Origin of the sequence: Pseudomonas argentinensis (assembly GCF_001839655.2) — a bacterium.
In the GTDB taxonomy this organism is placed as follows: Bacteria; Pseudomonadota; Gammaproteobacteria; order Pseudomonadales; family Pseudomonadaceae; genus Aquipseudomonas; species Aquipseudomonas argentinensis_B.
In genome coordinates, this window is record NZ_CP056087.1 from 169,699 (window position 1) to 225,388 (window position 55,690).

At 64.0% G+C, this 55,690-nt stretch carries 56 protein-coding genes (2 of these 56 running past the window's edge); 29 read left to right on the forward strand and 27 right to left on the reverse strand.

Annotated elements, in window-relative coordinates; translation table 11 throughout:
- The 6 genes from SA190iCDA_RS00790 to SA190iCDA_RS00815 all read right to left on the reverse strand — a co-directional run.
- Nucleotides 1-152, reverse strand: partial view of a tripartite tricarboxylate transporter permease gene (locus tag SA190iCDA_RS00790; protein ID WP_070885942.1) — the start only. Its footprint begins 1,360 nt before the window's first position; only the first 152 of its 1,512 coding nucleotides appear in the window; the start codon lies at nt 150-152; the stop codon falls past the left edge of the window.
- Nucleotides 153-181: 29 nt separating this feature from the next.
- Complete coding sequence (locus tag SA190iCDA_RS00795; protein WP_070885941.1) at nt 182-673, reverse strand: tripartite tricarboxylate transporter TctB family protein; 492 nt, start codon at nt 671-673, stop codon at nt 182-184.
- A gap of 67 nt (nt 674-740) precedes the next feature.
- Complete coding sequence (locus tag SA190iCDA_RS00800; protein WP_070885940.1) at nt 741-1,748, reverse strand: Bug family tripartite tricarboxylate transporter substrate binding protein; 1,008 nt, start codon at nt 1,746-1,748, stop codon at nt 741-743.
- Nucleotides 1,749-1,809: 61 nt separating this feature from the next.
- The gene (locus SA190iCDA_RS00805) at nt 1,810-2,433 is read right to left on the reverse strand and encodes a 2-dehydro-3-deoxy-6-phosphogalactonate aldolase (RefSeq protein WP_070885939.1); all 624 of its coding nucleotides are present in this window, start codon (nt 2,431-2,433) and stop codon (nt 1,810-1,812) included.
- Nucleotides 2,426-3,403, reverse strand: a complete 978-nt coding sequence (locus tag SA190iCDA_RS00810; RefSeq protein ID WP_070885938.1) for a 2-dehydro-3-deoxygalactonokinase — start codon at nt 3,401-3,403, stop codon at nt 2,426-2,428. Before SA190iCDA_RS00810 ends, SA190iCDA_RS00805 begins: the two co-directional genes overlap by 8 nt.
- Nucleotides 3,400-4,197: an IclR family transcriptional regulator gene (locus tag SA190iCDA_RS00815; RefSeq protein WP_070885937.1), complete on the reverse strand. Its 798-nt coding sequence runs from the start codon at nt 4,195-4,197 to the stop codon at nt 3,400-3,402. The genes SA190iCDA_RS00810 and SA190iCDA_RS00815 overlap by 4 nt, the downstream gene beginning before the upstream one ends.
- A 155-nt stretch (nt 4,198-4,352) precedes the next feature.
- Here SA190iCDA_RS00815 and SA190iCDA_RS00820 point away from each other — a divergent pair, with 155 nt between their 5' ends.
- The 5 genes from SA190iCDA_RS00820 (at nt 4,353) to SA190iCDA_RS00840 (ending at nt 9,599) form a co-directional block, all read left to right on the forward strand.
- Entirely contained in the window at nt 4,353-4,628 is a 276-nt protein-coding gene (locus SA190iCDA_RS00820) for a hypothetical protein (RefSeq protein ID WP_070885936.1), read from the forward strand.
- Nucleotides 4,629-4,728: 100 nt separating this feature from the next.
- Nucleotides 4,729-4,974 carry a TIGR02647 family protein gene (locus SA190iCDA_RS00825; RefSeq protein WP_070885935.1) on the forward strand — a complete coding sequence of 82 codons (246 nt, stop codon included), beginning with the start codon at nt 4,729-4,731 and terminating at the stop codon, nt 4,972-4,974.
- A 105-nt stretch (nt 4,975-5,079) separates the two neighbouring features.
- Complete coding sequence (locus SA190iCDA_RS00830) at nt 5,080-7,929, forward strand: class I adenylate cyclase (RefSeq protein WP_070885934.1); 2,850 nt, start codon at nt 5,080-5,082, stop codon at nt 7,927-7,929.
- Between the two features lie 77 nt (nt 7,930-8,006).
- Entirely contained in the window at nt 8,007-8,522 is a 516-nt protein-coding gene (locus SA190iCDA_RS00835) for a sigma-70 family RNA polymerase sigma factor (protein ID WP_070886192.1), read from the forward strand.
- A 90-nt stretch (nt 8,523-8,612) separates the two neighbouring features.
- Complete coding sequence (locus SA190iCDA_RS00840; protein WP_070885933.1) at nt 8,613-9,599, forward strand: FecR family protein; 987 nt, start codon at nt 8,613-8,615, stop codon at nt 9,597-9,599.
- Between the two features lie 283 nt (nt 9,600-9,882).
- On the opposite strand, the gene SA190iCDA_RS23125 is transcribed toward SA190iCDA_RS00840, so the two are convergent.
- On the reverse strand, nt 9,883-10,008 hold the full coding sequence (locus SA190iCDA_RS23125; protein WP_268963864.1) for a hypothetical protein: 126 nt from the start codon (nt 10,006-10,008) through the stop codon (nt 9,883-9,885).
- Between the two features lie 54 nt (nt 10,009-10,062).
- On the opposite strand from SA190iCDA_RS23125, the gene SA190iCDA_RS00845 reads away from it, so the two are divergent.
- The 3 genes from SA190iCDA_RS00845 to SA190iCDA_RS00855 are packed head-to-tail and all read left to right on the forward strand — an operon-like array spanning nt 10,063 to nt 17,104.
- The gene (locus SA190iCDA_RS00845) at nt 10,063-12,612 is read left to right on the forward strand and encodes a TonB-dependent receptor plug domain-containing protein (protein ID WP_236100977.1); all 2,550 of its coding nucleotides are present in this window, start codon (nt 10,063-10,065) and stop codon (nt 12,610-12,612) included.
- A gap of 14 nt (nt 12,613-12,626) precedes the next feature.
- On the forward strand, nt 12,627-15,416 hold the full coding sequence (locus SA190iCDA_RS00850; protein ID WP_070885932.1) for a M16 family metallopeptidase: 2,790 nt from the start codon (nt 12,627-12,629) through the stop codon (nt 15,414-15,416).
- The gene (locus SA190iCDA_RS00855) at nt 15,413-17,104 is read left to right on the forward strand and encodes an ABC transporter ATP-binding protein/permease (protein ID WP_070885931.1); all 1,692 of its coding nucleotides are present in this window, start codon (nt 15,413-15,415) and stop codon (nt 17,102-17,104) included. Before SA190iCDA_RS00850 ends, SA190iCDA_RS00855 begins: the two co-directional genes overlap by 4 nt.
- A gap of 82 nt (nt 17,105-17,186) precedes the next feature.
- Here the strand turns inward: SA190iCDA_RS00855 and rnk are convergent, their stop codons facing one another.
- The 3 genes from rnk to cyaY all read right to left on the reverse strand — a co-directional run bounded on the left by rnk (nt 17,187) and on the right by cyaY (nt 18,237).
- Nucleotides 17,187-17,594 carry a nucleoside diphosphate kinase regulator gene (gene rnk / locus SA190iCDA_RS00860; RefSeq protein WP_070885930.1) on the reverse strand — a complete coding sequence of 136 codons (408 nt, stop codon included), beginning with the start codon at nt 17,592-17,594 and terminating at the stop codon, nt 17,187-17,189.
- A 117-nt stretch (nt 17,595-17,711) separates the two neighbouring features.
- The gene (locus tag SA190iCDA_RS00865; protein ID WP_070885929.1) at nt 17,712-17,915 is read right to left on the reverse strand and encodes a DUF1289 domain-containing protein; all 204 of its coding nucleotides are present in this window, start codon (nt 17,913-17,915) and stop codon (nt 17,712-17,714) included.
- Nucleotides 17,905-18,237 (reverse strand): iron donor protein CyaY, encoded by a 333-nt coding sequence (cyaY, locus tag SA190iCDA_RS00870; RefSeq protein WP_070885928.1) that lies wholly within the window; start codon nt 18,235-18,237, stop codon nt 17,905-17,907. Before cyaY ends, SA190iCDA_RS00865 begins: the two co-directional genes overlap by 11 nt.
- Before the next feature lie 180 nt (nt 18,238-18,417).
- On the opposite strand from cyaY, the gene lptM reads away from it, so the two are divergent.
- The 6 genes from lptM to SA190iCDA_RS00900 all read left to right on the forward strand — a co-directional run bounded on the left by lptM (nt 18,418) and on the right by SA190iCDA_RS00900 (nt 23,011).
- Complete coding sequence (gene lptM, locus SA190iCDA_RS00875; RefSeq protein WP_074885553.1) at nt 18,418-18,543, forward strand: LPS translocon maturation chaperone LptM; 126 nt, start codon at nt 18,418-18,420, stop codon at nt 18,541-18,543.
- A gap of 9 nt (nt 18,544-18,552) precedes the next feature.
- Entirely contained in the window at nt 18,553-19,800 is a 1,248-nt protein-coding gene (gene lysA / locus SA190iCDA_RS00880) for a diaminopimelate decarboxylase (protein WP_070885927.1), read from the forward strand.
- A 5-nt stretch (nt 19,801-19,805) separates the two neighbouring features.
- Nucleotides 19,806-20,636, forward strand: coding sequence for a diaminopimelate epimerase (dapF, locus tag SA190iCDA_RS00885; RefSeq protein WP_070885926.1), 831 nt, complete (start codon nt 19,806-19,808; stop codon nt 20,634-20,636).
- Nucleotides 20,633-21,328, forward strand: coding sequence for a DUF484 family protein (locus SA190iCDA_RS00890; protein ID WP_070885925.1), 696 nt, complete (start codon nt 20,633-20,635; stop codon nt 21,326-21,328). Before dapF ends, SA190iCDA_RS00890 begins: the two co-directional genes overlap by 4 nt.
- Nucleotides 21,329-21,404: 76 nt before the next feature.
- A complete protein-coding gene (xerC, locus tag SA190iCDA_RS00895; RefSeq protein ID WP_070885924.1) occupies nt 21,405-22,310 on the forward strand; it encodes a tyrosine recombinase XerC in 906 nt (301 codons plus the stop codon).
- Entirely contained in the window at nt 22,307-23,011 is a 705-nt protein-coding gene (locus SA190iCDA_RS00900; RefSeq protein WP_070885923.1) for an HAD family hydrolase, read from the forward strand. Before xerC ends, SA190iCDA_RS00900 begins: the two co-directional genes overlap by 4 nt.
- Nucleotides 23,012-23,288: 277 nt before the next feature.
- Here SA190iCDA_RS00900 and sutA read toward each other — a convergent pair whose 3' ends face one another.
- From sutA to glnK, 5 genes are all read right to left on the reverse strand, one after another.
- Complete coding sequence (sutA, locus tag SA190iCDA_RS00905) at nt 23,289-23,609, reverse strand: transcriptional regulator SutA (RefSeq protein WP_070885922.1); 321 nt, start codon at nt 23,607-23,609, stop codon at nt 23,289-23,291.
- 75 nt (nt 23,610-23,684) lie between these two features.
- Nucleotides 23,685-24,110 (reverse strand): secondary thiamine-phosphate synthase enzyme YjbQ, encoded by a 426-nt coding sequence (locus SA190iCDA_RS00910; RefSeq protein ID WP_070885921.1) that lies wholly within the window; start codon nt 24,108-24,110, stop codon nt 23,685-23,687.
- A gap of 128 nt (nt 24,111-24,238) precedes the next feature.
- The gene (locus SA190iCDA_RS00915) at nt 24,239-25,492 is read right to left on the reverse strand and encodes an ammonium transporter (protein ID WP_070885920.1); all 1,254 of its coding nucleotides are present in this window, start codon (nt 25,490-25,492) and stop codon (nt 24,239-24,241) included.
- 117 nt (nt 25,493-25,609) lie between these two features.
- The gene (locus tag SA190iCDA_RS00920) at nt 25,610-26,926 is read right to left on the reverse strand and encodes an ammonium transporter (protein ID WP_070885919.1); all 1,317 of its coding nucleotides are present in this window, start codon (nt 26,924-26,926) and stop codon (nt 25,610-25,612) included.
- 41 nt (nt 26,927-26,967) lie between these two features.
- On the reverse strand, nt 26,968-27,306 hold the full coding sequence (gene glnK, locus SA190iCDA_RS00925; RefSeq protein WP_003096476.1) for a P-II family nitrogen regulator: 339 nt from the start codon (nt 27,304-27,306) through the stop codon (nt 26,968-26,970).
- Nucleotides 27,307-27,695: 389 nt separating this feature from the next.
- On the opposite strand from glnK, the gene SA190iCDA_RS00930 reads away from it, so the two are divergent.
- From SA190iCDA_RS00930 to SA190iCDA_RS00940, 3 genes are all read left to right on the forward strand, one after another.
- Nucleotides 27,696-27,968 carry an accessory factor UbiK family protein gene (locus SA190iCDA_RS00930; protein WP_070885918.1) on the forward strand — a complete coding sequence of 91 codons (273 nt, stop codon included), beginning with the start codon at nt 27,696-27,698 and terminating at the stop codon, nt 27,966-27,968.
- A 33-nt stretch (nt 27,969-28,001) separates the two neighbouring features.
- Nucleotides 28,002-29,492, forward strand: coding sequence for a YifB family Mg chelatase-like AAA ATPase (locus tag SA190iCDA_RS00935; RefSeq protein WP_070885917.1), 1,491 nt, complete (start codon nt 28,002-28,004; stop codon nt 29,490-29,492).
- Nucleotides 29,493-29,713: 221 nt separating this feature from the next.
- On the forward strand, nt 29,714-31,687 hold the full coding sequence (locus SA190iCDA_RS00940; RefSeq protein WP_070885916.1) for a BCCT family transporter: 1,974 nt from the start codon (nt 29,714-29,716) through the stop codon (nt 31,685-31,687).
- Nucleotides 31,688-32,144: 457 nt separating this feature from the next.
- Here SA190iCDA_RS00940 and SA190iCDA_RS00945 read toward each other — a convergent pair whose 3' ends face one another.
- From SA190iCDA_RS00945 to SA190iCDA_RS00975, 7 genes are all read right to left on the reverse strand, one after another.
- Entirely contained in the window at nt 32,145-33,020 is an 876-nt protein-coding gene (locus tag SA190iCDA_RS00945; RefSeq protein WP_070885915.1) for an ABC transporter permease subunit, read from the reverse strand.
- A gap of 82 nt (nt 33,021-33,102) precedes the next feature.
- A complete protein-coding gene (locus SA190iCDA_RS00950; RefSeq protein WP_170833951.1) occupies nt 33,103-33,984 on the reverse strand; it encodes an ABC transporter permease subunit in 882 nt (293 codons plus the stop codon).
- 23 nt (nt 33,985-34,007) lie between these two features.
- Entirely contained in the window at nt 34,008-35,162 is a 1,155-nt protein-coding gene (gene potA / locus SA190iCDA_RS00955; protein WP_070885913.1) for a polyamine ABC transporter ATP-binding protein, read from the reverse strand.
- Nucleotides 35,163-35,219: 57 nt separating this feature from the next.
- Nucleotides 35,220-36,314, reverse strand: a complete 1,095-nt coding sequence (locus tag SA190iCDA_RS00960) for a polyamine ABC transporter substrate-binding protein (RefSeq protein ID WP_170833945.1) — start codon at nt 36,312-36,314, stop codon at nt 35,220-35,222.
- Nucleotides 36,315-36,463: 149 nt separating this feature from the next.
- Complete coding sequence (locus tag SA190iCDA_RS00965; RefSeq protein WP_139159484.1) at nt 36,464-37,564, reverse strand: polyamine ABC transporter substrate-binding protein; 1,101 nt, start codon at nt 37,562-37,564, stop codon at nt 36,464-36,466.
- A 166-nt stretch (nt 37,565-37,730) separates the two neighbouring features.
- Entirely contained in the window at nt 37,731-39,098 is a 1,368-nt protein-coding gene (locus SA190iCDA_RS00970) for an aspartate aminotransferase family protein (protein WP_070885912.1), read from the reverse strand.
- Between the two features lie 54 nt (nt 39,099-39,152).
- Complete coding sequence (locus tag SA190iCDA_RS00975) at nt 39,153-40,511, reverse strand: glutamine synthetase family protein (protein ID WP_070885911.1); 1,359 nt, start codon at nt 40,509-40,511, stop codon at nt 39,153-39,155.
- 808 nt (nt 40,512-41,319) lie between these two features.
- On the opposite strand from SA190iCDA_RS00975, the gene SA190iCDA_RS00980 reads away from it, so the two are divergent.
- The 5 genes from SA190iCDA_RS00980 (at nt 41,320) to aguA (ending at nt 46,733) form a co-directional block, all read left to right on the forward strand.
- Nucleotides 41,320-42,699 (forward strand): glutamine synthetase family protein, encoded by a 1,380-nt coding sequence (locus tag SA190iCDA_RS00980; protein WP_070885910.1) that lies wholly within the window; start codon nt 41,320-41,322, stop codon nt 42,697-42,699.
- A 100-nt stretch (nt 42,700-42,799) separates the two neighbouring features.
- Entirely contained in the window at nt 42,800-43,861 is a 1,062-nt protein-coding gene (locus tag SA190iCDA_RS00985; RefSeq protein WP_070885909.1) for a polyamine ABC transporter substrate-binding protein, read from the forward strand.
- Nucleotides 43,862-44,485 carry a TetR/AcrR family transcriptional regulator gene (locus SA190iCDA_RS00990; RefSeq protein WP_070885908.1) on the forward strand — a complete coding sequence of 208 codons (624 nt, stop codon included), beginning with the start codon at nt 43,862-43,864 and terminating at the stop codon, nt 44,483-44,485. It begins immediately after the preceding gene.
- Between the two features lie 238 nt (nt 44,486-44,723).
- Complete coding sequence (gene aguB / locus SA190iCDA_RS00995) at nt 44,724-45,602, forward strand: N-carbamoylputrescine amidase (protein WP_070885907.1); 879 nt, start codon at nt 44,724-44,726, stop codon at nt 45,600-45,602.
- A gap of 24 nt (nt 45,603-45,626) precedes the next feature.
- Nucleotides 45,627-46,733, forward strand: coding sequence for an agmatine deiminase (gene aguA, locus SA190iCDA_RS01000; RefSeq protein WP_070885906.1), 1,107 nt, complete (start codon nt 45,627-45,629; stop codon nt 46,731-46,733).
- A gap of 100 nt (nt 46,734-46,833) precedes the next feature.
- Here the strand turns inward: aguA and SA190iCDA_RS01005 are convergent, their stop codons facing one another.
- Nucleotides 46,834-48,186: an OprD family porin gene (locus SA190iCDA_RS01005; protein WP_070885905.1), complete on the reverse strand. Its 1,353-nt coding sequence runs from the start codon at nt 48,184-48,186 to the stop codon at nt 46,834-46,836.
- Between the two features lie 165 nt (nt 48,187-48,351).
- Here SA190iCDA_RS01005 and SA190iCDA_RS01010 point away from each other — a divergent pair, with 165 nt between their 5' ends.
- Nucleotides 48,352-48,618, forward strand: coding sequence for a hypothetical protein (locus tag SA190iCDA_RS01010; protein WP_139159483.1), 267 nt, complete (start codon nt 48,352-48,354; stop codon nt 48,616-48,618).
- On the opposite strand, the gene SA190iCDA_RS01015 is transcribed toward SA190iCDA_RS01010, so the two are convergent.
- Both SA190iCDA_RS01015 and desA read right to left on the reverse strand, forming a co-directional pair.
- Nucleotides 48,608-49,573 carry a GGDEF domain-containing protein gene (locus SA190iCDA_RS01015; RefSeq protein ID WP_070885904.1) on the reverse strand — a complete coding sequence of 322 codons (966 nt, stop codon included), beginning with the start codon at nt 49,571-49,573 and terminating at the stop codon, nt 48,608-48,610. The genes SA190iCDA_RS01010 and SA190iCDA_RS01015 overlap by 11 nt on opposite strands.
- A gap of 158 nt (nt 49,574-49,731) precedes the next feature.
- On the reverse strand, nt 49,732-50,916 hold the full coding sequence (gene desA, locus SA190iCDA_RS01020; protein ID WP_070885903.1) for a delta-9 fatty acid desaturase DesA: 1,185 nt from the start codon (nt 50,914-50,916) through the stop codon (nt 49,732-49,734).
- A 15-nt stretch (nt 50,917-50,931) separates the two neighbouring features.
- On the opposite strand from desA, the gene SA190iCDA_RS01025 reads away from it, so the two are divergent.
- The 4 genes from SA190iCDA_RS01025 (at nt 50,932) to SA190iCDA_RS01040 (ending at nt 52,094) form a co-directional block, all read left to right on the forward strand.
- Entirely contained in the window at nt 50,932-51,180 is a 249-nt protein-coding gene (locus SA190iCDA_RS01025) for a hypothetical protein (protein WP_139159482.1), read from the forward strand.
- 47 nt (nt 51,181-51,227) lie between these two features.
- Nucleotides 51,228-51,374: a hypothetical protein gene (locus SA190iCDA_RS01030; protein ID WP_170833944.1), complete on the forward strand. Its 147-nt coding sequence runs from the start codon at nt 51,228-51,230 to the stop codon at nt 51,372-51,374.
- A gap of 82 nt (nt 51,375-51,456) precedes the next feature.
- Complete coding sequence (locus SA190iCDA_RS01035; protein ID WP_070885902.1) at nt 51,457-51,753, forward strand: diguanylate cyclase domain-containing protein; 297 nt, start codon at nt 51,457-51,459, stop codon at nt 51,751-51,753.
- A 5-nt stretch (nt 51,754-51,758) separates the two neighbouring features.
- Nucleotides 51,759-52,094 carry an EAL domain-containing protein gene (locus SA190iCDA_RS01040; RefSeq protein ID WP_236101188.1) on the forward strand — a complete coding sequence of 112 codons (336 nt, stop codon included), beginning with the start codon at nt 51,759-51,761 and terminating at the stop codon, nt 52,092-52,094.
- Here SA190iCDA_RS01040 and SA190iCDA_RS01045 read toward each other — a convergent pair.
- Complete coding sequence (locus SA190iCDA_RS01045; protein WP_070885901.1) at nt 52,022-52,699, reverse strand: glutathione S-transferase N-terminal domain-containing protein; 678 nt, start codon at nt 52,697-52,699, stop codon at nt 52,022-52,024. The genes SA190iCDA_RS01040 and SA190iCDA_RS01045 overlap by 73 nt on opposite strands.
- A 236-nt stretch (nt 52,700-52,935) precedes the next feature.
- Between SA190iCDA_RS01045 and yccS the strand changes: the two genes are divergently transcribed.
- On the forward strand, nt 52,936-55,125 hold the full coding sequence (gene yccS, locus SA190iCDA_RS01050) for a YccS family putative transporter (protein WP_070885900.1): 2,190 nt from the start codon (nt 52,936-52,938) through the stop codon (nt 55,123-55,125).
- 5 nt (nt 55,126-55,130) lie between these two features.
- Nucleotides 55,131-55,613, forward strand: a complete 483-nt coding sequence (locus SA190iCDA_RS01055; RefSeq protein WP_070885899.1) for a GreA/GreB family elongation factor — start codon at nt 55,131-55,133, stop codon at nt 55,611-55,613.
- Here the strand turns inward: SA190iCDA_RS01055 and SA190iCDA_RS01060 are convergent.
- A protein-coding gene (locus tag SA190iCDA_RS01060; RefSeq protein ID WP_070886188.1) for a M48 family metallopeptidase crosses the window boundary here: on the reverse strand, nt 55,597-55,690 show its final stretch. The gene runs 422 nt beyond the window's last position; only the last 94 of its 516 coding nucleotides appear in the window; its start codon lies beyond the right edge, outside the window; the stop codon is at nt 55,597-55,599. The genes SA190iCDA_RS01055 and SA190iCDA_RS01060 overlap by 17 nt on opposite strands.

Genomic DNA, 55,690 nt, shown 5'->3' on the forward strand with positions numbered 1-55,690 from the left:
GCGGAAATGGCCGGCACCGGATCCATGAAGAAGGTCACCGGCACCATCAGCGCGATCGCCATGGTCGCGGTGAGGCCGGGGATGGCACCGACAAACAGCCCGTAGATGGCAGCGATCACCATCACGGCCAGTACTTCGAACGTCATCACCATGCCGAAAGCGTTGATTATCGTGTCCACACTCAACCCCCCAGGTAATCGGTAAGAACGCCCATAGGCAGTTGCACGCTCATCACCTGCTGGAAGAACAGGTAGAGAAACAGGGTGACCCATACCGCCGTCATCCAGGACATCAACGGCCGGCCGCTGAAGCGCTGGCACAACACGCCAACCAGCACCACGCTGCAGAGCGGGAAGCCGACACTTTCGATGGTGGCGATGAACACCACCACCAGCAGCGGCACCAGCACGATGTTGCTCAGCCGCTCACGGTCGCGCAGCCAGGGGCCGGCCTGCGCCAGCCAGAAACCGCTGCCCTGCTGAACCAGCGCCACACGCACGCCCTTGATCAGCAGAATCACCCCGCAAACCGCCAGCAGGCTGCCGATGATCGACGGAAAAAAGCCGGCACCGTACTGGAAGAACGGTGAAGTTTTCATCTGCTGGCCGTGCAGCAGAATACCCAGCCCGAGCAGGGTGAAGAGCACCCCGAGGGCGATGTCGCTGAATTTCATGGTGTGCGCTCCTGGCGAGCAGCCGGGTGCCGCGCCGCCGGATAGGCAGGCATGGCACCGCAACGATTTACGGGTTGAGCTTGCCGATCAGCGCCTGGACGTCACGGGTGTGCTGCTCCAGGTACTCACCGAAGGCCTCGGCGTTGCGCCACTGCGGACGGAAGCCGCGGGCTTCCATTTCCTTGCGCCACTCGGGGTCGTTGTAGATCTTCTCCAGGGTCGCTTCGAGCTTGACCTTGATGTCATCCGGCAGGCCAGCAGGTGCCACCAGCGCACGGAACGAGCCCAGCTCCAGATCCAGACCGGTTTCCTCCTTGAGGGTCGGCACGTCCGGGTAGGCGGCCTGGCGTTCGGAACCGAATACCGCCAGGCTGCGAACCTTGTTCGAGCGCAGCAGCGCATCGGCCTCGGGCAGCGAGCAGGGCACGAAGTCGACACCACCGGCAGCCAGGTCCTGCATCGCCGCAGCGGCGCCCTGGCCGGGAATCATGCGCACCTTCTGCAGGTCGACCTGCCAGGCATCCAGCAGGCCGGCCACCGCCATCGGCCAGGAACCGCCGCAACCGCCGGCACAGGCAATGGTGTATTTGCCAGGGTCGGCCTTCAGCGCATCGAGCGCCTGCCGCAGGCTGGTAAAGGGCGAGTCGGTATTGACCTGGAAACCGGCGAGGTCGAAGTTGTACTGGCCTATAGGCGTGAAGTCGCTCGCCTTGAAGTCGGCCTGGCCCATTTCCTTGTAGTGCGCGTAGTTGAACAGGATGCCCAGGGTGTAACCGTCAGCCTTCGCGCTGATGATCCGCTGGATGCCGACCACGCCGCCGCCCTGCCCCAGGTTGATGACATTGAACTGCTGCCCCAGCTCCTGCTTGAGGTACTTGGACAGGATGCGCGCGGTGCCGTCCGAGCCACCGCCCGCACCAGCCGGCACGATGATGCTGACGGGGCGGCTCGGCCATTCGGCGGCCATTGCCGGCATGGCCAGGCCCAAGGCGAGGCTCAGTGCGGCCAGCTTACAGCCGGCACGGCTCAGTAGCTTGCCGAGCGGGGAAGTGCGAGGTGCATGGTTAACGAGCATAACGAGCTCTCCTTTTATTATTGTCGGGTACGGCTGTCATGGTGGTCGGGTGCAGCGAATCTCAGTGTTGCGTGGCCCTCCAGGCTGCCACGAAGGCCTTGCCGTTCTCGCCCACTTCAGCGGCGCTCATGCCTGGTTTATACAGTGCCGAACCGAGACCAAAGCCGCTGGCACCAGCGGCTACATAGGCCGCCATAACGTCAGAGGTGATGCCCCCCACCGGCAGCAGGGCGATATCCCGCGAGAACACCGCGCGCCAGGCCTTGACGATCGAGGGGTTGAATTGCTCGGCGGGAAACAATTTGAGCACCTGGGCGCCGGCGTCCAGCGCCGCAAACCCCTCACTCGGCGTTGCCACGCCGGGCGAGCTGAACAGCCCGGCACGACGCGTGGCACGAATCACGTCGGGGTTGCAGTTGGGCGACACGATCAGCCGTCCACCGGCCTGCGCCACCTCTTCGACCTGCTCGATTCTCAGTACGGTGCCGGCGCCGATCAGCGCCCTATCGCCCAACCTGGCCGCCAGCAGGCTGATGCTCTGCAACGGTTGTGGCGAGTTCAGCGGAATCTCGATCAGCCGAAAGCCGGCCTCATAAAGTGCCAGGCCGACCGGCACGATCTCTTGGGGCGTGACGCCACGCAGAATGGCGATCAGTGGCAATTGCTGCAGGTAGCTGTCAGACATGCAGGGCACTCCTCGAAACGGGGATGGGCGTTGCGGTGATCAATCTGGCTGCGCAGGCCAGGTACCAGAGACCAGCGACACCGGCATTCTCCAGTGTCCGTACGGACGCGACGCCAAAGCGCGCCAGGGCCAGGCGATAGCGGTCACACAGGTGGGCATCGCCAATCAGTACCAGTGGCGGGCAGGCGGCGTTTTCAAGGCTGGCAAGCACGCTGCGCAGCTCCTCGCCGATCAGCAATCCAGACAGATAATCCAGGCTTTCGCCGGCCGTCAGGCGCTCGGTAAGCAACAGGCTGCGGGTACTGAACAAACGGCCGGACACGCCTTCAGCAGCGCTGCTACGGGCCGCATCGAGGCCGCGGTGAAAGGCTTCATCACTGCGCTCGCTACCCGCTTCGCGGGCCGGACGGCCGAGAATCGAATGATCGCGCAGGACCGCGAACAGCTCGCCGGTCATATGGGTGGTGAAGCGGCTGATCGCCCCCTCATGCACCGTGACCCATTTGCTGTGGGTACCGGGCAGCACCAGCAGCGCGTTTTCGCGCAGTTCAGGGGCCAGCTGCAGGGCACCGAACACCTGGGTTTCTTCGCCGCGAATCACGTTGGGCAAGGCGCTGGCATCGAGCACGCCCGGCAGCAGATGCAACGTGCCGCAGGGCGTATCCAGCGCCAGCAGCCCGTCGACCAGGTCGTCCACCGTCGCCGGGCAGCGTGCATACGGCACTTCACGCCAGCCCTGACGGCTGCCGATCATGCCGCACGCCAGCGCAGGCAGCCCTGGCCATTGACGGTACCAGTCACCGACCAGCGTTGCATAAGCGCGGGCGAAGTCGCCATCTGGCGTGTGCTGTACGCCCCATGGCCGACTCTGCATGGCCAGCACCCGGCCGCCATCACCGAGCAGGTAGGCACGTAGCGATGAGGTTCCCCAGTCGAGGGCAATCAGCGTCGGCACGAGACGTTCGGTCATGAGGCACTCCAGCCCAGTTCTCGGGAAATGGCCACGGCGCAGGCGATCACCTCTGGGCGCAACTCATGCAGGCGCGCCTCAGGCATGTAGGGGATGGCGCTGGCGACGCTTAACGCAGCGACGATCTGCCCGCTGGCGTCACGCACCGGGGCGGCGACACAGCGCACGCCCAGCTCGTTCTCTTCCAGATCGAAGCTGAAACCGCCGTCGGCATAGCCGTTCATCAGTGCGCGAAAATCGTCCCAGGGGGTGAATTCTTCGCGCAGGCCTGACTGTCCGGCTCGACGTTGCAGACCCTGCTGGTAGAGCGCCTGCCACTGGGCCTCGGGCAGGTCGAGCATCAGTGATTTGCCGATGCCGGTCAGCGCCAGCGGCATGCGCAGGCCGATCCGCGAGCGCATTTCCAGGCCGCGGCTACTGGGCAGCTTCTCGATGTAGAGCACATCGCCGTCCTCACGCACGCCCAGGTGCACGGTGTCCTGTGTCAGGCGTGCCAGTGCTTCCAGATGCGGCCGCGCGACATTGGCAAGCGGCATCTGCGCACGCGCCTTGTAGCCGAGCTCGATAAGCCTGGGGCCCAGTTGATAGCCACCCGCGCTGCCGCCGATGGCACGCAGATAACCCGCCTGCACCAGTGCGGCAATAAGCCGATGGGTGGTGCTGCGTGTGCAGCCAATGGTCGCGCCGATATCGACCAGGCTGCTGGCGCCCTGGGCAACGGCGTCGATCACGGCCAGGCCACGGAACAGCGCCTGGGCACCCGTGGGTGCCTGAATGTTGTTTTTCTCGGACATGGGGTTTCTCCTGGCGATGGACTCTAATCGGCTTTTCAGCAATTCTCAATATGCGAAACAGACTCCCATATTGTAGGAATTATTTGCCATGTGGCCATTCTCGAGGCGCAACTGTCAAACTGCGGCTTATTTCAGCCAATACGGAGCCGCGCCCCATGAGCACTGCCGACGAGCACGACGACGACACCTTCACCGAAAGCACCCTGGTGCAGGCCATCGAGAATCAGCTGGAATCCGGCGAGCCGGCCTTTGCGCAGGCGGTGCTGAACAAGCTGACGCTGGTCGGCCACGGGCGTGAGGAAAGCGTGCAGATGATGGCCATGGCGCTGGCCCACGAAGTGGACGCCATGCTGCGCGAAGACCGCCCCTTCGATGCCGAGAACTACGAGCGGCTGCTGCGCGCCCTGCCAACACTGCCCGAGCAAGACTGACCTCGGCGAACCGCCGCCTGCTTGACTACACTGGGTCTGCGGGATGGCCCCGCGCGCCCACGGCCCAGGCCGTACACGACAACAACAGGCAGGAGTCACCATGGTCTTTAATGCCGATCTGGTCGCCGAACTGGAAATTCTTTTGCTGTTCAACCTCGACAATGGTCAGGAGGGTCTGAAAATCCACCACGATGCCGCCTCGTCGGCCGTCGCCGCTGCCGGGCGTCTGCATGACAAGGGCCTGATCACCCTCCCCGATGGCGGCTACCTGACCCGCCTGGGCCACGAAGCCGCCGAGCACGCGCAAAGCCTGAAAACCATCCTCACCACTGCCCAGGCACGCTGACGCCTGATGCTGCCTGCCGCCCGATGCGGCAGGCCCTTCCCGGCGGTCATTGCGAGCAGGCACGCCGCGCCTGTAGGCTTGCTCATCACCCGGCCGAGCCCGAGCATGACGCGCCACCTTCCCCTGCGCCCCGACATCGATGACGGCATCGACCGCAAGGTGCTGACCCAGCTGCGTGCGCGCTTCATGCGCATCAACCACGGTCGTCAGCAGCGCGCCATGCAGGCCCTGTCGCCCCGCCAGCAGCGGGTGCTGACGTTGCTGCCACTGCTGTTCCACGTCAATCATCCGCTGCTGCCCGGCTATGTGTCGGCGCAGGCGCCGGCCGGGCTGGCCGGCTTCGAACCCGCGGCCGACTTGCTGGCCGAAGCCCAGCGCCTGACCCGCTCGTTCGCCTACAAGCCGGCTCGCGCCCAGGCGCCGATGCCCATTCATGGCCTGTTTCTGATGGGCAGCCTGGGCACCCTGGCCCAGGCCGAGCAGAGCGACATGGACCTGTGGGTCTGCCACGCCAGTGATCTCGACGCGGTCGCCCGCGAAACGCTGCAACGCAAATGCGACCTGCTGCAGAGCTGGGCGGCCGGCCAGGGTGCCGAGGCGCATTTCTTCCTGATCGACCCCGAACGCTTTCGCAGCGGCGTGCGGGAAGCGCAGCTGACCTCGGACGACTGCGGCACCACCCAGCATTTCCTGCTCCTCGACGAGTTCTACCGCACGGCGATCTGGCTGGGCGGGCGCATGCCGCTGTGGTGGCTGGTGCCGGCCGGCGACGAACATCGCTACGCCCAGGTGACCGAGACCTTGCTGAGCAAACGCTTCGTCCGCGCCGAAGACGTGCTCGATTTTGGCCACCTGGCCCAGGTGCCGGCTGGTGAATTTCTCGGTGCCGGCATGTGGCAGCTGTTCAAGGGCATCGAATCACCCTACAAGTCGGCGCTCAAGTTGCTGCTCACCGAGGTCTATGCCAGCGAGCATCCCCAGGTGCGCTGCCTGTCGCTGCGCTTCAAGCAGGCGGTCTACGACGGCCTGCTCGACCTCGACGAGCTGGACCCCTATGTGCTGATCTACCGCCGCCTGGAGGAATACCTGCAGGCGCGCGGCGAAACCGAGCGCCTGGAGCTGGTCAGGCGCTGCCTGTACCTGAAGGTCAACAAGAAGATCAGCAAACCACCGCGCCACCGTGAAAAGAGCTGGCAACGCCTGCTGCTCGAGCGGCTGACGGGCGAGTGGGGCTGGGGCGAACGCCAGCTGATCCTGCTCGACAGCCGCAGTCAGTGGAAGGTCCGCCAGGTCGTCGCCGAACGCCAGGCGCTGGTCAACGAACTCAACTACAGCTACCGCTTTCTGTCGCTGTTCGCCCGCCATCGCGCCGATGGCGTGGCCGCCGATAGCCGCGACCTGGCCGTATTGGGCCGACGCCTGTATGCCGCCTTCGAACGCCGCGCCGGCAAGGTGGAATTCATCAACCCGGGCATCGCCCCGGATCTGGGCGAAGACACCCTGACCCTGGTGCATAACCCGACGCCCAAGGGCGAGCGCTGGGCGCTTTACAACGGCAGCCTGGGCCCACAGGAATGGCAGGATTTCGCGCCCCTGCGCCAGGCCCGCAGCCTGATCGAGCTGCTCGCCTGGAGCCACCGCAACGGCGTGATCGACAGCGGCACCCACCTGTCACTGCATCCGGGCGACAGCGATCTTGCCGAGTTCGAACTCAGCCAGTTGCTCGGCTGCCTGGCCCAGAACCTGCCCATGCCGTTGCCAGCCGTGACCGAGGCCGCCCTGGCGCGACCGCGTCGGCCGGCCGAGGAGCTGTTGCTGATCAACGTCGGCCGCGACCCGCTCAAGCAGCACAGCCAGATGAACGTGCACATGACCAGTGAGCGCACCGACCCACTGGGCTACTCGGGCGTGCGCGACAACCTGGTACTGACCCTCGACCGGATCACCCTCAACAGCTGGAACGAGCTGCTGGTCGAACGTTACGAGGGTCCCACCGCCCTGCTTGACTGCCTGAGCGATGTACTCAGTGCCCTGCCCGCCCGCGGTGAGCGTGCCAACCTGCGGGTGTTCTGCTATTGCCGCAACCGCGCCGCGACCATAGTCGAGCGCGTCGAGGGCCTGCTCGGCGAGTTGATCGACTGCCTCGACAGCGGCGAGCGGCCGCGCTACCTGCTGCAGATCGCCCGCCGCTATCACCTGCTCGATCTGTCACCCGGCAACGTCCGGCACAGCATGCTGCAGGATCGGCCTGCGCTGCTCGAACACCTTGCCCAGGATCGCGCCGAGTACAGCGCGCTGCGCCTGGACCGCAACGCGCTGGCGGGCGACGACCTGGCGCTGATCCTCGAAGCCGGACGCCCGGCGTGCATCCAGGTGTTCTACCGCCTGCACGAAACGGAGGGTCTGGCCCAGATCAGCGTGCTGGACGAATGCGGTGCACTCTGGCGTAGCCAGGCGCCGTTCCATAACGAAACCAGCCTGCTGACGCCGCTGCACCGCTTCCTGCAATCGTTGCTGTTCCGGCGCGCTGCCGCCCAGGCCCTGGAAGGGCCGCAACAGCCCCTGGAAATTCTCTACCACCAACTGCTGCCCGCCGCCCCGCTGCGCGCGCAACGCCTGGAGCCCAGGTCGCCGCCGCAGAGCGAACTCAGCCTGCCGTTCTATGACGTGCAGGCCATCGTCGAGCCGGGCACCGGCCCGCGCGCCTACATCAGCCTGTTCTGCAATCATCGGGAATTTTCCGAACTCGAACACGGCGAGCAGCTGTTCGCCAACGTGGCCCGGCATATCCTCGCCCAGCGCAGCGAGGAGCAGCCGTATCCCTGCTATATCACCGACCTGGACCTTTGCGCGCTACTCGGCGACAGGCAACCCTCGGCAGTGCATTACCTGCGCTACAAGGCCAGCCTCGAAGAGGCACTGAACGGTGCGCTGGCCGCACCCAGATCTTATTGATAACAATTCTCACGATAAGCTAACATGCTCGCTCGCTGTCGCACGCCCGCTGTGCACGGCTTGCGGCAGTGCCAATCGTGTCCCCAGCAACCAATCCCAAACTCGACCTGTACCTCCTCCACCGCCTCGCCCTGGTGGACTACGCCGCCTCGCTGCTCAGTTGCCGCGCCCAGGCCGAAGACGTGGTGCAGGAAGCCTGGCTGCGCTTCAGCAGCCGCGACAGCGTCGACGCGGTGATCGAGCAGCCAGTGGGCTATCTCTACCGAATCGTCCGCAACCTGGCATTCGACCTGAGCCGCCGGGACGCGACCGAGCGCCGCCAACCCGATGGCGACGAGCTGCTCGAAACCCTCTCCGACGACAAGCCGGGGCCCGAGCAACAGGCCAGCACCAGCGCCGAGCTGCGCCTGGTCAACGCGGCCCTGGCTGAACTGCCGCCTCGCGTGCAGCGCGCCTTCGCCATGCACCGCCTGGAAGGCCATACCCTGCAGCAGATCGCCGTCACCTTGAATATTTCCGTCGGCCTGGCGCACCAACTGGTGCACCAGGCGCTGTGTCATTGCGCCGATCGCCTGGAGCAGGCCAATGGCTGAGCTGAAAATCCGCGGCGCTGAGCCGTCCTTTGCTCGCAGGGGCGCGTGTGTGCGACCCTTGCCCACCTTTAAGGACGATCCGCAACGACCATGACCGGCAACCTCACCCACACCGCACTGGACTGGCTGCTGCGCATCCAGCAGCGCCCCGAGGACGCCGCGCTGCGGACCGAGCTGGCCGCCTGGCTGGCCATCGACCCCCGTCATGTCGAGGCCTACCGCAAGGCCGAGCGGGTCTGGCAACTGACCGGCTCGACCGCGGCAGCGGCAGCCCCGCCTCCCACCGAACGCCCCCGCATACCGGCCGCCGGCATCGCTGCCGCGGCGGTTTCAGCTCCAGGCTCGCAGCGCCCACGCAGGCGGCGCTGGCCAGCCCTGCTGGCGGGTTCGCTGGCCGCCTGTTTCATGCTGTGGATGGCCCCTGACGCCTATCTCCGCTACCAGAGCGACTACCGTACGGGCCTGGGTCAGCAGCGCAGCATCGAGCTGGACGACGGCAGCCGCGTGCAGCTCGACAGCCAGTCGGCGATCAGCGTCGAGTTCGACGGCAGCCGCCGTGAGGTACGCCTGCTCAGCGGCCAGGCGTTCTTCCAAGTAATCCCGGACCAGAGCCGCCCCTTCAGGGTCGATGCGGACAACCTGCAGATCACCGTGACCGGCACAGCGTTCAACGTGGCCGTGCGCCCCAGCCAACTGACCGTCGCGGTGCAGCATGGCTCGGTGCGGGTGGCCGAGGGCAACCAGACATTGGCCGAAGCGCTGCGCACAGGCGACCGGCTGCAGTGGCGCGGCAGCGACCAGGTTACTCGCGACACACTCCCTGTCAGCCGGATAGCCGCCTGGCAGCAAGGCCGTCTGGTGGTGCGCGACGCCCGCATTGCCGATGTGCTCGACGAATTGCGCCCCTATCTGCCGGGCAAGCTGGCGTTACGCGATGTCGAACTGGGCGACAGGCGCATCACCGGCGTTTACGACCTGCGCAACCCGGATGCCGCCCTGCGCGCCATCATCCAACCCTATCAGGGGCGAGTCAGCACCTGGACAGCCTGGCTGCGAGTCGTCGACCGCGAACCCTGAGCCGCTTTCGAGCGGCTTTTTCTGATCTCGAAAAAATAATTCGACTTTCTCTGAAAATTTTCAACGCCGACACGTCATTGCCTCGAACACGAATCGATACAGATTCGCATTAGCTTTCAATTGGGCCGCTGGCCCGTTCGGGGAAGGTATGAACAAGCAGTCGCGGTTGCCCGCAAATCCCTTCATCCCTGCCAGGGCCCTGGGCAGAGCCATCAGCCTGGGCCTGCTCGGCCTGTGCGGCGCCCTGCCGGTCAGCGTCGGTACGGCCATGGCGCAGCACGCCTCAAGCGCACTGCTGCAGCAACACCATGCCTTCGACATTCCTGCCCAACCCCTGGCCGACGCCCTGATCGCCTTCGCCCAGCAGAGCGGCCTGCAGGTCAGCGCCGATCAACAGCTGGTCGGTCACCTGCGCAGCAAGGCGATCACCGGGCGGATAAGCAGCGAACAGGCGCTGTCGCGTTTGCTGGAAGGCAGCAATATCGGCTGGAACTATCAGCAGGAGGTGCTGACTTTCTTCCAGGTGGCCAGCCAACAGGAAGCGCTGGAGCTGGGCAATACCGTGGTGCTCGCTGCAGCCAGCCAGAGCTTCATGGGCGAAACGGTGGTGGATCGACGAGCCATCGAAGCCTTTCCCGGCGCCAACGGCGATATCACCACACTGCTGCAGATGCACCCCAGCGTGCAATTCAGCAACACTCAGCAAAGCTCGAGCACGCCCGGCGAAATCGACCCTGCCGATATCAGCATCAACGGCGCCGAGTTCTATCAGAACAGCTTCATGATCGACGGCGTGGGGATCAACAATGACATCGACCCTGGCCGCCATGACTGGAACACCATCGCCGATGCCAGGGGTACACCCAGCCGTAGTCACGGCATTGCCCTGGATGCCGACCTGCTCGAAGAAGTGAGGGTCTACGACAGCAACGTACCGGCCGAATACGGCGGGTTCAATGGCGGGGTCATCAACGCGATTACCCGGCGCCCGACACAGGAGCTGCACGGCAAGCTGTCGGCCAGCATGAGCCGCTCAGCCTGGGCCAACTATCACATCAACGAGGAAGACCGTGAGGGATTCGAAAATTCCACCACGGCCCAGGAACAGCCCGAGTTCGAGAAATGGACCCTGAGGGGCACCCTGGAAGGTCATCTCACCGAAAACTTCGGCGCTCTTTTCAATTTTTCGCGCAAGCATTCCACCATTCCGCTGAATGCCTACAGCAATGATTTCAACAGCGCCGGCGACACCAGCAAGAAAGACCAGACGCGGCAAATCGACAACTTCCTTCTCAAGACCTACTGGCAGGTCAATGACCGCCTGCAACTCGACGTATCGCTCACCCACGCCCCTCAGGAAAGCGAGTACTTCCGCGAAAACGCCAAGAACTCCGACTTTGTCCTGCTTCAAGGTGGCCAACAGGCATCCGTCAAAGCCACTTGGTTCGGCGATAACGCGACCTACACCCACAACCTTGCATACACCGATCTGCAAAGCTCCCGAGACAGCGACAGCAACGTCAGCAAGCAATGGCGATGGTCGAGTGAAAAGAATTGGGGCAATCCGCTCAGTAATACGAGCCTGAGTCGCGAGGGTAGCTTCGGCGATATCGAGCAACGTCAGAAAAGCATGACCTACACCTTCAAATCCGATTGGGAGCCCAATCACGCGCTGGGGATCGAGCACAATTTCCAGGCGGGCCTGGAGTTGGCCTATCAACAGGCCAATTACAAGCGCCCTGAAAGCGCAACGACTGCCGCCGCCTTGACCGCGACCCCAGCCGGCACCAACACCTGCAATTTCTCGAGCGGAGAACGCGATAGCGAGTATTGCTCCATCGGCACCAACGTATCGGGCGCTCTCACCCGCCAGTATTTCCGCAGCCTGACGCACTACAACGCCGGGGAAATAGCCATGGACGAAAAGCGCTACGCCCTGTTCCTGCAGGATCGTATGCAGTGGGGCCGCTTGCAGGTGCGCCCCGGCGTCCGCTTCGATGGCGATGACTACATGGAAAAGAAAACCATCGCTCCGCGCTTCTCCGCCGACTACGACCTGTTCGGCGACTCAAGCACGGTACTGACGACAGGGTTCAACCGCTACTACGGGCGGACCATGTTCAAGTATCGCCTGGCAGATGGCCGTGAATCCCTGGAATACCGGCAGTCGCGACCGGTCGCGACAGGCAATACGCTCAGCGAGTTCGGTCCGATCACCAGAGGGGTTGCCGATAGCAGCTCGTTCCGCAAGATCGATATTCCCTACAACGACGAATGGATGGTTGGCATTGCGCAACGCTGGTTGAGCACGACCTTCGAGCTCAAGTACGTGCGCCGCGAAGGACGCGATCAGGTGGTCAGGACTCAGGGCGTGAACCTCGGCCTGCCAAGCGGCGATGGCCTGAACGAAAGCACTACTTACACCGTTTATACCAACGCGGGTAGCAGCGAGACCGATGCGGTTTCGCTGACGATCACGCCCGACGCGGAGTTTCGCCTGCTCGGTACTCGCTCCAACGTGCAGTTTGCTGCCGACTGGACACGCACCCACAGCACGTTCAACTCCAACTACGACGTTTCATTCTCGCGCGACGAGCTGAACGACGAACTGGTGATGTACGACGGCCAGCTCATGCGCTACAGCCAATTGCCTGCAGCCAACTTCAACCGCCCGTGGACGGCACGCGTGACAACCATCACCCACGTCCCCCAGGCGAACATGACGCTCAGCAACTTCCTTCGCTATCGCGCCGGGTATGAGCAGATCGTGGCCGACGGGACGATCGAGGTTGGAGGAACCACCTACGACAACTACAACTTCGGCGAGGTCAACGCCGCCTTTACCTGGGATCTACGCGCCAAATGGCAGATTCCGGTGGTGCGCGACCAGTCCGCCTTCATTGCCGTGGACGTGAAGAACGTCCTGGATGAAGTGGCCGAAATCTACAGCAGCTCTGGTTACAAGTACGAAATGGGCCGCCAGTACTGGCTCGAAGTCGGCTACCAATTCTAAGAAGGCGCGCGACCATGCATCCCGTGAAAGTCCTCCTCACGGCACTGGCAGCGTTGCTGCTCGGTGCCTGCACCTCCCTGCCCGCCGGCGACGCGCCGCTGCAGTGGCACCCCATCGTCACCCGTGGCGAGCTGCCCAACGGCCTGCGTTACAACCTGATCCGCACCGATGAGCAAAAGGGCCGTCTGGATATGCGCCTGACGGTGCACGCCGGCTCGGTGGACGAGGCCGACGACCAGGTCGGTGTCGCCCATATGCTCGAGCACCTGGCCTTCTACAGCCACGGCGGTGAACCGCTCGACGTGCGCCAGCGCCTGCAAAAGGCCGGCTGGCAACAGGGCCGGCATTTCAATGCGGTGACCAGCTACGACCGCACCCAGTACCTGCTCAGCCCGCCCGATGGCGTCAAGAGCGCCGCGCTGGCGCTACAGACCCTGGCCAACATGGCTTTCGCCGCCGACTTCACCGCAGAGGACCTGAACCGCGAGCGTCCCATCGTCATCGAGGAATGGCGCGGCGGCCTGGGCGTGGCCCAGCGCATGAACGCCAAGCGCACCGCCGCCCAGCGCACCGGTTCGCGGTACCCCGCGCACCGCACCATCGGCAACCGCCAGGCCATCGATCAGGCGCAGCTGGGCGCACTGCAGGCCTTTCAGCAGCGTTGGTACCTGCCTAACAACATGGTGTTGAACGTCGTTGGCGACTTCGAGCCGCACCGGCTGATCGGGCAGATCGAGGAGGCGTTCGCCAAGCCTCGGCGCGGCAACGTGCCGAGTCGCGAGCACCTGGAACTGCCACTGGACGACAGGCTGAAGGTGTTTCGCGTACAGGACAGCCAGAGCGGCAGCAACCAGGTCGCCCTGCTGTTTCGCTTCAGCCAGCTCGACAGCCGCAAACAGACCCGCTCCGCCAGCCGAGACCGGCTGATCGACCGCTTGGCCCTCAGCGTGCTGTCGCATCAGTTGCGCCGCCAGCCATTGGAGCAAAACCAGACCAGCAGCCTTACTGCCGTGAAGACCCAGATCGGCCGGCGCAGCGGCGTCCTGGCGGTGGCCGCCGCGGTCAAGGGTCAGCACCACGAGCAGTCGCTGCAGACGTTGCTGCGCGAGCTGCAGCGGATCGACCGCCATCCGCTGCACGAGGACGACGTGCAGGCCGTGAAGGACGATATCCGCCGGATCGCCGAACGCATGCTGAGCGATCCGGCACCACGTGACTTCGATGGCTGGGTGCGCCAGCTCAATGACGCGACCCTTGCCGAGCGGGTGCTGCAGGAACCGGCAGCCATCGCCCGCATCACCTTGAGCAACCTGGACGCCATCGACGCGGACGACCTGCAGCGGCGCCTCCGCAGCTGGCTGGCCAGCCCGGATCGGGTGCTGCAGCTCAGCGCGCCGGGAGGCATGGAACTGGATCTGCCCACAGCCGCCAGCGTGCTGCGGCAATGGCAGATCCTGGCCGATACCGAGCTGGCCGCGCCGCTGCCACCCGTTGCCCAGGCAGAGGTCGTGGTCCCCACGCTGAGCAGCACCTTGCCCGCGGGGCGCATTATCGAGCGGCGCCGCTTCGCAGCCGAAAAGGTCGAGCACTGGCAACTGAGCAACGGTGACCGCCTGGTATGGCTGCGCCGCCCCGGCGCCGACGGCAAGGTGCAGTTGCGGGTCGATTCCAGTGCCGGCTTTGGCTACCGGGGCGGGTTGCCCTGGCGCGCGCAGATCGCCAGCCAGCTGGCCTTGCAGACCCCGCCAACCGGCTGGAGCGAAGAACAGCTGAACGCCTGGAAGAAACGCGAAGGCGTGCAGCTGTCCTTCGAGCAACAGGCCAGCCGCCTGGAAGCCCAGGGCAGCGCCGAGCCGCAGCAACTGGCCAGCCTGCTGGCCTTCTACCAGGCCCGGCAGACACGCCGCAGCCTGGATGAACAGGCCTACCGCGACAGCGTCGGGCAACTCCACGATCAGTTGCAGCGCCAGCGCGACCACGTGCGCAGCGAACAGGACGCCACCTGGCGGCGCCTCAGGCAAGGCCAGGACGACTGGCAAGCCCCCACCGCAGCAGCATTGCCCGCGCTGAGCCGCGCCCAGCTGGAAGCGGACTGGCACCACCAGGCCGCCGCGCCGGTGACCTACTACCTGATGGCCGACCTGCCCGAAGCCGAGCTGCAGGCGCTGGTCAGCCGCTACCTGGCGGCCATCCCCCGCGGTGAACCCTTGCAGGCTGCGCCCGTGGCACGCCAGCCCGGTCGTCGCCAGGCGACACTGGCCATCGCCCTGGAGCCACGCGCCAGCCTGTATGCCAGCAGCTTCCAGCCGCACGCCTGGAACCCGGCCGACGCCGCGCGCATCGCCGCCCTGCGGGAAATTGCCAACGCCGAACTCAAGCAGCGCCTGCGTGGCGATGCCACCGGCATCTACCGCCTGCGCTTCGACAGCGAACTGAGCCACGCGCACCAGCGCATCGACAGCGAGCTGCATTTCAGCAGCGCGCCGCAGCGCGCCGATGAACTCTGGCAACTGGCCCAGGAAACCCTGGCGGCGCTGCCAGAGGCAGTCACCGAGCCGCGCGTGGCGGCCCTGCGCAATGAGCTGCAGCGCAAGGAAAACCAGCGCCGTGAAGACCCCGCCACCCAGCTGCACCGGCTGATGCTCAGCGAGCGCGCCTGGGGCGACCCGCGCTACCTGAGCGAGCAGGACAAGCTGCCCGCGGCGCTGGAAACGACGGCGATGAAGCGCCTGGCCCGGCAGATCTTCCCGCCGGCCAATGAGGTGCGCATGCAGGTGCTGCCTGCAGAAGGCGCCGGTTCGTGAACACCTTGCGCCTGTTCTTCAGGCTCGCCAGACCGTTCTGGGGCAGCCGCGCCGGCCGGCCGGGCTGGGCCCTGCTGGCGCTGGCTTTGGCCATGGGTGCGGGCCTGGTACAGGTCAACGTGTACATCAACGAATGGAGCAAGACCTTCTACGACACCCTGGCGACCTTCGACGGCAAGGCCCTGGTTGGCCTGATGGGCCAGTACGCCATCGCCATCGGCGTGCTGATCGGCGCCATCGTCGCCAAGGACTGGTTCAACAAGGCACTGATGCTGCGCTGGCGCCAGCACCTCAACGACCACCTGCTGGAGCGCTGGCTGGGCGAGCGCCGCTATTACCGCCTGGGCCTTGGCGGCGAGCCGGACCACCCGGATCAACGTATCGCCGAGGATGCCTACCTGCTGACGGAAAAGACCGTTGGCATCGTCGTCTCGCTGTTTATCAACAGCCTGCAGATCGGCGCCTTCTTCAGCATCCTCTGGCAGCTGTCCGGCACCCAGACCTTCACTGTCGCCGGCCGTGAGCTGAGCATCGACGGCTATCTGGTCTGGGCCGCGATTCTTTATACCCTTGTCGGCACCCTGCTCACGCACTGGTTGGGCCATCCGTTGCACGGCCTGAACTACGAGCGCCAGCGCAGCGAGGCGGCCTTTCGTGCCGACCTGCTGCGCAAGCGCGAGCACGCCGAGCAGATCGCCCTGTATGCCGGCGAAGACGCCGAGCGACAAGGCCTGGAACGGCGCTTCGCCGCCATCGCCGAGAACTGGCGCGGGCTGATGCGCCGGGAACTGAAACTCGGGATATTCACCGCTGGCTACAGCCGCGTCAGCAACATCGTGCCGGTCTTCATCGCGCTGCCGCTGTTTCTCGCCAAGACCATCACCCTCGGTGGTCTCATGCAGATTCGCAGCGCCTTCACCGCGGTCCAGGGTTCGCTGAGCTGGTTCATCTTCTCCTACCGCGACCTGGCCGAATGGAGCGCCACGGTGCAGCGCCTGGGCCAGTTCCAGGAGGCCATGGAGCGCCTGCAGCCGGTCGTACTCGAACGTGGCGAGAGCCTCAGCACCAGCGGTCTGGATGTGCTGCGGCCCAATGGCGAGGCGCTGCTGTGCGGCCTGGCGCTGCACGCGCGGCCCGGTGAATGGCTGCGCCTGGCCGGCGCCAGTGGCCTGGGCAAGACCACCTTGCTGCGCACCCTGATGGGCCTCTGGCCGCACCACCGCGGCAGTTGGCAACTGCCTGGCGGGCGCAGCCTGCTGCTGCCCCAGAAGCCCTACCTGGCCAGCGGCCGGCTCGACGAAGCGCTGGCCTACCCCGCGGCGCAGGTACCGGCCACCCTGGAATTGATCGGCGCGCTGCAGGATGTCGGCCTCGGCCACCTGGCGGCAGACCTGGAGCGGGAAGCCGAATGGGGCCGCGAACTCTCGGGCGGCGAGCAGCAGCGTCTGGCCCTGGCCCGTGCTCTGCTCTATCGGCCCGATACCCTGTACCTCGACGAGGCCACCAACCAGCTCGACGAACGGGCCGCCTGCGGGCTCCTCATGCGCCTGCGCGGACGCCTGCCGGGCTGCACGCTGGTCGGCGTCAGCCATCAGCCGGCGGTGCAGCGCCTGTTCGAACGCAGCATCGATCTGCAGGAATGTGGGCCGTCATGCAGCCCGGTGGCACGGCCGCCGGTCACCGCTTGAGCGGATGGCCGGGCCGCGCCGTGCGCGCCCCGGGCAATGGAGAAGCGACTCGGCAGCAGGATCAGCGCGAGTCGGGTACAGCTCAGCGATCGTATTCACCGGCGGCTTCAGGCTGGTATTCGACCTCCAGCAGGGTCAGTTTGAGCTGCTTGCCGCCCGGTGCCGGCCAGTCGATGTGCTGGCCGACGCTCAGGCCCAGCAGGGCCGCACCCACCGGTGCAAGGATCGAGACCTTGCCTTCACCGCCGGCGTCCTTGGGGTAGACCAGGGTCAGGTGGTAGTCCTTGCCACTTCCTTCCTCGCGACAATGCACGCGTGAATTCATGGTCACCACCCCGGCCGGAATCTGGTCGTGGCCGACCACCTCGGCGCGATCCAGCTCGGCCTGCAGGGCCTCGGCGGTCGGGCCGAAATCATCGAGGCCGTCGAGCAGCTGCTCGAGGCGCTGCAGATCGAGACGGGTAATGGTGATGGACGGTGTGCTGGCCATGGTGCGGGCATATCTCCTTTGCTGGACGCCAAAAAAGCAAAACCCCATCGAGACGACGGGGTTTTTGCAGAAGTTGGGCTGACCGTACCACAGCCACCCAAATAAACAAGAGCCAGGTCAGCCGAGTGCCAGCCGCTGCTCGGCCAGGACGCGAATGATGCGCCGCCGCTCGTCGCTGGCATGGCCCCACTCGAGGATTTCCGCCAGCAGGCGCCCGCAACCGAGGCAGCGCTCGGCCTCGTTCAGGCAACAGCGGCGGCGACAGGGCGATGCCACCGGAGTGTCGCCAGACGCGGGTTCGCCGGTATCTTCAGATTTCATCGAACTCGAGCTCGACACCGGCCTGCTCGGCGACGATGCGCTCGAGCATCTCGCTGAGCAGTTCGTCGCTGCTGTCGCAGATCCAGCGCTGGTTGTCCTCGTCGTAGTCGAAGTGAAAGCCTCCCGAGCGGGCTGCCAGCCACAGCTGGCGCAGCGCCGGCTGGCGGCTGAAGATCAGTTGCGAGCCATTGTCGAAGCGCACCGTCAGCACGCCAGCGGAGTTCTCCAGATCGATGTCCAGGTCGCTGTCGTCGAAAATGTCTTCCAGCGCCTGCTGCAGCGCGTCGACCAGGTCGTGGAAACGGGCTTCGCTCAAACTCATTGCACTTACCTCATGAAAAATTCAGCTGCGTCGGACCGCCGCAAAACGCGGGCACGCCCTGACCTGCAGGCGCCAGCAGGCCAGGGCAAAGCCCCGCCGGACGGGAATCCCGGCGCATAGGCAACATGCCGGGGGGTCGGTATACTCGGGGCAATTATGCTTTATTACAAGGATTTGACCATGAAGCGGCTGTTCACTGCCCTCATCGCCCTCGTCGCCGTTACCACCCTGCTCGGCGGCTGTGGCCAGAAAGGCCCGCTGTACCTGCCGGATGATAACCAGTCCGCCTCTTCGCAAGACAGATAAGGGCCGCCCATGAACACCTTCGAATACCGCGACGGTTCGCTGTTCGCGGAAGGTGTGGCGTTGTCCGCCGTCGCCCAGCGCTTCGGTACGCCCACCTACGTCTACTCGCGCGCCCATATCGAGGCGCAGTACCGCGCCTACGCCGATGCCCTGGCCGGCATGCCGCATCTGGTATGTTTCGCGGTCAAGGCCAACTCCAACATCGGCGTGCTGAACGTGCTGGCGCGCCTCGGCGCCGGCTTCGACATCGTCTCCAGCGGTGAGCTGGAGCGCGTGCTGGCCGCTGGTGGCGAACCGAGCCGCATCGTCTTCTCCGGCGTCGGCAAGAGCCGCGACGACATGCGCCGTGCCCTGGAAGTCGGCGTGCACTGCTTCAACGTCGAGTCGAGCGTCGAGCTGGAGCGCCTGCAGAAGGTCGCCGCCGAGATGGACGTCAAGGCGCCGGTTTCGCTGCGGGTCAATCCGGACGTGGACGCCGGCACCCACCCGTACATCTCCACCGGCCTCAAGGAAAACAAGTTCGGCATCGACATCGAGCAGGCCGAGGCGGTCTACACCCGCGCGGCCGAGCTGCCGAACATCGAGGTGGTCGGCGTCGACTGCCATATCGGTTCGCAGCTGACCACCCTGGAGCCCTTCCTCGATGCCCTGGATCGCCTGCTGCTGCTGATCGACAAGCTGGCCGCACGCGGCATCGTCATCAAGCATCTGGATCTGGGTGGCGGCCTCGGTGTGCAGTACCGCGACGAGCAGCCACCGCTGGCCGGTGACTACATCGCCGCCGTGCGCAAACGCCTGAAAGGTCGTGACCTGTCCCTGGTGTTCGAGCCGGGTCGTTTCATCGTCGCCAACGGTGGCGTGCTGCTGACCCAGGTGGAATACCTCAAGCACACCGAACACAAGGACTTCGCCATCATCGATGCGGCGATGAACGACCTGATCCGCCCGGCCCTGTACCAGGCGTGGATGGAGGTCTCGCCGGTACAGCCCCGGGACGGTGAGGCGCGCAATTACGACCTGGTCGGACCGATCTGCGAGACCGGCGATTTCCTGGCCAAGGATCGTCAGCTGGTGCTCGAAGAAGGCGACCTGCTGGCCGTGCGTTCGGCCGGTGCCTACGGCTTCGTGATGAGCTCCAACTACAACACCCGCGGCCGCGCCGCCGAGGTGATGGTGGACGGCGAGCAGGCCTTCGAGGTGCGTCGCCGCGAAACCCTGGACGAGCTCTTCGCGGGCGAAAGCCGCCTGCCGGAGTGATGCCCATGTTATTGCGCTTTACCAAGATGCATGGCCTGGGCAACGACTTCATGGTTCTCGACCTGGTCAGCCAGCATGCCCATATCCAGCCCAAGCACGCCAAGCAGTGGGGCGACCGGCACACCGGCATCGGCTTCGACCAGCTGTTGCTGGTCGAACCGCCGCAGCACCCGGACGTGGATTTCCGCTACCGCATCTTCAACGCCGATGGCAGCGAAGTGGAACAGTGCGGCAATGGCGCGCGCTGCTTCGCCCGCTTCGTGCTGGACAAGCGCCTGACGGTGAAGAAGCACATCCGCGTGGAAACCAAGGGCGGCATCATCGAGCTCAACGTGCGTGCCGATGGGCTGATCACCGTGGACATGGGTGCACCGCGCCTGGCCCCCGAGCAGATCCCCTTCCAGGCCGATGCCGAAGCGCTGAGCTACGCCGTCGATGTCGATGGCCAACGCCACGAGCTGGCCGCGGTATCCATGGGCAACCCCCATGCGGTGCTGCGCGTCGACGCCGTCGACAACGCCCCGGTGCACGAACTGGGCGCGAAGCTGGAGCACCACCCGCGCTTTGCGCAGCGGGTCAATGTCGGCTTCCTGCAGGTCCTCGACCGCCAACGTGGCCGTTTGCGCGTCTGGGAACGCGGCGCCGGGGAAACCCAGGCCTGCGGCACCGGCGCCTGCGCGGCGGCCGTCGCGGCGATTCGCCAGGGCTGGATGGACTCGCCCGTACAGCTGGAACTGCCCGGCGGCAAGCTGCACATCGAGTGGGCAGGCCCCGGCCAGCCCGTTATGATGACCGGCCCCGCCGTGCGCGTGTACGAAGGACAGGTTCGCCTATGACTGACCAGCAGGATTCGCCCAAGCCCCTGGACTCGGAAACGGTCGCCGCCTACCTGCGCCTGCACCCCGAGTTCTTCATCGACCACGACGAGCTGATTCCCGAGCTGCGCATTCCGCACCAGCGCGGCGATACCGTGTCGCTGGTCGAGCGTCAGGTCAAACTGCTGCGCGAGCGCAACATCGAGATGCGCCAGCGCCTGTCGCACCTGATGGAGGTGGCCCGCGACAACGACCGGCTGTTCGACAAGACCCGCCGCCTGGTGCTCGACCTGATGGACGCCAGCAGCCTCGAGGAAGTGGTCAGCTGCGTGGAAGACAGCCTGCGCCGGGAATTCCAGGTGCCGTTCGTGGGGCTGATCCTGTTCAGCGACACGCCGCTGCCGGTTGGCCGTAGCGTCAGCAGCGCAGAAGCTCATCAGGCCATTGGCGGCCTGCTGGCCGGTGGCAAGACCATCTGCGGCGTGCTGCGCGAACATGAGCTGAACTTCCTGTTCGGAGAAGCCGGCGGCGAAGTCGGCTCGGCGGCCGTGGTGGGCCTGTCCCACCAGGGACTGCACGGCGTGCTGGCGATCGGCAGCGCCGATGCGCAGCACTACAAGAGCTCGCTGGGCACGCTGTTCCTCGGCTATATCGCCGAAGTGCTGTCGCGGGTGCTGCCCCGCTTCTCTGCGCCGCTGCGCTCGGTACGCTGAACATAGCGGCAAGCCACAAGCTTCAAGCAGCAAGAAAAGCAGAAGCAGAAGCGGCCTTTGACTTGGAGCTCGAAGCTTGAAGCTTGCAGCTGACCTGGATGCCTACCTCGAACACCTGCGCAGCGAACGGCAGGTGTCGGCCCATACCCTGGACGGCTATCGCCGTGACCTCGCCAAGCTGCTCGCCTATTGCGAGCAGGAAGGCCTGGCGGACTGGGCGCAACTCGACATCGCCCGCCTGCGTCGTCAGGTCGCGCGTCTGCACAAGCAGGGCCAGTCGGCGCGCAGCCTCGCACGCCTGCTCTCGGCCACCCGCGGCCTGTACCGCTACCTGATTCGCGAAGGCCACTGCCGGCACGACCCGGCAACCGGCCTGACGCCGCCCAAGGGCGAGCGCAAATTGCCGCGAGTGCTGGATGTGGATCGTGCCACCCAGCTACTCGACGGCGCCCAGGAAGACGACTTCATCGCCCGCCGCGATCACGCCATGCTCGAGCTGTTCTATTCGTCCGGCCTGCGCCTGTCGGAGCTGGTCGCCCTGAACATCGACTGGCTCGATCTGCCAGCCGGCCTGGTGCGCGTGACCGGCAAGGGCAGCAAGGTGCGCGAGCTGCCGGTAGGCAGCAAGGCCCGCGAAGCACTGCAAGAGTGGCTGCCACTGCGGGCACTGGCCAACCCGGCCGATGGTGCGGTGTTCATCAGCCGCCAGGGTCGTCGCATCGGTGCCCGCGCCGTGCAGTTGCGGGTGCGCCAGGCCGGCGTCAGCGAGCTCGGCCAGCATATCCACCCCCATATGCTGCGCCATTCGTTCGCCAGCCATATGCTCGAGTCGTCCCAGGACCTGCGCGCGGTGCAGGAGCTGCTCGGCCATGCCGACATCGCCACCACCCAGGTGTACACCCACCTGGATTTCCAGCACCTGAGCAAGGTCTACGACAGCGCCCACCCACGGGCCAAACGCCGCAAGAGACAGGATTCATGAGCATTCGCCTGATCACCTTCGACCTCGACGACACCCTGTGGGACAACCGCCCGGTGATCCTGGGTGCCGAAACCGCCATGCGCGACTGGATCAGCCAGCATGCACCGCGCCTGGCGGGCCAGCCGGTGGATCACCTGAGCCAGGTTCGCGTTCGTCTGCTGGAGGCCGAGCCGGGCCTGAAGTACCGCCTCAGCGAGCTGCGCCGACGTACCCTGCGCCATGCGCTGGAAGGCGTGGGCCACGGCCCCGAGGAAGCCGCACAGCTGGCCGAAGGTGCGTTCCAGGCGATGCTCGAGGCGCGCCACGCCATCACCTTCTTCAGCGACACCGTCACCACGCTGGAGCTATTGGCCAACCAGTACAGCCTGGGCGTGATCACCAACGGCAACGCCGACGTGCGCCGCCTCGGCCTGGCGGACTATTTCAGTTTCATTCTCTGCGCCGAGGAGCTGGGCGTTGGCAAACCTGACCGCAGACCGTTCGAGGAGGCCCTCGCTCGCTCCGGCATGCAGGCCGGGCAGGCGGTGCATATCGGCGACCACCCCGGCGACGATATCGCCGGCGCACAGGCGGCCGGCTGGCGCGCGGTGTGGTTCAACCCCGAGGGCAAAGAGTGGAGTGGCGAGCGGCACGCCGATGCACAGATCCGCAGCCTGGGCGAGCTGCCGGCGCTGCTGCAGCGCTGGGCCTCGATGACTTGAGAAGAGTTGAGCGAAATACAATCGGCTGATTTTCGCCATTGATATGCATAGCGCCGTCGAGCATGCGTAACGGTGCTGTAGCGGGAACCGCTTGATGTACAACTTCGTGGGAGCGGCTTCAGCCGCGATCAACGTTAAAGGCACCAACAGTCTCGCGGCTAAAGCCGCTCCTACATTGACCGCTCACTTGCGGTCTTCTGCTACAAAAGACAGCCGCCACAAACGCAAAAGCCCGCCTGAGAAAGGCGGGCTTTTGCGTTCAGATCCAGCGTTCGCGTCAGATGGGGCGACTGCCGTACTTGCTATCAGGCTTCTTGGGAGGATCGGAAACCACGTTGGGCTCCACTTCCTGAACCTTGCCACCACGGGAGAGGAATTCTTCCATGGCGCGCGCCAGCGCATCGCGTTCCTTCTGCTTGGCTTCTACGCTCGGCAGTTCCTCGACTTCAACGGCCTTCTTGGCCTTGCCCTTGGCGGGCGCCGCGCTATCGGACTCGCTGTCATCATCGGCAACATCACCATCAGCGGCCGCCAGCTCCTCGCCGTCGTCCTCATCTGCGCCTTCCAGCTCGTCTTGTTCCAGTTCTTCGTCGCTCATGTTCAGCCTCATGACTTGCGAAAAGCAGGTTAGTTATAGCCCAGTCGTCCAACGTTGCCGAACGCCTGGAAAAATTCAATTTGCCGTACCTTGCAAGGTTGCAAGCACACGTCGGGCACCACCGTGTTCGCGGTGTTCGCCCAGGTAAATCCCCTGCCAGGTACCCAGCGCCAAGCGTCCGTTACTCACGGGCAGCTGCAACTGAACACCGAGCAGGCTCGCCTTGAAGTGCGCCGGCAGATCGTCCGGGCCTTCATCGCAGTGCTCGAAGCCGGTCGCGTCCTCGGGGACGAGACGGCGGAAGAAGCGCTCGAAGTCGCGCCGCACCGCAGGGTCGGCATTCTCGTTGACGGTCAGCGACGCCGATGTGTGCTGCAGCCACAGGTGTAACAGACCCGCCCTGTAGCTCGGCAGTTCCGGTAATGCATCCAGCAATTCATCGGTCACCAGATGAAAGCCTCGCGCCCGTGGGCGCAGGGTGATCAGCCGTTGCTGCCACATGCTCGTCGCCTCGTTTTTCAACGCGCGCATTCTAGCGTGCCGGACAAAAAAGCAAAGGGCGCCTGAGCGCCCTTTTACCGGTGTGGACCATCATTTCTACTGATGGTCGGCGCCATGCGCCTCACCCATCACTTCTTGCCGGTGAACTCGGGGTAGGCTTCCATCCCGCACTCGACCAGGTCGACGCCCTCGTACTCCTCTTCCTCGGACACCCGCAGGCCGATGACCGCCTTGATGAGGCTCCAGACGATCAGGCTGGCGATAAATACCCAGGCGAAGATGCAGGCGATACCCAGCAACTGCGCTCCCAAGCTGGCTTCCGGGTTGGTCAGGCAGACCGCCAGGGTGCCCCAGATACCCGCAGCGCCATGCACGGAGATGGCACCCACCGGGTCGTCGATCCTGATCTTGTCGAAGCCGAGGATGGCGAACACCACCAGCACGCCACCGACGCCGCCGATCAGGGTGGCCTGCAGTGCGGTCGGGGTCAGCGGCTCGGCGGTGATCGACACCAGGCCGGCCAGTGCACCATTGATGGCCATGGTCAGGTCGGCCTTGCCGAACAGGATGCGCGCCACGATCAGCGCCGCGATCAGGCCACCGGCAGCGGCCATGTTGGTGTTGACGAACACCTGGGCCACCGCGTTGGCATCCTCGATGGTGCTCATCTTCAACTGCGAGCCCCCGTTGAAGCCGAACCAGCCCATCCACAGGATGAACATGCCCAGGGTCGCCAGCGGCAGGTTGGCACCGGGAATGGCATTGATCTGGCCATTGGCGCCGTACTTGCCCTTGCGCGCACCGAGCAGGATCACCCCGGCCAGCGCAGCCGCGGCACCGGCCATGTGCACCACACTGGAGCCGGCGAAATCGAGGAAGCCGGCGGCGTCGAGGAAGCCGCCGCCCCATTTCCAGAAGCCCTGCACCGGGTAGATGACCGCGGTCATCACCACCGCGAAGGCGAGGAACGACCACAGCTTCATGCGCTCGGCCACCGCGCCGGAAACGATCGACATGCAGGTGGCGGCGAAGACGATCTGGAAGAAGAAGTCCGAACGGGCGGCGTAGTAGGGGGCGTCTTCGCCACCGGCCAGTACCGACTCGACGCTGTTCTCGTCACCGATCAGAAAGCCGAAGCTCGGCAAGACGCCGCCCTCGGGGCTGGAATACATGATGTAGTAGCCGATCAGCAGGTACATGATGCAGGCGATGGCGAACAGCGCCACGTTCTTGGTGAGGATCTCGGTGGTGTTCTTGGCCCGTACCAGGCCCGCTTCGAGCATGGCGAAGCCGGCGGCCATCCACATGACGAGAGCGCCGCAGATCAGGAAGTAGAAGGTATCGAAACCATACTGCAGTGCAGTCAGTGCTGTGTTGTCCATTTTTTATCACCTCTGGCCGTTGCGCACGGGGGTGCGCTGTGCGGTCGAGGCGCCCGGGTTGGCTCCGGGCGCACTCCGTGTGCTGTCGGCCCGCCACAGAAAGCAGGCCGCTGGTACTTACAGGATGTAGCCACGCTCGTTGTGCTGAGCCAGGTCGAGGCCGACCGACTCGTCTTCGTCGCTGACCCGCAGGCCCATCACGGCATCGATGACCTTGAGGATCACGAAGGTGACGATGCCGGTGTAGATCACGGTGACGGCCACGCCCTTGAACTGGATCCACAGTTGCAGGCCGATGTTCTCGACCTCACCGAAGCCGCCCAGGGCCGGTGCAGCAAAGATACCGGTCAGCAGCGCGCCGACGATGCCGCCCACGCCGTGCACGCCGAACACGTCCAGGGAGTCGTCGTAGCCCAGCTTGCGCTTGAGGCTGGTGGCGCAGAAGAAGCAGATCACGCCGGCCGACAGGCCGATGATCATCGCGCCCATCGGGCCGACGGTGCCGGCCGCCGGGGTGATGCCGATCAGGCCGGCGACCACGCCCGAGGCGATGCCCAGTGCGCTGGGTTTGCCGTGGGTGATCCACTCGGCGAACATCCAGCCCAGCGCAGCGGCGGCGGTGGCGATCTGGGTGACCAGCATGGCCATGCCAGCGGTCTGGTCAGCGGCGGCAGCGGAGCCGGCGTTGAAGCCGAACCAGCCCACCCACAGCATCGCTGCACCGATCAGGGTGTAGCCCAGGTTGTGCGGCGCCATGGCCACGCTCGGGTAACCCTTGCGCTTGCCGAGCACGATGCACGCCACCAGGCCAGCGATACCGGCATTGATGTGCACCACGGTGCCGCCGGCGAAGTCGAGCACGCCCCAGTCCCACATCAGGGCACCGTCGCCGCCCCAGACCATGTGCGCGATCGGCGCGTAGACCAGGGTGAACCAGACGGTCATGAACACCAGCATCGCGGAGAACTTCATGCGCTCGGCGAAGGCGCCGACGATCAGCGCCGGGGTGATGATGGCGAAGGTCATCTGGAAGGTGATGAACACGCTTTCCGGAAAGGCCGCGGTCAGCGATTCCTTGGTCAGGTTGCCGAGGAACATGTTGCCCAGGCCGCCCACGAAGGAGCTGAAGTTGGTGACTCCGGCTTCCATCCCGGTGGTGTCGAACGCCAGGCTGTAACCGTAGGCGAACCACAGCAGGCTCATCAGCGCGGTGATGGCGAAGCACTGCATCATTACCGACAGGACGTTCTTGGAACGCACCATGCCGGCGTAGAACAGCGCCAGGCCTGGAATGGTCATGAACAGCACCAGGGCGGTGGCGGTCAGCATCCAGGCCGTATCACCGGAATTCAGCGTTTTTTCCTGAGCCATGACCAGGCTTGGGAAAAACAGGGACGAAAGGGCTCCAAGCCCTGCGATTTTTCGCAGAGTCATGATTTAACTCCTGGGACGATTTGGGGGGTGGGGGCGGAGCTTTAGATCGCGTCGGTATCGGTTTCGCCGGTACGGATGCGGATCGCCTGTTCCAGGTTTACGACGAAAATCTTGCCGTCACCGATCTTGCCGGTGTTGGCAGCCTTGGTGATGGCCTCGATGACGCGGTCCAGCTGATCGTCAGCAATGGCGACGTCGATCTTCACCTTGGGCAGGAAGTCGACGACATATTCAGCGCCGCGGTACAGCTCGGTATGGCCCTTCTGGCGGCCGAAGCCTTTCACTTCGGTGACGGTGATGCCTTGCACACCGATTTCCGACAGCGATTCGCGGACGTCGTCCAGCTTGAACGGCTTGATGATGGCAGTGACTAGTTTCATGAAACTCTCTCCCGTGTAAGGTGGACTTGCCCCAGGAATTGCTACCCCGGCGCCAGTCTAAGCTCAGTGTCCGGCTTTTGTATGCATCGGCTGCCAAGACGGGCTGACCAACTGCTCGCGGCGTACCCTCCCGCCCGTTCGTGACAACCGAACCGCATCGGTGCATGGGTCATGAGCCTCTAAGCAGAAATCTTGCCAATCTTGGCAAAACACTGCTTTTCAGGAAGTTACGGGCCTCGGGATGATTGTGACCGGCTTCACGGTAAAGCGGCCGCACCAGAAGAGCGCCGAACCGCACCGCGCCATGCACACCATTGGTGCGCCACTGGCGCGACGGTGGCGAAAAACCACCGTGCTACACTGCCGCCAACTCATTCTGGAAGGTTCCCATGCTGCCACCCAAAGCGTTGCTCGATGCCCTCAGCAGCCAGGCCAGTCGCCTGCTCAGCGGTGACAACCCGCTGCCCCGCAGTGAAATCGAAAGCCAGCTCAAGGCGCTGCTGCAGAGCAGCTTCAGCAAGCTGGATCTGGTGAGTCGCGAGGAATTCGACAGCCAGATGGTCGTACTGGCCCGCACCCGCGCGCGCCTCGAAGCCCTGGAAGCCAAGGTCGCCGAGCTCGAAGCACGCACCGCAACGACGCCGCACGCACCGGCCGAGTAACGGCTCGGCCGGCACGCGATCAAGGAGTGATCAATGTCATTGGCCATCGTCCATAGCCGCGCCCAGGTCGGCGTCGATGCACCCGCAGTGACCGTCGAGGCACACCTGGCCAACGGCCTGCCCTCCCTGGCCCTGGTCGGGCTGCCGGAAACCGCGGTCAAGGAATCCAAGGACCGCGTACGCAGCGCCATCCTCAATTGTGCCCTGGATTTCCCACCGCGCCGTATCACCCTGAATCTCGCGCCAGCGGATCTGCCCAAGGACGGCGGTCGCTTCGACCTGGCCATCGCCCTGGGCATCCTCGCCGCCAGCGGCCAGTTACCCGGCGAATCCCTGACCAGCCTCGAATGCCTCGGCGAGCTCGCCCTGTCCGGTGCGATTCGCCCGGTTCAGGGCGTACTGCCCGCCGCGCTGGCTGCCCGGCAAGCCGGTCGGACCCTGGTGGTACCCAGGGAAAACGCCGAGGAGGCCAGCCTGGCTACCGGCCTCAGCGTTCTGGCGGTCGATCACCTGCTGGAGCTGGTCGCGCACCTCAACGGCCAGACGCCGCTGGCGCCCTACCAGGCTCAGGGCCTGTTGCGTCATACCCAGCCCTACCCGGACCTTGCCGAAGTGCAGGGCCAGATCGCCGCCAAGCGCGCCCTGCTGGTGGCCGCCGCCGGCGGCCACAATCTGTTGCTGAGCGGGCCGCCGGGAACCGGCAAGACGCTTCTGGCCAGCCGCCTGCCCGGCCTGCTGCCGCCGCTCACCGAAGAGGAGGCGCTGCAGGTCGCCGCGATCCGCTCGGTGGCCAGCCACACGCCGCTGCAGAGCTGGCCGCAGCGCCCTTTCAGGCACCCGCACCACAGCGCATCCGGCCCGGCCCTGGTGGGCGGTGGCAGCCGTCCGCAACCCGGAGAAATCACCCTGGCCCACCACGGCGTCCTGTTTCTGGACGAATTGCCCGAGTTCGACCGCCGCGTGCTCGAAGTGCTTCGCGAGCCCCTGGAAAGTGGCCACATCGTGATCGCCCGCGCCCGCGACAAGGTCGCCTTCCCTGCCCGCTTCCAGCTGGTGGCGGCCATGAACCCCTGCCCTTGCGGGTTTCTTGGCGATCCCAGTGGCCGCTGTCGCTGCAGCCCAGAGCAGATCCAGCGCTATCGCGGCAAGCTGTCCGGGCCCTTGCTCGACCGCATCGACCTGCACATCACCGTGGCCCGCGAGAGCACCCAGCTCGATGCACCGCCAGTCAACGGCGAGACCAGTGCGGTCGCCGCCAGCCGCGTCGCCGCCGCGCGGGACATCCAGCTGCAGCGCCAGGGCATCGCCAATGCCTTTCTCGACCTGCCCGGGCTGCGCGCCCACTGTCACCTGGCCGACGCCGATCGCCAGTGGCTGGAGCACGCCTGCGAGCGCCTCACCCTGTCACTGCGCTCGGCGCACCGCGTGTTGAAGGTGGCGCGTACCCTGGCCGATCTGCAGGCCGAAGAGCGCATCAGTCGCCAGCATCTGGCCGAGGCGCTGCAGTACCGCACCAGCCTGTAAGACTGCGCAAATAAGCTGAACGAAACGGCTAATGGCTTATCGATAGCAGGCGTGGCCAAGAATCCGCCTACCGGTGATGCTACAATCGCGGGCCTTCCGCTTTTGGCGGCCATCCGAAAACCCGAGTCGTTTCTCCATCCTGCCCTCCATCCGATCCAGCCTGAGCTGGTTTAGTGGATGCGCACGTGATGGACTGACTCCGACCAAGGAGAGCTAGCTCAATGGGGGCAAATCTGTCTTCCCGCTCCACCCTCAACCCGCCGGTTTTCTTCGGCTCGACCTTCCTGATCGCCTGCCTGGTGATCTACAGCACGGCATTCAAGGACAACGCCCAGAGCGTGTTCGGCGCCACCCAGGCCTGGATCATCGAGAATGCCAGCTGGGTCTATATCCTTTCCGTCGCCTTGATCCTGCTATTCGTGGTGTATCTGGCCATGAGCCGTTTCGGCGATATCAAGCTCGGCCCGGACCACAGCGAGCCCGAGTACAACAATACCACCTGGTTCTCCATGCTGTTCTGCGCGGGCATGGGCATCGGCCTGATGTTCTTTGGCGTGGCCGAACCCGTCATGCACTTCATAGCCCCGCCAGTCGGCGACCCACAAACGGTCACCGCGGCAAAGGAAGCGATGAAGCTGACCTTCTTCCACTGGGGTCTGCACGCCTGGGCGATCTACGCCATCGTCGCCCTGATCCTCGCCTATTTCGCCTTTCGCCATAACCTGCCGCTGACCCTGCGCTCGGCGCTGTACCCGCTGATCGGCGACCGCATCTACGGCCCTATCGGCCACGCCGTGGACATCTTCGCGGTCATCGGTACCGTGCTCGGTGTGGCCACCTCGCTGGGCTACGGCGTGCTGCAGATCAACACCGGCCTCAATCATCTGTACGGACTGCCGACCACCACCACGGTGCAGATCGGTCTGCTGATCTGCACCATGGGGCTGGCGACCATCTCGGTGGTCAGCGGCCTGGACAAAGGCATCCGCCGCCTGTCCGAGCTGAACATGCTGCTGGCCGTGGCATTGCTGTTATTCGTTCTGGTACTCGGCCCGACCGTATTCATTCTGCAGACCTTCGTGCAGAACACCGGCGGCTACCTGTCGGAGATCGTCAGCAAGACCTTCAACCTCTACGCCTACGAGCCAACCGACTGGATCGGCGGCTGGACCCTGTTCTACTGGGGCTGGTGGCTGTCCTGGTCGCCGTTCGTGGGTCTGTTCATCGCCCGCATCTCCCGCGGCCGCACCATCCGCCAGTTCATCAGCGGCGTGCTGGTGGTGCCGGCCGGCTTCACCCTGCTGTGGATGACCGTGTTCGGCGATACCGCGATTCACATGATTCTGGTCGACGGCATCAGCGACCTGGCCGAAGCGGTGAACCAGGACAGCGCCCTGGCCCTGTTCGCCTTCCTCGAGCACTTCCCGCTGTCGATGATCCTGTCGCAGATCGCCATCATCATGGTGGTGGTGTTCTTTGTCACCTCGGCGGACTCCGGTGCCATGGTGGTGGACATGCTGGCCTCCGGTGGGCATGACAAAACCCCGGTATGGCAGCGCATCTTCTGGGCAGTGCTGATGGGAGTGGTGGCGGCCTCGCTGCTGCTGGCCGACGGCCTCAAGGCCCTGCAGACCGCGACCATCGCCAGCGCCCTGCCCTTCGTGATCGCCCTGATGGCCTCGATGTGGGGCCTGCTGCGCGCCCTGCAGATCGATGCGGCCAAACGCAACCTGCGCGATCAGGTTGCCCTCAGCCCCCGTGGTGCCTCGAGCCCTGGTGGCTGGCAACGGCGCTTGCGCAGCATGGTGATGCTGCCGCGCCGCTCCCACGTCAACCGCTTCATCGCCGAAACGGTGTTGCCCGCCTGCCAACAGGTGGCCGAGGAAATGCGCAAGCAGGGCCGCGAGGCCCAGGTCGAAAGCGGCGACGACGGTCGCGTGACGTTGTCGGTCAGCCATGGTGCCGAAGCGGACTTCCAGTATCAGGTACGCCCCCGCGCCCTGATCCAGCCAAGCTTCGCCCTGCGTGATACCCGGGATGACTCCAGCGAGGAGCGCAAGTACTTCCGCGCCGAGGTTCACCTCAACGAAGGCGGCCAGGATTACGACGTGATGGGCTGGAACCGCGAAGAAGTGATCGGCGACATCCTTGACCAGTACGAACGCCATATGCACTTCCTGCACCTGACGCGCTAAGCCTCTGCGCCAACAGGAACGCCCGGGCCGTGATAGCTCGGGCGTTTTCATTTCTACCTTCTCCTTACCTCGGCAGGGCAACCAGCGCTGACTGATTGCCGGGTGCAGCTTGATGACTGCGTGGCAAGCGCTTCCAGCCCGGGTCACCAGCCTCCCTGATGGCCTGCTCATGACCTTTCGGCCCGACTTTCAGCGTTTTGTCTGCAAAAAGACGGAAGTAGTCATCGGCGCAGTACCTGTGGGAGCGCGCCATGCCCGCGATTTTTCGCGCGCATGGCGCGCTCCCACAATGGACCAGCGAACGGCTGCTCTTGCCTTGTTGCAGTCTTTCTAATGTCGCCCAAAACGCTCGTGAACAGACTCTGGCGGATGGTGCAATCATCGCCAGCCATTACCGGAAATGAAGATGCCCGCCCTGCTTGCGCAGTGGCGGGCATCGTCTTGCAGCTCAGCTGATTCAGTGGGCCGGCTTGGCCTCCGGGCGAGTACCGATGGCGTGCTGGCTTTCTTCCATGACCTGCTGGATCGCCTTGCGGCGGCGTTCCTCGGCGCGGTGGGTAAAGAACCACACCAGGAAGGTGGCCAGCGAGACCGCCAGCAGGATCAGGCTGGCGATGGCGTTGATCGCCGGGGTCACGCCCAGGCGCACCTTGGAGAACACCTCCATCGGCAGTGTGGTGGCGCCAGGGCCGGACACGAAGCTGGCCAGCACCAGGTCATCGAGCGAGAGCGCGAAGGACATCATGCCGCCGGCCATCAGCGAAGGCGCGATCATCGGGATGGTGATCAGGAAGAACACCTTCCACGGCCGCGCGCCAAGGTCCATGGCGGCTTCCTCGATGGACAAGTCCAGCTCGCGCAGGCGCGCCGACACCACCACGGCCACATAGGCCGAACAGAAGGTGGTGTGGGCGATCCAGATGGTCATCATGCCGCGCTCGGCCGGCCAGCCGATCAGCTGCGCCATGGCCACGAACAGCAGCAGCAGCGACAGACCGGTGATCACTTCCGGCATCACCAGCGGTGCGGTGACCAGGCCACCGAACAGGGTGCGGCCCTTGAAGCGGCTGATCCGGGTCAGCACGAAGGCCGCCAGGGTACCCAGCGCCACCGCGGCGATCGCCGTGTAGCAGGCGATCTCCAGGGAGCGCCACACGGCGCCCATCAGCTGGCGGTCGTCGAGCAGGCTCCAGTACCACTTGGTCGACCAGCCACCCCACACCGTTACCAGTCGCGAAGCGTTGAACGAGTAGATCACCAGGATGACCATCGGCAGGTAGATGAACGCCAGGCCGACCCACAGCATCAGCGTGGAGAAACGGAAATTCTTCATACCCGGCCCTCCAGCTCTTTTGCCCGGCCTGTGGATGAAGAGCCGATTGAACAGAATGATCGTTGACGCGCGCTATGGGGAGTCATACGCGTCCCTCCAGCTCTTTTGCCTGGTTGCGATTGAACAGAATGATCGGGATCAGCAGGATCGCCAGCATCACCACCGCCAGCGCCGAGGCCACCGGCCAGTCGCGGTTGTTGAAGAACTCCTGCCACAGCACCTTGCCGATCATCAGGGTTTCCGGCCCGCCGAGCAGCTCGGGGATCACGAACTCGCCGACCACCGGGATGAATACCAGCATGCAGCCGGCGATGATGCCGTTCCTGGACAGCGGCACGGTGATCTTCCAGAAGCTGTTGAAGTTGCTCGATCCCAGGTCCGAGGCGGCTTCGAGCAGGCTCTGATCGTGCTTCACCAGGTTGGCGAACAGCGGCAGGATCATGAACGGCAGGTAGGAGTAGACGATACCGATGTACACCGCGGTATTGGTATTGAGGATCTGCAGCGGTGCGTCGATCAGGCCGATGCTCTGCAGGAAGCCGTTGAGCAGGCCATTGTTGCTGAGGATGCCCATCCAGGCGTAGACGCGGATCAGGATCGCGGTCCAGGTCGGCATCATCACCAGCAGCAGCAGGACCGTCTGGGTTTCCTTCTTGGCCCGGGCGATGGCATAGGCCATCGGGTAGCCGATGATCAGGCAGGCCAGGGTGCTGAAAAAGGCGATCTTCAGCGAGCCCAGGTAGGCGGCCAGGTACAACTCATCCTCGGTAAGGAAGATGTAGTTGCCCAGGTTCAGTACCACCTGCAGGGTATTGTCCACCCAGGTGTAGATTTCCGTGTACGGCGGGATCGCCACGTCGGCTTCGGCGAAGCTGATCTTCAGCACGATCACGAAGGGCAGCAGGAAGAACAGGAACAGCCAGATGAACGGAATGCCGATCACCAGGTGTCGGCCGTTAGGCATACGCTTGGTCAGGCTGCTCATCTTCATGATTGCAATACCACGCCGCTGTCGTCTTCCCAGAACACCACCACGGGCTCATCCCAGGTCGGCCGCTTGCCGCGGCGCTCGGCGTTGGCGATGAAACACTGGACGATCTGCCCGGAGGTCAGCTTGACGTAGTACACCGAATGACCGCCCAGGTAGGCGATGTCGTGCACGATGCCGTGGCTCCAGTTGTACTCCGGATGCTCGTGATCGGCCGGCAACTGGGTGGCCATCAGCAGCTTTTCCGGACGCAGGGCGTAGGTGACCTGGGTCTCCTGGGCACGGGTGCTGATGCCGTGACCGATGTAGATCGGCTTGTCCAGTTGCGGGCAGTCGATCACCGCGTGGTCGGTGTCATCGTGGACGATCTGCCCGTCGAACAGGTTGACGTTGCCGATGAACTCGCAGACCAGGCGGCTGGCCGGCGTCTCGTAGACGTCGATCGGGCTGCCGATCTGGGCGATCCAGCCCAGGTGCATGATGGCGATGCGCTGGGCCATGGTCATGGCCTCTTCCTGGTCGTGGGTGACCATCACGCAGGTCACGCCGACGCGTTCGATGATCTCCACCAGTTCGAGCTGCATCTGCGAACGCAGCTTCTTGTCCAGGGCGCCCATGGGCTCGTCGAGCAGCAGCAGCTTGGGCCGCTTGGCCAGGGAGCGGGCCAGGGCCACGCGCTGGCGCTGGCCGCCGGAGAGCTGATGGGGTTTGCGCTTGGCGTACTGGGTCATGTGCACCAGCTTGAGCATCTCGGCCACGCGCTCGTCGATCTCGGCCTTGGACATCTTGTCCTGCTTGAGGCCGAAGGCGATGTTGTCCGCCACGCTCATGTGCGGGAACAGCGCGTAGGACTGGAACATCATGTTGATCGGTCGATCGTAGGGCGGCAGTTCGGTAATGTCCTGGCCGTCGAGGTAGATGCGCCCCTCGGTGGGTCGCTCGAACCCGGCGAGCATGCGCAGCAGGGTCGACTTGCCCGAGCCGGAGCCACCGAGCAGGGCGAAGATCTCGCCCTTGTTGATGGTCAGCGAGACATCGTCGACCGCGATGGTTTCGTCGAACTTCTTGGTTACGCGCTCGATCTTGACCAGCACCTCTTTGGGTTGCTGGCTGCCCTCGATGACCTTCTTATAGGTACTGGAAGCAACTGCCATTACCAAACTCCCGCAGTAAAAATGGCGCCCGGCGAGGGCCGGGCGCTAAAGGGTTCATCATCTTCCGGACTTTATCTTGGTCCAGCTTCGCGTCATCAGGCGCTGCGCCTTGGGCGGCAGTTCGGCCATCACGTACAACTTGTCCAGCACGGCCTGGGGTGGGTACACCGACTCGTCCTGGCGAATGTCCTGGTCCATCAGCTCCCCCGCCTTGACGTTGGGGTTGGCATAGCCGACATAGTCACTGACCCCGGCGATCACCTGTGGATCGAGGAGGTAGTTGATGAAGGCATGGGCCTGCTCGACGTTGCTGGCATCCTTGGGGATGGCGAGCATGTCGAACCACAGGTTGGCGCCTTCCTTGGGAATCGCATAGGCGATTTCGACGCCCTTTCCGGCCTCCGCGGCACGGTCGGATGCCTGCAGGACATCGCCGGAGTAGCCGAACGCCACGCAGATGTTGCCGTTGGCCAGGTCCGAGATGTATTTCGAGGAGTGGAAGTAGCTGACATAGGGGCGCACTTCCATCAGCTTGGCTTCGGCCTTGGCGTAGTCATCGGCGCTCTGGCTGTTGGGATCCAGGCCCAGGTAATTGAGCACCGAAGGGATCATCTCGTCCGCCGAATCCATGAAGGACACGCCGCAGCTGGCAAGCTTCTTCATGTTCTGCGGTTCGAACAGCACGGCCCAGGAGTCGATCTTGTCGACACCCAGTACTTCCTTGACCTTGGCGACGTTGTAGCCGATGCCGTTGGTACCCCAAAGATACGGCACTGCATACTGATTGCCCGGGTCGTTGGTTTCCAGCTGCTTGAGCAGCGCCGGGTCGAGGTTGTTCCAGTTCGGTAGCTTGCTCCGGTCGAGCTTCTGGAACGCGCCCGCCTTGATCTGCTTGCCGAGAAAATGATTGGAGGGCACCACCACGTCGTAGCCGCTACGGCCGGCGAGCAGTTTGCCTTCCAGGGTTTCGTTGGAGTCGAAGACGTCGTAGACCGGTTTGATGCCCGTGTCTTTCTGGAACGCGGCCAGGGTGTCCTCGCCGATATAGTCGCTCCAGTTGTAGATATGCACGGTACCGTCGGCATGTGCCAGGGTTGCCAGGCCAACCGAAAGCGCGGTCGTTGTCAGGATCTTGCCCAGGGAAAAATGCACAGGTCGTCCTCTTGTTGTGGCTCATCACCTGCAGGTGACGTATCGCGATTCGGGAGAGCGCCAGGGCAGCAGCGGCACTCGACGGGCGGCGATCCGCCCCTTGCCCATAAGCGCAGACCGCGGCGCCAGGCACCGCGGTCATCTAGCGATCAGCGACCGGACTTGATCTTGGTCCAGCTGCGGGTCATGGCGCGCTGGGCGGCCGGCGGCAGGTCCGGGAAGGCGTACAGCTTGCCCATGGTTTCCTGCGTCGGGTATACGCCCGGGTCGTTACGAATGGCTTCGTCGACCAGCGGCGTGGCTTTCGCGTTGCCGTTGGGGAAGTGCACTTCGTTGGTGATCTCGGCCATGATTTCCGGCTTCATCAGGAAGTTCATGAAGGCATAGGCCGACTCGACGTTTTCCGCGTCGGCGGGGATGGCCACCATGTCGAAGAAGGTACCGGCGCCTTCCTTCGGAATGTTGTAGGACACCTTGACCTTGCCACCGGCCTCTTCGGCACGGGCCTTGGCCTGGTAGACGTCACCCGAGTAACCCACGGCCACGCAGAGGTTGCCGTTGGCCAGGTCGGAGATGTACTTGGAGGAGTGGAAGTAGGTGACCGACGGACGAATCTTCAGGAACAGCGCCTCGGCTTCCTTGAGCTGCTTCGGATCGGTGCTGGTTGGATCGTAGCCCAGGTACTGCAGGGCGATCGGCAGGATCTCGGTCGGCGAGTCGAGGAACGACACGCCACAGGCCTTCAGCTTCTCGATGTTCTCGGGCTTGAACAGCAGGTCCCAGGAATCCACCGGCGCGTTGTCGCCCAGCGCGGCCTTGACCTTCTCGGGGTTGAAGCCGATGCCGATCGAGCCCCACATGTACGGGAAGGCGTATTGGTTGCCCGGGTCGCTGACCTCGACGGTTTTCAGCAGGTTCTTGTCCAGGTTCTCCCAGTTCGGCAGCTTGGACTTGTCCAGCGGCTGATAGACCTTGGCCTTGATGTGCTTGGCCAGGAAGTTGTTGGACGGCACCACGATGTCGTAGCCGGACTTGCCGGCGAACAGCTTGGCTTCCAGGGTTTCGTTGGAGTCGAAGACGTCATAGGTGACCTTGATACCGGTCTCCTTGGTGAACTTGGCCACGGTATCCGCGGCGATGTAGTCCGACCAGTTGTAGACGTTCAATACCTTGCCATCTGCCTGCGCCATACCGGCCACGGCGCCGGCCAGCGTCACCGCCAGCAGAGTCTTGCCGAAAGTCTTGATCATGCGGTTCAGCTCCCTTATGTGAGGTCGATTAACCGGGCCGCCGTTCTACGCGGCGGGACCCGTTTTTTGGCCGGCAAGTCTGGCGATAACAGCCCCATCGCTCAAGCCCTGACAGGCAATTGATTACACCCGACTGTCGCTGCATTCGAAACGCGTCGCAACGCCGTCAGGCCAGTAAAGCACGGGCGGTGAGATCCAGGCATTTACGGGCCTTTTCCACCAGCTCGTCGATCTCGCTCTTGCTGATCACCAGCGGCGGCGAAATGATCATGGTGTCGCCCACGGCGCGCATGATCAGACCGTTCTCGAAGCAATGACCGCGGCAGATCATGCCCACCGCCTTGTCGCTCGGATAACGCGCGCGGGTCGCCTTGTCCTTCACCAGTTCGATGGCGCCCAGCATGCCCACGCCGCGCACCTCGCCGACCAATGGATGATCGGCCAGCTCGCGCAGTCGTTTCTGCAAATACGGTGCCGTTTCTTCTCTGACCCGCTCGATGATTTTTTCTTCGCGCAGAATTCGAATGTTCTCCAGCGCCACCGCCGCCGCCACCGGATGCCCGGAATAGGTGAAGCCGTGGTTGAAGTCGCCACCCTCGTTGAGCACCTGGACGATCTCGTCACGCACCACCAGCCCACCCATCGGCACGTAGCCGGAGGTCAGGCCCTTGGCAATGGTCATCATGTCCGGCGTGTTGCCGTAGTAATCGCTGCCGAACCACTCACCGGTACGGCCGAAACCGCAGATCACCTCGTCGGCGACGAAGAGGATGTCGTACTTGGCGAGAATCTCGCGCACCCGCGGCCAGTAACTGTCCGGGGGAATGATCACCCCGCCGGCGCCCTGGATCGGCTCGGCCAGGAAGGCCGCGACGTTGTCTTCGCCGACCTCGAGAATCTTCTTCTCCAGCTCGTCGGCGGCCCAGATGCCGAAGGCTTCCGGGGCCATGTCGCCGCCCTCGCCGAACCAGTACGGCTGGGCGATGTGCACGATGCCCGGGATTGGCAGGTCGCCCTGCTCGTGCATGCCCTTCATGCCGCCCAGGCTGGCGCCGGCGACGGTGGAGCCGTGATAGCCGTTCTCGCGGGCGATCACCACCTTCTTCGCCGGTTTGCCCTTGAGGGCCCAGTAGTGGCGGACCATGCGCAGCATGGTGTCGTTGCCTTCCGAGCCCGAGCCGGTGAAGAACACATGGTTCATGCCGGCCGGGGTCACCTCGGCGAGCGCCTTGGCCAGCTCCAGCACCGGCGGGTGGGCGGTCTGGAAGAAGGTGTTGTAGAACGGCAGCTCGCGCATCTGCTTGCTGGCCGCCTCGACCAGTTCTTCACGGCCATAACCAACGGCCAGGCACCAGAGCCCGGCCATGCCATCGAGGATCTTGTTGCCTTCGCTGTCCCACAGGTGCACGCCTTCGCCCCGGGTGATGATGCGCGGGCCCTTCTCGGCCAGTTGCTTGAAGTCACTGAAAGGCGCCAGGTGGTGGTCGCGGCTCATGGCCTGCCATTGCTGGGTCTTCGCATTGTTTGCCGTCATGTTCACCTCTTATGAATGCGGGGCCGTGCGGATCACGCGCCGGCCCCGGCTGGATCAGACCGAGAGCAGCAGGAACTCGCGTTCCCAGGAGCTGATCACCCGCTTGAAGTTTTCGTGTTCGGCGCGTTTGACCGCCACATAACCGCTGACGAACTTGTGGCCCAGGTACTGCTCGACTACCTGGCAGGTTTCCATGCGCTCCAGGGCCGCCTCCAGGGTCAGTGGCAGGCGCAGGTTGCGGCGCTCGTAGCCACGGCCCACCACCGGTGCGCTCGGCTCGATGCCTTCGACCATGCCGATATAGCCGCACAGCAGGCTGGCCGCCAGGGCCAGGTAGGGGTTGGCGTCGGCACCGGCCAGGCGGTTTTCCACCCTGCGGTTCTGCGGCGTGGCATCCGGCACGCGCAGGCCAACGGTACGGTTCTCCTCGCCCCACTCGACGTTCACCGGTGCCGAGGTATCGGGCAGGAAGCGGCGGAACGAGTTGACGTTGGGCGCGAACAGCGGCAGCACTTCGGGAATGTATTTCTGCAGGCCGCCGATGTGGTGCATGAACAGCTGGCTCATCGAACCGTCTTCGTTGGAGAAGATGTTCTTGCCGGTCTTCAGGTCGATGATGCTCTGGTGCAGGTGCATGGCGCTGCCCGGCTCATCGGTGATCGGCTTGGCCATGAAGGTCGCCGCCACGTCGTGCTTGAGCGCCGCTTCGCGCATGGTGCGCTTGAACACCAGGATCTGGTCGGCCAGGTGCAGGGCCTCGCCGTGACGGAAGTTGATCTCCATCTGCGCCGGGCCTTCCTCATGGATCAGGGTGTCCAGGTCCAGGCCCTGCAGCTCGCACCAGTCGTACATGTCCTCGAACAGCGGATCGAATTCGTTGGCCGCGTCGATCGAGAAGCTCTGCCGGCCGGTTTCCGGGCGCCCGGAGCGGCCCATCGGCGCCACCAGGGGGAAGTCCGGGTCGCTGTTGCGCTTGGTCAGGTAGAACTCCATCTCCGGCGCCACGATCGGCTGCCAGCCCTTGTCGGTATAGAGGCGCAGCACTTTCTTGAGAATGTTGCGCGGCGACAGCTCGATAGGATTGCCCTGCTTGTCGTAGGTGTCGTGGATCACCTGGGCGGTGGGCTCGATGGCCCAGGGAACGATGAACACGGCGTTCTCGTCCGGCCGGCAGAACATGTCGATATCGGCCGGGTCGAGCAGGTCGTAATACACATCGTCCTCGACATAGTCGCCGGTGACGGTCTGCAGCAATACGCTCTCGGGCAGGCGCATGCCTTTTTCGTCGAGGAACTTGTTGGTCGGCGAGATCTTGCCCCGGGCAATCCCCGTCAGGTCGCTGACCAGACATTCGACTTCGGTGATCTTGCGTTCTTTCAACCAGCTGGAGAGCTGGTCCAATTTGGTGCTCATAGAGACCTCAGGTTTTTTGAAACCGGCATCCTCGGCCGGCTCGACATGCCCCGACTCTGACGGCGGGCCTGATTGCCAGCCGCCAGCGCACGGGATAATCCAGGGTGTTCACGTCATGGCGGGCAGCCGTCTGATGGCCCCCGGCGCCTACCTGCAGGTAGCGGCGTCTCACCACATCGCCACGACTGTAACCGACCTTTGTTGCGCTCGACAGCGCCAGGTGCCATTGCAAAGCGCGCGCCGTCCCCGCCGGGCGTCGCTGGACCACGATCAATCGGGTATGCACTAGCGAACGGGACAGATGCACGAAGCCGCCCCGGTCGACAGCACAGCATAGACACGGAGAGCAAAAGGAAGCTGACGGGGTGTGCAGATTTTCGAGCGAATCGGCGGTCTGGCGTGGCCGCGACGAAACGCCGTGGGAAGCAATGCGGGATAACCGCACGCAAGGCTGGCCTGGCCTTTGCCATAGCTGGCAATGCCGCGAACCATGTGGGACTGGCAATGACGCCGGACAGCGACACGCAGCTCATGCAACACCCGTATTGTTGGATTATCTGGGGTTTCACCGAGCTTAGTCTTGTTCGTTTTTTTACACAACCGGTTCGTGTCGGCTCGTGGAAGTCGGCCATCGAAGCCTAAAACGGTGCAGCGCTTTTTTGCAGAAATGCCCTGAAACGCCCTAAAAATGGCCACCACGCCCTCGATTGGGGCAGTATCAGGCTGCCTTGACAGCATCTGGCGTTTGGGATTGACTCGCGGTGTGTCAGCAGTTGATTGATATTTTTAACAACATAGGTGTTGCATCATGTCGGTACCCCCGCGTGCCGTTCAGCTCAATGAAGCGAACGCGTTCCTCAAGGAACATCCTGAGGTTCAGTTCGTCGACCTTCTGATTGCAGATATGAATGGCGTCGTGCGCGGCAAGCGCATCGAACGTGCCAGCCTCCACAAGGTGTACGAAAAAGGCATCAACCTGCCCGCTTCGCTGTTCGCCCTGGACATCAACGGCGCCACCGTCGAGAGCACAGGCCTGGGCCTGGATATCGGCGACGCCGACCGTATCTGCTTCCCCATCCCCGATACCCTGTGCAAGGAGCCCTGGCAGAAGCGCCCGACCGCGCAACTGCTGATGACCATGCACGAACTGGACGGCAGCCCCTTCTTTGCCGACCCACGAGAGGTATTGCGTCAGGTGGTACAGAAGTTCGACGAACTCGGCCTGACCATCTGTGCGGCCTTCGAACTCGAGTTCTACCTGATCGACCAGGAGAACGTGAATGGCCGTCCGCAACCGCCGCGCTCGCCGATCTCCGGCAAGCGCCCGCATTCCACCCAGGTCTATCTGATCGACGACCTCGACGAGTACGTCGACTGCCTGCAGGACATGCTCGAAGCCGCCAAGGAACAGGCGCTGCCGGCCGACGCCATCGTCAAGGAAAGTGCGCCTGCGCAGTTCGAGGTCAACCTGCACCACACCAAGGATGCGCTCAAGGCCTGCGACCATGCGCTGCTGCTCAAGCGCCTGATCAAGAACATCGCCTACGACCATGAAATGGATTCCACCTTCATGGCCAAGCCCTACCCGGGCCAGGCGGGCAACGGTCTGCACGTGCATATCTCGCTGCTCGACAAGAAGACCGGGCAGAACATCTTCGCCACCGACGATCCGGAGCAGCACGCGCCGCTGCGCCATGCCATCGCCGGGATCCTCGACACCATGCCGGCGTCGATGGCCTTCCTGTGTCCGAACGTCAACTCCTACCGCCGTTTCGGCGCGCAGTTCTACGTACCCAATGCGCCGAGCTGGGGCCTGGACAACCGCACCGTGGCGGTACGCGTGCCGACCGGCAGCAGCGATGCGATCCGCATCGAACACCGCGTGGCCGGTGCCGATGCCAACCCGTACCTGATGATGGCGGCTATCCTCGCCGGTATTCACCACGGCCTGACCAACAGGCTGGATCCGGGTGAGCCCATCGAGGGCAACTCCTACGAGCAGCTCGAGCAGAGCCTGCCGAACAACCTGCGCGATGCCCTGCGTGAGCTGGACGACAGCGAGGTGCTCAACAAGTACATCAGCCCGGATTACATCGACATCTTCGTGGCCTGCAAGGAAGCCGAGCTGCAGGAGTTCGAGACCACCATCTCCGACCTCGAGTACAACTGGTACCTGCACACCGTGTAACCCCTGAAACGCCGGCATTAGCCGGCGTTTTCACAGGCGAGGCCGGCAGGCTGCGCCTGACGCACCACCAATTGTCCCCATTGCTATCAGGATGATCGCCATGATCCGACGTCTCGCCCTTCTGCTAGCTCTCGCCCCGGCCTCGGCAATGACTGCCGCCAGCGACGGCATCCGGGTCTACAACTGGAATGACTACATCGCTCCCGAGGTGCTGGAACGCTTCCAGAACGAAACCGGGATCACGGTCGACTACCACACCTTCAGCACAGCCGAAGAACTCGACGCGGTGATGGCCAGCGGCGAGCCCATCGACATCGCAGTGGTCTCGCACAATACGCTGCCTCAGCTGATCAGCGACGGCAAATTGCAACCTCTGGATTTGCCGCAGCTGAGCAATCGCGCGCACCTGGATCAGGATCTGCTGAAAAAGCTCGCCGCCGTCGATGCCGGTAACCGCCATGCCGTTCCGTACCTGTGGGGTGCGGTCGGTCTGGCGATCAACCGGCCCAAGGCGGAAGCGGCCTACGGCGGGCCGCTGCCGCAAAGCTGGAGCCTGTTCTTCGACCCGGCCCAGAGCGCGCGCCTGGCGAGTTGCGGCATCAGCTCCCTGGATGCGCCGGCGGAGGTGCTGTCGGTGCTGTTCAACTACCAGGGGCGCAGCCTGGCACGCGCCGCTCCGGCGCGGATCAAGCGCGCAGGCGAGTTGCTGACGCAGGTGCGACCGAACCTGCGCTATGTGGACAGCGAGCGCTACATCGACGACCTCGACAATGGCCGCCTGTGCATGGCGCTCGCCTGGGTGGGTGACGCCCTGAGCGCTGCCAGAAAGGGCCAGCCGGTGACCTTCGTGATCCCTGACGAGGGCTCGGTGTTGTTCATCGACAGCCTGGTGATTCCCAGCAGCGCAGCCCGCGCGGACCTGGCCCATCGCCTTATCGACTACCTGATGCAACCCGAGGTGGCGGCCCAGATCACCGGTGAGACGCTGTATCCCAGTGGCAATGCCGACGCCAGGCAGTTTCTCGACAGCAGCCTGAGCGGCGAGCCCGCCCTCTATCCCGACGCCGAACTGAAACGCCGGCTGCATATGCTGGAAACCCTGCCCGCCAAACAGGCCGAGGTTCGCGAAGCGGCCTGGGAGGGCTTTCGTGAGGGCGCCTGATTGACCACCCGAAAACCCCGTGCCAGCAGCCAGGCCCGTATCGAACAGATCCTCGGTGCAGCCCGCACCCTGCTCGCCGAGCAGGGCGTGGCGGCGCTGTCGATCTACACCGTGGCCGAACGCGCAGTTATCGCCCCCTCATCGATCTACCACTTCTTTCCCAGCGTGCCCGCCCTGCTGCAGGCGCTAACCGCCGATGTGCACCACGCCTTTCGCGCCTGCCTGCAGGAGCCCATCGATGCTGAGCGGCTGCATGGCTGGCGCGACCTCGCTCGACTCATCGAGCAGCGCATGCTGAGCATCTATGCCGGCGATGCCGCAGCCCGGCAACTGATCCTTGCCCAGCATGGTCTCGCCGAGGTGGCCCAGGCCGACCGCCAGCACGATATCGAACTCAGCCAGCAGAACCGCGCACTGTTCGACCGCTATTTCGAGCTGCCGGCCCTGCCGGAGGATATCGATGTATTTGCCCTGGCCATGGAGCTGGGTGACCGTGTCTACGCCCGCTCGATTCACCAGCACGGCGAAATCACGCCACGCTATGCCGAGGAAGGCCTGCGAGTGTTCGAAGCCTATCTGGGACTGTACCTGCCACCCTTCCTGCGCAAACGCGCAGCGCCTTGATGGGCGCCGTATCGGTGACACATGGTCAACTAGAGTCACCAATCCGAACGATTCACCGGGATACAAATATTTATCGGTAAATTCCGCCCTTTAACAGCTATACCGCCAATGAAATCGTTTTTAAAATCGATATTTATCGACTATAAGACCACCCTGAAGTGGACATTCTTGTCCTCGTCCGCTTGAATCGATAGCGCTGCCGATATCGGCACTGTGATCCATTGTCTGGAGGCTGCTCATGTCTCGCACCGTCACCGTGGCGGCCACTCAAATGGCCTGCGCCACGGATACCGCGACGAACATCGCCAATGCCGAAAAGCACGTGCGCGAAGCGGCAGGCAGGGGTGCCCAGATCATCCTGCTGCAAGCGCTGTTCGAGACGCCGTATTTCTGTCAGAAACCCAACCCGGACTTCCTGCAACTGGCCACGCGGGTGGATGACAACCCGGCCATCAGGCATTTCCAGACCCTGGCCAGGGAACTGCAGGTGGTCCTGCCGATCAGCTTCTACGAACTGGCCGGGCAGGCGCGCTTCAACAGCGTGGCGGTGATCGATGCCGACGGCAGGAACCTCGGCATCTATCGCCAGAGCCATCTCCCCGATGGCGCCGGCTACCAGGAGCGGTACTGCTTCGCCCCCGGCGACAGCGGCTTCAAGGTGTGGAATACCCGCTACGCCCGAATCGGCGTCGGTATCTGCTGGGACCAGTGGTTTCCCGAATGTGCCCGTGCCATGGCCCTGCAGGGTGCCGAGGTGCTGCTCTACCCGACCGCCATCGGCAGCGAACTCGATGACGCCAGCATCCTTGCGCGCGACCATTGGCAACGGGTGCAACAGGGCCACGCGGGCGCCAACCTGATGCCGCTGGTCGCCAGCAACCGCATCGGCGTGGAACAGCAGGACGGCTACGCCATCAGCTTCCATGGCTCATCCTTCATCGCCAACCAGTTCGGCGAGAAGGTCGAAGAACTCGGCGAGAGCGAGGCCGGCGTGCGGGTGCACAGTTTCGATCTCGCCAAGCTGGAGCAGGTGCGCAGCGCCTGGGGCACATTCCGGGATCGCCGCCCCGACCTGTATACGCCATTGACACCCCCGGATGGCACCCCTGCCTCCTGAACCCACAGACCAACGGAGCACGCCATGACCACGCTGACCTCGACACCTCGCGCCGACGGCTATCGCATGCCGGCCGAATGGGAACCCCACAGCCAGACCTGGATGGTATGGCCGGAGCGCCCGGATAACTGGCGCCTGGGCGGCAAGCCTGCGCAGCACGCCTTCACGGCGGTTGCCAGGGCGATCGCCGAGTTCGAAGCAGTGACCGTCTGCGCCTCGGCGGCACAGTACGAAAATGCCTGCGCGCACCTGCAGCACGAGCGCATCCGGGTCGTCGAAATGACCACTGACGATGCCTGGGTGCGCGACACCGGCCCGACCTTCGTGACCAACACCCAGGGCGAACTGCGCGGCGTGGACTGGGGTTTCAACGCCTGGGGCGGTTTCGACGGCGGCTTGTACTTCCCGTGGCTGCGCGACGATCAGGTGGCCAGCAAGATCCTCAACATCGAAGGCTGCGACCGTTATCGCACCGAGGGTTTCGTGCTCGAGGGCGGCTCGATCCACGTCGACGGCGAAGGCACCCTGATCACCACCGAAGAGTGCCTGCTCAATCACAACCGCAACCCGCACCTGAGCCGCGAGCAGATAGAAGCCGTGCTGGCCGATCACCTGGCCATCGACACCGTGATCTGGCTGCCCCATGGCCTGTACAACGACGAGACCGACGGCCACGTCGACAACTTCTGCTGCTACGTGCGCCCGGGTGAAGTGCTGCTGGCCTGGACCGACGATCCGCAAGATCCCAACTACAGCCGGTGCCAGCAAGCCATGGGTGCACTGGAAAACGCCCGCGACGCCAAAGGCCGCAAGCTGACCGTACACAAGATGCCGATTCCGGGCCCGCTGCATGCCACCGAGGAAGAATGCGCCGGTGTCGACCGCGTACTCGGCAGCCAGGAGCGCAGCCCACAGGTACGTCTGGCCGGCTCCTACGTGAACTTCCTGATCGTCAACGGCGGCATCGTCGCGCCCAGCTTCGACGATCCCAAGGACCAGGAAGCCAAGGCCATTCTCGAACGCCTGTTCCCGGATCATCGCGTGGTGATGGTGCCAGGCCGGGAAATCCTGCTGGGCGGCGGCAATATCCATTGCATCACCCAGCAGCAGCCGGTGGCGACCGCCCGCTGACCGCAGCGCCCTGCAGATGTGCAGAAAAACAAAAGCCCGGAACCAGTCCGGGCTTTTGCATTTGAACGGGCCGCCGCGTGGCGCGGCCCATCAAGACAGCTTAGAGCAAAGGGATGCTATAGCTGACGATCAGGCGGTTCTGGTCTACGTCACCGGTCGAGGTTTCGCTGCGCAGCGAGGCATTACGCCAGGCGAAGCCCAGGCCCTTGGCAGCGCCTTGCTGTACCACGTAGCTGAGGGTCAGGTCACGTTCCCACTCTTTGAGGTCGCTACCAGCCGACTTAATATTGTCGCCTTTCATGTACAGCACGTTGGCGGTCAGGCCCGGTACGCCGATCTTGCCGAAGTCGTAGCCGTACTGGGTGATCCAGGTACGCTCGCCGGCGCGACCGAAGTTGGTGATCTGACGGTCGGTGATCAGGTAGGTGGTTGCACCACCCTGGCCTGGGATCGAGCCCTGGTTCAGCTGGATGAAGTTGCTGTCACCGGAAACCTGCTGGTAACCGGCGCTCAGCGCGTGGCCTTCCAGGCTGTAGGTGAAGAACGCACTCCAGGTACGGTTATCGACTTCGCCGGTACCAATGGCATTGCCAGCGGCATTACGGCCGTAATAACCCGAGCCGACATAACCGTCCGCACGACCAGCGGCACTGCCGTTCTTGCCGTCGGAACTGGTATCGAAATAGCGCAGGTCGGATTTCAGCGAGCCAGCACCCAGCGCCAGGGTATGGGTCAAGCCCAGGAAGTGCTGCTTGTAGAAGTCATCCAGGTTGCCGTAGTAGTACTGAACCAGCAGATCCTTGTTGATCTTGTAGTCAGCGCCGCCGTAGTAGAACTTGTTGCTGTCGGCACCCGCACCGGCGCCAGCGATAGCCAGCGAGTCGGCGTTACTGGAAGTACGGCCCTTGGCGTGCTCCAGCTGACCGGCAATCAGGGTCAGGTTGTCGATCTCGTTGGAGGTGATCTGCGCGCCTTCGAAGGTCTGCGGGATCAGACGACCATCGTTGAAGGTCACCACCGGCAGTTTCGGCTGCAGGGTGCCAACATGGGCAACGGTCTTGGAGAAACGGATCTTGCCGGTCAGGCCCAGGCTGCTGAACTCGTCACGAGCGCTGCCATCGCTTTCCAGCGGGAACAAGGCGCTTGGGGTGCGGGACTGACCAGCTTTGCCGGCACGACCACCACCATCCAGACGTACGCCCAGCAGGCCGATAGCGTCAACCCCTACGCCTACTGTGCCTTCAGTGAAACCCGACTGCAGATTCAGTTGGAACGCCTGGCCCCACTCTTTGCTGCTGGGCGAATCGGTATCGCGAATATCGTTATTGAAATAGAAGTTACGCAGATCCAGCTTGGCCGTGCTGTCTTCGATAAAGGCGGCGTTGGCAACGTTGCCCAGGGTCAGACCCAGAGTGCCGGCGGCTACGGCCAGCGCCAGGGAAGCTTTTTTCATCGTGATCTCTCCAGTGTTCTGTTCTTTTATTGGTGGTGCACATCGGTCTGGAAGGTGCCGCGTACTAGGCGTGCAGCCAGCCGAATTCGGGTAGCGCCGTGAGGTAGCAGGCAGCCGGAAGGCGCCACAGCTATTGGCACGGCAATACGAAATTCAAGGGTAAGGATGAAACAGGTTGGTCTGGCTGCTGCAGCGACAGGCAAAGGGCATCGTCAGATTCTCGGCTTATTATTGTCGGCCTTTGAAGGCCGTTGCTGTGAATTTAGCACAGCAGATTGCATGCCATGGACGACCAAAGTCGCATTACAGCCTACATTTCAATATGTTACTGGCAAAATGACAGGAAGTGACGGTCGCTCATCGATAAAAATGAGCGAGTATCCGCTGAAAAGCGAAGGGAATAAGGCGAATTTCCGCCAAATCAGCTGGTGACGATCTGATTCTTGCCCTGGCGCTTGGCCTGATACATGGCCGCATCGGCGCGTGCATAGAGCACATCGAGCCCAGGATCGCCGCTGCGCAGGGACGTCAGGCCCTGGCTGACGGTGATACCGAAGGTCTTGCCTTCATGGCTGAACGACAGGCGCTGAATTTCCCGCTGCAGGCGCTGGGCAATCTGCGAGGCCAGTTCCGGCTCACAACCCGGGAACAGCGCCGCGAACTCCTCACCCCCAATCCGCCCGAACAGATCACCACGGCGCAGCACCGAGCTGGCGCAATTGGCCAGTTGCTGCAGCACCTGGTCGCCCACCTGATGGCCGAAGGTGTCATTGATGTGCTTGAAGTCGTCCAGGTCCAGGAGCAGAAAAGCCAGCGGCTGCCCATGGGTACGCGCCAGCTCGAACTCACTTTGGGCGCATTCGAAGAAGTGCCGCCGGTTGCTGCTCTGCGTCAGCACGTCGGTGGTCGCCAGGCGATGCAGCTCGCCTTCGAGCTGCTTCTTCTCGGTAATGTCCTCGGCGATACCAAAGATGATCGGCGAGGCGTGGGTCTCGCTCTGCCGGCCGATAAAGCACTTGTCGCTGAGCCAGCGGATTTCGCCATCGGCGCGGATGATCCGATACTCACGGGCCTCCACGGCGCCGGTCTCCAGCACCTTGGCCATGCTCTCGGCAGCGTACTCCAGATCATCCGGATAGATACTGTTGCGCCATTCGCCGTAGTCGGCCAGTAGCAAACCGGCCGAGCGGCCGAAAACCAGCTCGTAGGCCGGGCTGACGTAGATGATCTGCTGGGTCTCCCAGTCGAACGCCCAGAGTACGGCGTTCACACTGCCCAGCAGCGTACTGAACAGTTGCTCACGCTCGCGCAGCCGAGTGCCCTCGGCACGGCTGTGCAGCAAAGCCAGGGTCAGCTCCTCCAGGTCGATAGCAGCGAGTTCATCCATATACCGATCCAGAACATTGGCCTTTTGATTGCGGTGAAGGTCGCCAATGGGAATCGAAAAAGCCCGCCGAATGGCGGGCTTCTACAGGGCGACCGGGTCACAGCTATGACCATGGCCGCAGTGGGCGGTTCACCGCCCACTCAGCTTTGTGCGCTACGTCACGCGGCCGCGGGTCGCAGGGAATAGGTCTTCAGCTGCTCGGCGAAGTCACGCAGGGATTGAATGCCACTGGCCTCGGCATCCTGCACCCAATGCTTGATGGCCTCGAGCATGTCATGGCCGTTGGCACTGGTTCGCGCCCAGATCAATTGCAGGGCCAGACGCTTCTCGTAGATCACCTTGAGCGCCTGGCTGTGCGCCAGCATGGCATCGATATGCACCTGCTGCTTGTCGTGCAGCAGGCTCGGCTCACGGGAGAGCAGCCGCTTGGCGCGGCGGAACTGGTGACGAACCGACTCGTCGGCCTTGGCGAGCTCCTGCTTGACCAGCGGCCCGATCACCAGCTTGCGGTACTGGGCCATGATCTGGAAACGGTTGTTGAGGATGGCCATGGCGGTGTCCATGTCCAGAATCCCTTTGCCTGGTACCCGGTGGGCGATCGGCGCGACACGCTGAACCTTGGCGAGCCCCAGGAAGCTGAACAGTTTTATCCACGCCCAGCCCATGTCGAACTCCCAGGGCTTGACCGACAGCTTGGCGGAATTGGGGTAGGTGTGATGGTTGTTGTGCAGCTCCTCACCGCCAACGATGATGCCCCAGGGCACCAGATTGGTAGCCGCGTCGCGGCACTCGAAGTTGCGATAGCCGACGGCATGGCCCAGTCCGTTGATGACCCCGGCCGCCCAGAAGGGAATCCAGATCATCTGCACGGCCCATACGGTCAGCCCGAGTGCGCCGAACAGCAGCACATCGATGATCAGCATCAGCGACACACCGCCAATCGGGAAGCGCGAATAAACGTTACGCTCGATCCAGTCATCCGGGCAGTTCTTGCCATAGATGCGCAGGGTGTCCTCGTTCTTCGCCTCTTCGGCATACAATTCGGCGCCTTTGCGCATCACCGTGCCGAGCCCTTTGACCACCGGGCTGTGGGGGTCGTCGGCGGTCTCGCATTTGGCGTGGTGCTTGCGGTGGATGGCCGTCCACTCGCGGGTGTTCATGCCTGTGGTCATCCACAGCCAGAAACGGAAGAAGTGCTTGAGTGCAGGGTTCAGCTCCAGGGAGCGATGGGCCGAGTAACGGTGCAGATAGACCGTGACGGCCACGATGGTGACATGGGTCAGCAGCAGGGTGACGATGATGAGCTGCCAGACCGGCAAGTCGAGAAAACCGTTGTACCACATGGGCAGGGGTACCTCTTGCAGAGAGAAAGCGATGCGGACAAGGTGCCGCGCTTCCATTATCAACATCAACTGCCGGAAAACCACTTGGTCTTTTGGCTAAGGATGTTACAAGAATGGCCCAGCAATGAACTTTTCCAGCGACAGGGAAGCCGTTATCTGACCATGAGCACTCGCCAAGGCGCATCGTGCCTGACTTTGCGCTACCTGATAGACGCCGGCCGGTTGATCGTGTTCAGCGACCTGCTGCTGGCCCCCTCGACCTGACGGCCCGACAGACGGAGCAGGCCCAGGTCTGGAAGGGCCTGATATTCGTGCTGCTGACCAGCAACCTGCCGTATCTGATCAGCCGCCGCCTGGGCCACCAGGCGCGGATCGGCACGGCGCGGCGCGCCAGCGAGGAACGCCTCAGCCTGGCCTTGTCGGCCACCGAGGACGGTCTCCGGGACCTGCGCCGTTAGAGTCTGTATTACTCGCCTGGACGGCGAAATCTATCCGCAGTGTCAGTGCATCCGCGGCGACCACGGCCTGCTCAGCCGCTACGTGGCCGTGTTTTCCGACATCAGCGTGCTCGAGCATTCCCAGCAGGAACTCGACTACCGCGCCCACCACGATCTGCTGAGCACCCTGCCCAACCGCCTGCTGCTCAGCGAGCGCGTCGAACATACCCTGCCGCGCGCCCAGCGTGACGACGATCGCGGCGCCGTGCAGGTCGTGGATCTCGATCACTTCAAGCACATCAACGAAAGCCTCGGCCACAACGTCGGCGAACTGTTGCCAAGGCCACCAGCGAGCGGCTCGCCAGCAGGCTCGGCCCCGGCAGTACCCTGGCGCGTCTGAAGCGCCTGCCGGTACACAAGCTCAAGCTCGACCAGAGCTTCGTCGCGGGCCTGCCCGGGGACCAGGACGGCCTGGCGATCACCCGCGCGGTCAACGCCCTGGCTCACCGCACGGGGATGGAGGTGCTTGCAGAGGGCGTGGAGCGCGCCAAGCAGCGGGAGCGTCTGCGTCAGCTGGGCTGCGACTACGTTCAGGGCTACCTTATCGGTCGCCCGGTTCCCGCAAGGACCGGCTGCTGGCGTGACCCGCGTCGCGCCGGCGGCGCACCTCAGAACAACGCCTTGCGCGCTTCGCTGGTGAGCACTTCGTCGGGGCGCTGGCCGATGGCTTCGGCAACCTGATAGGCCCGCTGCACCGCAGGCCGCTTGCCCATGCGCGCCAGCCAGGCAGCCATGTTGGGGAAGTCTTCGAGGCGCTGGCGCTGCAGCTCCCAGCCCTTGGCCCAGGGATAGATGGCCATGTCGGCGATCGAATAGTCACCGGCCACGTACTCGCGCCCCTCGAGCTGACGATCCAGTACGCCATACAGGCGCGCCGTCTCTTTCACGTAGCGGTCGATGGCATAGGGAATCTGCTCCGGCGCGAAGCGCACGAAGTGATGGTTCTGCCCGGCCATTGGCCCCAGCCCGCCCATCTGCCAGTGCAGCCATTGCTGAACCTGCACGCGCAGACGCGGCTGCAGCGGCATGAAGCGGCCGATCTTGTCGGCCAGGTACTCGAGAATAGCCCCGGACTCGAACACCGAGATCGGCTCGCCGCCGTCGCTGGGATTGTTGTCGACGATGGCCGGGATCCGGTTGTTTGGCGAGATCTTCAGGAATGCCGGCTCGAACTGCTGGCCCTCACCGATATTGACGGGGTGCACGTGGTAGTCCAGCCCGCTCTCTTCGAGGAAGATGCTGATCTTGTGGCCATTGGGGGTCGTCCAGTAATGGAGGTCGATCATGGGGCGCTCCTGTCGAATGGTGGCGGCCGCCTGCCGGCACCGATGGGCAATGGGTAAATCTTGGAGCCGGGCGCCGCGCGCAGAGTTCAGGCGCGGTGACCCACCGGGCGGGCTCGACGTCAGCATGCGCAATGCGCAACGAAAGCGCCTCTCGCACTGAACGATGCGGGCAAGGCACAATCGAAACGCCGCGTTGAGCAGCGCGTCAGTCATTTTCCCTAAAGGTCGCGATCCGGATGCCGTCCCCCTCTTTGCGCCACTCGCTGCGTCGCCTCTGGGCACTGGACAAGTTCAGCTACAGCCTGCGGGTGTTCATTGCCCTGGGTGGCAGCCTGGCGCTGTGCTGGCATCAGGGCTGGATGCACAGCCTGATCCCGCTGTTTCTCGGGGTGATCGCCAGTGCCCTGGCAGAAACCGACGACAGCTGGCAGGGCCGCCTTACCGCGCTGCTGGTGACCCTGGGGTGCTTCAGTGCCGCAGCCTATACGGTCGAATTCCTGTTCCCCTATCCCTGGCTGTTCGTCAGCGCCCTGGCGCTGTCGGCCTTTGCCCTGACCATGCTCGGCGCCCTGGGCGAGCGCTTCGCCACGCTCGGTTCGGCCACCCTGATTCTGGCGGTGTACAGCATGATCGGCGTGGAGCAGCGCGGCGGCATCGCCGGGCTATGGCTGGAGCCCTTGCTGCTGGTGGCGGGCGCCGCCTGGTACGGTGCGCTCTCGGTGCTCTGGCATGCCTTGTTCGCCCACCAGCCGGTGCAGCAGAGCCTGGCCCGGCTGTTTCGTGAGCTGGGGCTGTACCTCAAGCTCAAGGCCGCGCTGTTCGAGCCGCTGCGCCAGTTGGACGTGGAGGCACGGCGCCTGGACCTGGCCAAGCAGAATGGTCGGGTGGTGGCGGCGCTCAACGCCACCAAGGAAATCATCCTGCACCGGGTCGGCAACGGGCGGCCCGGCCCGAAGGTCAGCCGCTACCTGAAGCTGTATTTTCTCGCCCAGGACATCCACGAGCGCGCCAGTTCCTCGCACTACCCTTACAACGCCCTGGCCGAAGCCTTTTTCCACAGCGACGTGATGTTCCGCTGCCAGCGCCTGCTGCGCCTGCACGGCAAGGCCTGCCATGCCCTGGCCCAGGCCATCGAGCTGCGCCAGCCGTTCGAGTACGGCGAGCACTACAGCCAGGCCCAGGCCGACCTGCAGGCATCCCTGGAACACCTGCGCATCCAGAGCAACCCGGCCTGGAAACACCTGCTGCGCTCACTCGGCGCCCTGGCCGGCAACCTCGGCACTCTCGACCGCCTGCTTGGCAGCGCCAGCAACCCCGACGCCCTGGCCGAAGAGCAGGACAGCTCGCTACTCGATCGCGAACCGCAGTCGCTGCGCGATGTATGGGAGCGCATCCGCCTGCAGCTCACCCCGACCTCGCTGCTGTTTCGCCATGCCCTGCGCCTGTCCATCGCCCTGGCTGCCGGTTATGGCGTGCTGCACTGGATTCACCCGACCCAGGGCTACTGGATCCTGCTCACCACCCTGTTCGTCTGCCAGCCCAACTACGGCGCCACGCGCATGAAGCTGGTGCAGCGCATCATCGGCACCGTACTCGGCCTGCTACTGGGCTGGGCACTGATCGACCTGTTCCCGGCGCAACTGATCCAGGCCTTCTTTGCGGTCGCCGCCGGCGTGGTGTTCTTCGCCACCCGCTCCAGCCGCTACACCGTGGCCACGGCGGCGATCACCTTGCTGGTGCTGTTCTGCTTCAACCAGGTGGGCGATGGCTACGGGCTGATCCTGCCGCGCCTGTTCGATACCCTGCTCGGCAGCTTGATCGCCGGCCTGGCGGTGTTCCTGATCCTGCCGGACTGGCAGGGGCGCCGGCTCAATCGTGTGGTGGCCAATACCCTGAGCTGCAACAGCACCTACCTGCGGCAGATCATGCGCCAGTACGCCGAAGGCAAGCGCGACGACCTGGCCTATCGCCTGGCCCGGCGCAATGCCCACAACGCCGACGCCGCCCTGTCGACCACCCTGGGCAACATGCTGATGGAGCCCGGGCACTTTCGTAAGGAGGCGGATATCGGCTTTCGTTTCCTGGTGCTCTCCCACACCCTGCTCAGCTACCTGTCCGGCCTGGGCGCACACCGGGGCGAAGCCCTGCTGGCCGACGAGCAGAACGAGCTGCCGGCCAGCGCCCTGCGCCTGGCCGACAGCCTCGACGAGATCGCCCGCGGCCTCAGCGAACAGACCCCAGTGGCCATCCAGAGCGACCATGAAGAGCACCTCGCCAGTTGCCTGGAGCAGATGCCCGATGACCTGGACGATGTCCAGCGCCTGGTGCAAACCCAGCTGTCGCTGATCGCCCGGCAGCTCGGCCCGTTGCGCACCCTGGCGGCGCACTTGCTCAAGAACCGCGAAAAGCCGGCGCACGAGGCCTGACCACCATGGACAAGCACGCCATCGTGCAGCAGGTCATCGAGCACCTGGGTCTCGAACTGCAGGCCGCCGAACAGGCGGCGCGAGCGGCCCATGAGACGGCCACCCATGAAGAGAACATCGCCGAGAACAAGTACGACACCCTTGGGCTGGAGGCCGCCTACCTGGCCGCAGGACAGGCTCGCCGGGTGGAGGAGATCGGCCTGCGCCTGCGCGTCTGGCGGCAGCTGCAGGTGCGCCCCTATCGGGATGATCAGGGCATTCGGCTGACCAGCCTGGTGCTGCTGGCCGACGAAGGTGACCAGCAGCGGTGGCTGTTTCTTGGCCCCGAAGGCGCGGCGATCAAGGTGCAGGTCGAGCAGTGCACGGTCCTGGTGTTGAGCCCCGATGCACCGCTCGGCCAGCGCCTGCTCGGGCGGCACATCGGTGACGAGGTCGAGCTGACCGTCGCCGGCCGCGCACAGCGCCACGAGATCATCGAAGCCTATTGATCCCAGCGGCCTGCAGGTCGCGCCAGGTCAGGTACAGGCGCAGGTCGAATTCCAGTTGCTGATAGTCCGGCAGCATG

What these genes read in the sequence shown, in the direction of transcription:
- SA190iCDA_RS00795 (WP_070885941.1), bottom strand. Translation starts at nt 673, where the DNA reads ATGAAATTCAGCGACATCGCCCTCGGGGTGCTCTTCACCCTGCTCGGG.
- SA190iCDA_RS00800 (WP_070885940.1), bottom strand. Translation starts at nt 1,748, where the DNA reads ATGCTCGTTAACCATGCACCTCGCACTTCCCCGCTCGGCAAGCTACTG.
- SA190iCDA_RS00805 (WP_070885939.1), bottom strand. Translation starts at nt 2,433, where the DNA reads ATGTCTGACAGCTACCTGCAGCAATTGCCACTGATCGCCATTCTGCGT.
- SA190iCDA_RS00810 (WP_070885938.1), bottom strand. Translation starts at nt 3,403, where the DNA reads ATGACCGAACGTCTCGTGCCGACGCTGATTGCCCTCGACTGGGGAACC.
- SA190iCDA_RS00815 (WP_070885937.1), bottom strand. Translation starts at nt 4,197, where the DNA reads ATGTCCGAGAAAAACAACATTCAGGCACCCACGGGTGCCCAGGCGCTG.
- SA190iCDA_RS00820 (WP_070885936.1), top strand. Translation starts at nt 4,353, where the DNA reads ATGAGCACTGCCGACGAGCACGACGACGACACCTTCACCGAAAGCACC.
- SA190iCDA_RS00825 (WP_070885935.1), top strand. Translation starts at nt 4,729, where the DNA reads ATGGTCTTTAATGCCGATCTGGTCGCCGAACTGGAAATTCTTTTGCTG.
- SA190iCDA_RS00830 (WP_070885934.1), top strand. Translation starts at nt 5,080, where the DNA reads ATGACGCGCCACCTTCCCCTGCGCCCCGACATCGATGACGGCATCGAC.
- SA190iCDA_RS00840 (WP_070885933.1), top strand. Translation starts at nt 8,613, where the DNA reads ATGACCGGCAACCTCACCCACACCGCACTGGACTGGCTGCTGCGCATC.
- SA190iCDA_RS00850 (WP_070885932.1), top strand. Translation starts at nt 12,627, where the DNA reads ATGCATCCCGTGAAAGTCCTCCTCACGGCACTGGCAGCGTTGCTGCTC.
- rnk (WP_070885930.1), bottom strand. Translation starts at nt 17,594, where the DNA reads ATGGCCAGCACACCGTCCATCACCATTACCCGTCTCGATCTGCAGCGC.
- SA190iCDA_RS00865 (WP_070885929.1), bottom strand. Translation starts at nt 17,915, where the DNA reads ATGAAATCTGAAGATACCGGCGAACCCGCGTCTGGCGACACTCCGGTG.
- cyaY (WP_070885928.1), bottom strand. Translation starts at nt 18,237, where the DNA reads ATGAGTTTGAGCGAAGCCCGTTTCCACGACCTGGTCGACGCGCTGCAG.
- lptM (WP_074885553.1), top strand. Translation starts at nt 18,418, where the DNA reads ATGAAGCGGCTGTTCACTGCCCTCATCGCCCTCGTCGCCGTTACCACC.
- lysA (WP_070885927.1), top strand. Translation starts at nt 18,553, where the DNA reads ATGAACACCTTCGAATACCGCGACGGTTCGCTGTTCGCGGAAGGTGTG.
- dapF (WP_070885926.1), top strand. Translation starts at nt 19,806, where the DNA reads ATGTTATTGCGCTTTACCAAGATGCATGGCCTGGGCAACGACTTCATG.
- SA190iCDA_RS00890 (WP_070885925.1), top strand. Translation starts at nt 20,633, where the DNA reads ATGACTGACCAGCAGGATTCGCCCAAGCCCCTGGACTCGGAAACGGTC.
- SA190iCDA_RS00900 (WP_070885923.1), top strand. Translation starts at nt 22,307, where the DNA reads ATGAGCATTCGCCTGATCACCTTCGACCTCGACGACACCCTGTGGGAC.
- sutA (WP_070885922.1), bottom strand. Translation starts at nt 23,609, where the DNA reads ATGAGCGACGAAGAACTGGAACAAGACGAGCTGGAAGGCGCAGATGAG.
- SA190iCDA_RS00910 (WP_070885921.1), bottom strand. Translation starts at nt 24,110, where the DNA reads ATGTGGCAGCAACGGCTGATCACCCTGCGCCCACGGGCGCGAGGCTTT.
- SA190iCDA_RS00915 (WP_070885920.1), bottom strand. Translation starts at nt 25,492, where the DNA reads ATGGACAACACAGCACTGACTGCACTGCAGTATGGTTTCGATACCTTC.
- SA190iCDA_RS00920 (WP_070885919.1), bottom strand. Translation starts at nt 26,926, where the DNA reads ATGACTCTGCGAAAAATCGCAGGGCTTGGAGCCCTTTCGTCCCTGTTT.
- glnK (WP_003096476.1), bottom strand. Translation starts at nt 27,306, where the DNA reads ATGAAACTAGTCACTGCCATCATCAAGCCGTTCAAGCTGGACGACGTC.
- SA190iCDA_RS00930 (WP_070885918.1), top strand. Translation starts at nt 27,696, where the DNA reads ATGCTGCCACCCAAAGCGTTGCTCGATGCCCTCAGCAGCCAGGCCAGT.
- SA190iCDA_RS00935 (WP_070885917.1), top strand. Translation starts at nt 28,002, where the DNA reads ATGTCATTGGCCATCGTCCATAGCCGCGCCCAGGTCGGCGTCGATGCA.
- SA190iCDA_RS00940 (WP_070885916.1), top strand. Translation starts at nt 29,714, where the DNA reads ATGGGGGCAAATCTGTCTTCCCGCTCCACCCTCAACCCGCCGGTTTTC.
- SA190iCDA_RS00945 (WP_070885915.1), bottom strand. Translation starts at nt 33,020, where the DNA reads ATGAAGAATTTCCGTTTCTCCACGCTGATGCTGTGGGTCGGCCTGGCG.
- SA190iCDA_RS00950 (WP_170833951.1), bottom strand. Translation starts at nt 33,984, where the DNA reads ATGCCTAACGGCCGACACCTGGTGATCGGCATTCCGTTCATCTGGCTG.
- potA (WP_070885913.1), bottom strand. Translation starts at nt 35,162, where the DNA reads ATGGCAGTTGCTTCCAGTACCTATAAGAAGGTCATCGAGGGCAGCCAG.
- SA190iCDA_RS00965 (WP_139159484.1), bottom strand. Translation starts at nt 37,564, where the DNA reads ATGATCAAGACTTTCGGCAAGACTCTGCTGGCGGTGACGCTGGCCGGC.
- SA190iCDA_RS00970 (WP_070885912.1), bottom strand. Translation starts at nt 39,098, where the DNA reads ATGACGGCAAACAATGCGAAGACCCAGCAATGGCAGGCCATGAGCCGC.
- SA190iCDA_RS00975 (WP_070885911.1), bottom strand. Translation starts at nt 40,511, where the DNA reads ATGAGCACCAAATTGGACCAGCTCTCCAGCTGGTTGAAAGAACGCAAG.
- SA190iCDA_RS00980 (WP_070885910.1), top strand. Translation starts at nt 41,320, where the DNA reads ATGTCGGTACCCCCGCGTGCCGTTCAGCTCAATGAAGCGAACGCGTTC.
- SA190iCDA_RS00985 (WP_070885909.1), top strand. Translation starts at nt 42,800, where the DNA reads ATGATCCGACGTCTCGCCCTTCTGCTAGCTCTCGCCCCGGCCTCGGCA.
- aguB (WP_070885907.1), top strand. Translation starts at nt 44,724, where the DNA reads ATGTCTCGCACCGTCACCGTGGCGGCCACTCAAATGGCCTGCGCCACG.
- aguA (WP_070885906.1), top strand. Translation starts at nt 45,627, where the DNA reads ATGACCACGCTGACCTCGACACCTCGCGCCGACGGCTATCGCATGCCG.
- SA190iCDA_RS01005 (WP_070885905.1), bottom strand. Translation starts at nt 48,186, where the DNA reads ATGAAAAAAGCTTCCCTGGCGCTGGCCGTAGCCGCCGGCACTCTGGGT.
- SA190iCDA_RS01010 (WP_139159483.1), top strand. Translation starts at nt 48,352, where the DNA reads ATGAAACAGGTTGGTCTGGCTGCTGCAGCGACAGGCAAAGGGCATCGT.
- SA190iCDA_RS01015 (WP_070885904.1), bottom strand. Translation starts at nt 49,573, where the DNA reads ATGGATGAACTCGCTGCTATCGACCTGGAGGAGCTGACCCTGGCTTTG.
- desA (WP_070885903.1), bottom strand. Translation starts at nt 50,916, where the DNA reads ATGTGGTACAACGGTTTTCTCGACTTGCCGGTCTGGCAGCTCATCATC.
- SA190iCDA_RS01045 (WP_070885901.1), bottom strand. Translation starts at nt 52,699, where the DNA reads ATGATCGACCTCCATTACTGGACGACCCCCAATGGCCACAAGATCAGC.
- yccS (WP_070885900.1), top strand. Translation starts at nt 52,936, where the DNA reads ATGCCGTCCCCCTCTTTGCGCCACTCGCTGCGTCGCCTCTGGGCACTG.
- SA190iCDA_RS01055 (WP_070885899.1), top strand. Translation starts at nt 55,131, where the DNA reads ATGGACAAGCACGCCATCGTGCAGCAGGTCATCGAGCACCTGGGTCTC.